The organism is Nocardia sp. NPDC059240 (assembly GCF_042753865.1).
Taxonomy (GTDB): Bacteria; Actinomycetota; Actinomycetes; order Mycobacteriales; family Mycobacteriaceae; genus Nocardia.
The window spans coordinates 112,338-167,781 of record NZ_JBHZAC010000016.1 but is presented as its reverse complement, the minus strand read 5'-3'; the positions used below and the strand labels follow the sequence as shown (position 1 = coordinate 167,781).

Genomic DNA, 55,444 nt, shown 5'->3' with positions numbered 1-55,444 from the left:
GCCGGTGAGGCGGTCGGTCCAGTGGCCTTGGGGGAGGTCGATGACGGTGTCGGTCCAGCCGCCAGCTTCGTCGAGGCGGATGCTGTGGCGGGTGGCGGCGACGATGACCTCGGGGGTTTCGCCGGTGCGGCCGCGGGCATAGGAGATTAGGTGGGCGGCGCGGTCGCCGGAGGCGAACAAGGGGGTGTAGGTGCCGCCTACGAAGCAGTCGGGGCGTTCGCGGCGCAGCCAGAGGGCGTAGGCGGCTATCCACATTTTGACCGCGCCGGAGGCGTCGAGATCGGGTGTGCCGGTGAGGGATTGCAGTAGCAGGGTGCGATGGGTGAAGTCGACGGGCCGGCGGTTGTCGGGGTCGACGAGGGAGTCCTCCCAGAGTTCGCAGCCCTGGTAGATGTCGGGGATGCCGGGGCCGCACAGTTGCAGCAACTTCTGCGACAGGGAGTCGGTCCAGGCGTGGGCGGCCAGATCGTTGACGAACTCGCCGAGTTCCGCGCCGACCGGCCCGTCCAGGACGCTGTCGATCCAGCGGTGCACCGCCGTCTCGAACTCGACATCCGGTTCTTCCCAGGAGGATTGGGTCCCGGCCTCGCGAACGGCCTTCTCCGCGAACTGGTGCAGCCGCTCCCGCAGTCCGGGCACGGCCGCGGCCGAGCGTCCGTCGGCGGGCCAGACGCCGAACATGTTCTGCAGCAGGAACAGCGTGGTCGCGCCGTCGGGTCCGGGCGCGATCTCCTCCCAGGTGCTGACCGAACGCGCCCAGATGTCGGGCACCTGCGAGAGCATGCCGATGCGGGCGCGCACATCCTCGCCGCGCTTGGTGTCGTGGGTGGACAGCGTCGTCATGGTTGCGGGCCAGCGGGCCGCCCGCTCGGCATTGGCTAGATGGAATTCGACGATCGAACGGCTGAACCGGGCCGGATCCGCGCCCATCTCCTGCAGCGACACCAGCCGCGCCGCGCGGTAGAACATGGTGTCCTCCACGGCTTTCGCGGTCATCGCCCCGCCCACCTGATGGAAGCGGGTAGCCGCCTCACCGCCGACGGACAGCGCGGTGACCAGCACCTGCAGCGGCGCGGTGAGCTCGGCATTGCGCCGCGCCACCTCGGCCACGACCGCACCGATCATCCCCGCCAGCGGCGCGTAGTCGGTGCGATACACCGGCACGAACGACAACACCTCGATGGCGGCGTTGGTGAGCGCCATGGTGTCGAAGGCGTCCGCGCGCGCATCGCGTTTGACCGCGGCGACCAGCCGGCGCACCTCGGGCACCAGCATGGTCTCGGCGACCGCGCGGCGAATCCGATGCTCCTGCTCCACGAACCACGCCCGGTCGCTGCCGTGCCCGGTGAACTGCCGCGACAGCTCGGTCAGCTGCTTCTCACCGTCGGGATCGATGAGCACCCCGCCGAGTTCGGCGAGCGCGTCGTAACCGGTGGTGCCGTCGATGGGCAGGGTGGCGTCGAGGGGTTCGCGCTCGGCGAGCACCTTCTCCACCAGCAGCAGCCGCTGCGGCCCGATCAGCTGCCGCAGTCGCCGCAGATACTCGCCGGGCCGGGCCAATCCGTCCGGATGATCCACGCGCACACCGTCGATCAGGTCGTGCTCACACCACGCGGCGAGTTCCCGGTGGGTGGCCTCGAAGACCGCGGGCTCCTCCTGCCGGATGGCGGCCAGCCCGCCGACGGTGAAGTAGCGCCGGTACCCGCACAGCCCGGACTTCCAGTTGACCAGCCGATAGTGCTGCTTGTCGTGGATGCGCAGCGCGTTCTCGCCATCGGTGCCCGGGGCGATCGGGAACCGCATATCGTGCAGCGCCAGCATGGGTTCGGCCCCGGAGCGGTCCACGGTCAGCGCGGCCGGATCGTTCTCCCCGGCCAGCACCGGCAGCGCGATGCGCCCGCCCGCGCCGTTGCCCGGCGTCCAGTCGATGTCGAACCAGGTGGCGTACTGGGATTCCTTGCCCAGCCGCAGCACATCCCACCACCACGCGTTCTGCTGCGGGTCGGCGACGCCCACGTGATTGGGCACCAGGTCGATGATCAGCCCCATGCCGCGGCTGCGGACCTCGTCGGCGAGCGCCTTGAGTCCGGTCGGTCCGCCGAGCCCGGCCGCGACGGCGGTGGGATCGGTGACGTCGTAACCGTGGGTGGAGCCGCGCGCCGCCGTCATGACGGGCGACAGGTACAGATGCGAAATGCCCAGCTGCTGCAGGTATTCGGCGATACCGCGCGCATCGGCGAAGGTGAGCGCGTCGGGCCGCAACTGCAGGCGGTAGGTGCTGCGCACGGGCGTCTGCCGGGCGATGGGTCCGGTGTGGTGTTCGGGCGAGCTGGTCATGGCGCTATCGATCATGCCGTACGGCGCAGCACGAGCAGACAGCGTGCGGGCACTTGCACGGTGGCGGCGGCGGGGCGGGCGGTCTTCTCGGCGGGATCGCCGGTGGCCGTGGAGCAGTCCAGGACGGTTGACCAGGCATTGCCGTAGCTCGCGGCGGGGAGTGTGAAATCGAGCTCTTCGTCATGAGCGTTGAAACACAGCAGGAACGAATCGTCGGTGACGCGTTCGCCGCGCGGGCCGGGTTCGCGAATCCCGTCGCCGTTGAGGAACACGGTCAGCGAGCGCGCGAAGGTGGTCATCCAGTCCGCGTCGGTCATCTCGGTGCCGCCCGGCGTGAACCAGGCGATGTCACCGAGCCCCTGGCTGTCCGGGGCCGGATCGAAGAAGCGGCGACGCCGGAAGATCGGGTGCGCGCGCCGCAATGCGACCGTGCGCGTGGTGAATTCGAGCAGATCGGCATGGGTGTGCATGAGGGTCCAGTCCATCCACGACAGCGGTGAATCCTGACAGTAGGCATTGTTGTTGCCCTGCTGGCTGCGACCGAATTCGTCGCCGTGCAACAGCATGGGCGTGCCTTGCGAGAGCATCAGGGTGGCGAGCAGGTTGCGGGCCTGGCGGGCGCGCAGCGCGAGGATCCCCGGATCGTCGGTGGGGCCTTCGACACCGCAGTTCCAGGAGCGGTTGTAGTTCTCGCCGTCGCGATTGTCCTCACCGTTGGCCGCATTGTGTTTGTCGTTGTAGGACACCAGATCCGCGAGGGTGAAGCCGTCGTGCGCGGTCACGAAGTTGATGCTCGCGCACGGCCGCCGCCCTGTCGCTTCGTACAGATCCGAGGACCCGGTGAGCCGGGAGGCGAACTCGCCCAGCGTCGCCGGTTGCCCGCGCCAGTAATCGCGCACGGTGTCACGGTATTTGCCGTTCCATTCCGTCCATGCGACCGGGAAATTGCCGACCTGATAACCGCCCTCGCCGACATCCCAGGGTTCGGCGATCAACTTCACCTGGCTGACCACCGGGTCCTGCTGCACCATGTCGAAGAACGTGGAAAGCCGGTCCACATCGTGCAATTCGCGGGCCAGGGTGGCGGCGAGATCGAACCGGAAGCCGTCCACGTGCATATCCAGCACCCAGTACCGCAGTGAATCCATGATCAGCTGAAGGGCGTGCGGATGCGCCATGTTGAAGCTGTTGCCGGTGCCCGTGTAATCCATGTAATGCTGCGGATCATCGTCCACCAGACGGTAATACGCGGCATTGTCGATGCCCCGGAAACTCAACGTCGGCCCGAATTCATTGCCCTCGGCGGTGTGGTTGTAGACCACGTCGAGAATGACCTCGATATCGGCGGCGTGGAAGGCGCGCACCATGGCCTTGAATTCGGTGACCCCGGAGGCCGGTGCGCTGTCGGCCGCATACCCGCGATGGGGTGCGAAATAGCCGAAGCTGTTGTAGCCCCAGTAATTCCGCAGCCCGCGATCGAGCAGGATCCGGTCATCGAGGAACTGGTGCACGGGCATCAACTCGACCGCGGTGACACCCAGTTTCTGTAGGTGCTCGATGATCGCCGGATGCGCCATCCCGGCGAACGTCCCGCGCAGCGGCGGCGGAACCTCGGGATGGGTGAACGTCATCCCCTTCACATGCGCCTCGTAGATCACCGTCTCGTGATACGGCCGACGCGGCGCGCGATCCCCGGACCAGTCGAAATACGGGTTGATCACCACCCCGGTCATGGTGTGCCCGAGCGAGTTCTGCCCGTAGTTGTAGGGCGCGGAATCGGTCCCGAAATCGCCCTCGAACGCCTTGCCGTACGGGTCCAGCAGCAGCTTGCTGGGATCGCAGCGCAACCCCTTGGTCGGATCGAACCGCCCGTGCACCCGGAACCCGTAGCGCTGCCCCGGCCCGATCCCTGGCAGATAGGCATGCCAGACATACCCGTCCACCTCGTCGAGCGGAATCCGGGTCTCGCGGTGATCGTCGCCGATCAGGCACAGTTCCACGCGCCGGGCGACCTCGGAGAACACCGAGAAATTCGTCCCGGCGCCGTCGTAGGTCGCGCCGAGCGGATAGGCGGTTCCCGGCCAGACACCGAGCGCGGTGGAGCCGGGGGTCGCGGGAGCCATGCCCCGACCCTATCGAGCCGGTCCGGGCCGCGGTCAGAGTCCCCTGCGCCAGGTCTGCCCGACCAGATCCACACCGAAGCTGTGGTGCGGATTCGATTCCACGAGTTCGAATCCCGCGCGCTCGTAGAGGTGCCGGGCCGAGGTCAGGATGCTGTTGGTCCACAACACCATCTCGGTGTAGCCGGCGTCGGCGGCGAAGCGCAGGCATTCGTCGACCAGCGCGCTGCCGACGCCGAGCCCGCGCGCGGACGGTTCGACCAGCAGCAGCCGCAACCGCGCGGTGGCGTCGTCCTCGCGCATGCAGTAGACGCAGCCGACCGGGTTGCCCTCGTATTCGGCGATCCAGGCCCGTTCCCGCTGCGGGTCATGGGAATTCAGCCAGTCGGCGACGATCTTGGCGGCCAGCGCCTCGTACTCGCCGTTCCAGCCGAACTCCTCGGCATAGAGCTCGGCATTGCGGCGAATCACCCAGCCGTGCTCGCCGGGGCGCGGGGCGCGCAGCACGACGGCGGCCGGATCGGCCTCGAGCTCGGTGTCGAGGATCTGCTCGATGGTGCGCATGGCCCCGACCAGCCGGGTCCGCACAGTGGGGGAGTGGTCTCCCAGTAGCCCGCCGATCTGCTCGTCGGTGCGCTGATCCAGCACCTCGAAGGCGGCGCGGCCGAGGCCGGTCAGCTCGACGATCTGCCGTCGCCCGTCGGCCTCCGACCGCCGCCGGGCCACCAGCCCGCGCTCCTCGAACCGGGCCAGAATCCGGCTCAGATATCCGGCATCCAAATCCAGCGCCAGCCGTAGATCCACCACCTCGGCGGCCCCGAAGTTGGCCAGCTCGAACAGGATCCGGCCCTCGGCGAGCGAGTATTCGGTGCCGAGCATGCCGCCCTGGAGGACGCCGATGATGCGCGTATAGCGCCGGTTGAAGGCGCGCACGGCGGCGATGTGGTGTGCCTCGATCAGCTGATCGGCGGTGCTCGTCCCGCCCTCGACAGAGTTGGTCGTCATCACGACTCCAATCCTTTGACCGAGTCAAAGAATACGCCGGAGCGGCTGGGTCGGGAATGGTTCGTGGTAACTTGAACACCGTTCAAGCCAGCTCCTCGTAAGGACTTCCTGTGGCATTGACCCCCGCTGAGATCGCCGCCCTCGACGCCGCGCACGTGTGGCATCCCTACGGCGGATTCCCCGCCGGGACCGAACCGCTCATCGTGGCATCGGCGTCCGGGACCCGGCTCACCCTCGCCGACGGGCGCGAGCTGGTGGACGGGATGAGCTCGTGGTGGGCGGCCGTGCACGGATACCGGCACCCGGTGCTGGACGCGGCGTTGATCGCGCAGGTCGGGAAGATGAGTCACGTGATGTTCGGGGGGCTCACCCACGAACCGGCGGTGCGGCTGTCGCAGTTGCTGGTCGAGCTCACGCCCGAGGGGCTGGACAAGGTCTTCCTCTGCGACTCCGGGTCGGTGTCGGTCGAGGTCGCGGTGAAGATGTGCCTGCAGTATCAGCGGGCGATCGGGCGGCCGGAGAAACATCGCCTGATGACCTGGCGCGGCGGGTATCACGGGGACACCTTCACGCCCATGAGCGTGTGCGACCCCGAAGGCGGGATGCACTCGCTGTGGACGGATGTGCTGGTGCCGCAGGTGTTCACCAGCGCGCCGCCGGAAGACTATGTACCCGAGTACGTTTCGGAGCTGGAGCGAGTGATCGCCGAGCACGCGCACGAACTGGCCGCGGTCATCGTCGAACCGATCGTTCAGGGCGCGGGCGGCATGCGCTTCCACGATCCGCGGTATCTGTCCGACCTGCGCCGGCTGTGTGACGAGCACGGTGTACTGCTGGTCTTCGACGAGATCGCCACCGGATTCGGCCGCACCGGAACACTTTTCGCGGCCGAGCAAGCTGGCGTACGACCCGACGTGATGTGCGTCGGCAAGGCGCTCACCGGCGGCTATATGACCCTCGCCGCCGCACTGTGCACCACCGAGATCGCCGAGACCCTGAGCCGCGAACACGGCGGCCTCATGCACGGCCCCACCTTCATGGGCAACCCCCTCGCCTGCGCGGTCGCGGTCGCCTCGATCGAACTACTGCTCTCCCGCGACTGGCAGGCGGAGGTGCGCGACATCGAAGCTGAACTGCACACAGGCCTCGCCCCGGCCCGCGACCTCCCCGGCGTCGCCGAAGTCCGGATTCGCGGCGCCATCGGCGTCATCCAGTTGGACCATCCGGTGGACATGCGCAAGACCACGCATGCGGCCGTCGAAGCTGGAGTGTGGTTGCGCCCCTTCCGCGATCTCATCTACTGCATGCCCCCGTTCATCAGCACCCCCGATGACGTCCGCCGCATCGCCACCGCCATGTGCGCGGCGGCCGCAGTCTGACTCTGCGGGCAGACGACCGGTTCCCCATCTACCGCGTGCCGGTTCATCGGCAGTTGTGACGACGTCTGCCGCATCACTGCCGCAATGTGTGCGGCGGTGGCCGTCTGACCACGGGCGAATTCGCGTAAACGGGTGGCCACCTCGCGGGCGGTCGCCGCGTGACGAGGAGTTGCGCGTGGAGGTCATCTCGCCGGGCAATACCTCTGAAACAGAGCTATCGTTGGGGGCGTGCCCGAATCTCGTGATGCCGAGGACCATGCCGAGCTGCTGACCCTGCTGTTCGGCAGCATGGGCAGGCTGCGGCGGCAGGTTGGGCGGCTGGCCGGGCGGTCCTTCGACGAGCCGGGGCTCTCGGGTGCGCAATCGGAATTCCTGCGGCTGATCGGGCGGCGGCCCGGCATGTCGGTGAAAGAGGCCGCCGCGGAACTGGGTTCGGCCGCCAATAGCGTCTCGACACTGGTCACCGGGCTGGTCGGTGCGGGACTGGTGGTGCGGGAACCGGATCCGCACGACCGCCGCACCATGCGCCTGTCGCTGACCCCGGACGCGCAGCGGATCGCCGACGCGACCCGGCGGCACCGGCACGCGGTGGTTGCCGACGCGCTCGACGAGCTCACCGAAACCGAACGCGCACAACTGCGTAACGGGCTGGCGGCGATGACCCGGCTCACCGATCTGCTGCACGAACGTGAGCACTCCCGTGGAGGCGACCGATGACCAGCGTGCCCGCCGTCGAATGTGTCGGCCTCACCCATCATTACGGCAGCACCGCCGTGGTCGACGACCTCGACCTCGCCATTGCGCGCGGCGAAGTGTTCGGACTGCTCGGGCCGAACGGGGCGGGCAAGTCCACCACTATCCGCCTGCTCACCACGCTCATGCCCATCCAGTCCGGCGCGGTCCGGGTGTTCGGGCTCGACGTGACCACCCGCGCCGCCGATGTTCGCTACAACCTGGGCTATGTGCCGCAACAGCTCTCGATCGAGGCTGGGCTCACCGGGCGGCAGAATGTGTCCTGGTTCGCGCGGCTGTTCGACGTGCCGCGCAACGAGCGCGCCGAGCGGGTCGACGAGGTACTCGACGCCATGCACCTGCTCGATGTGGCGGATCGCCTGGCGGGCAGCTACTCCGGCGGCATGATCCGCCGGCTGGAACTGGCGCAGGCGCTGGTCAACCGGCCCGCGCTGCTGGTGCTCGACGAACCGACCGTCGGCCTGGATCCCATTGCGCGCGACAGCGTCTGGGAGCGGGTCGCGCACATGCGCACCGAGTACGGCACCACCGTGTTGTTGACCACCCACTACATGGCCGAGGCCGACGCCCTCTGCGATCGAATCGCGTTGCTGCACAAGGGTGTGCTGCGCGCCACCGGCTCACCCGCCGAACTGAAGGCCGGACTCGGTCCCGGGGCGACCCTGGAGGATGTCTTCCGGCAGGCGGCGGGGGAGGGGCTCGACGATGTCACCGAAGGGAACCTGCGCAATGTCCGAAGTACTCGCCGGTCGGCCCGGCGCATGGGCTGACACCCCGTTCACGCCGGTCCTGGCCCCGCGCGGCTGGGCCCGCGTGCCCCGATTGGCCTCGCGGATCGGCACTTTCGCGCTGGTGGAGATCCAGAAGCTGCGCCACGACCAGACCGAGGTGCTGACCCGCGCCATCCAGCCGGTGCTGTGGATGGTGATCTTCGGGACCACCTTCTCGCGACTGCACACGCTGCCCACCGGATCGGTGCCCTACCTGGATTTCCTCGCGCCCGGCGTGATCGCGCAGTCGGCGCTGTTCATCGCCATCTTCTACGGCATCCAGATCATCTGGGATCGCGATGCCGGAATTCTTACCAAACTGCTCGTCACCCCGACCCCGCGCGCGGCGCTCATCACCGGAAAGTGTTTCGCCGCAGGCGTTCGCGCCATCGCGCAGATTGTGGTGATCGTGGTGGTGGCGCTGCTCATGGGCGTCGGACTCACCGGCAACCCGCTGCGCATTCTCGCGACCGTCCCGGCGGTGTTCCTCGGCACGGCGTTCTTCGCCTGCCTGTCCATGACCATCGCCGGGCTGGTGCAGGCTCGCGATCGGCTGATGGGTATCGGGCAGGCGATCACCATGCCGCTCTTCTTCGCCTCCAACGCCCTGTATCCGGTGGATCTGATGCCGGGCTGGCTGCGGGTGATCAGCCACCTCAATCCCCTGAGTTACGAGGTGGATGCGTTGCGCGGGCTGCTGATCGGTACTCCGGCAAGCCTCTGGCTCGACTTCGGCGTGCTCACCGGGGCGGCAGCGCTCAGCGTCGCGACGGCCTCGGCCCTACTCGGCCGTCTGGTCCGGTAGCCGACCGCGGTTGTCGGTCACCGGCGTGGGGTTCCACTCGCTCGCGGCGAGTCCTCAGCGGTTAGCTCGTTTTTCGCGCACTTTGTCTGAATTGTCGCTGTCGGACAGGACTTCCCAGACTCTGAACACGCAGTGATATTCGTCGGACCAGCCACGAGCGATCAACATGTAGGTGTCACCGTCGCGCAGGATCGTGCGCCGACTGATCAACCTTGGATGATCGGGAATGAATTTCGAAACGAGGTCCGGGACCTTCGCGAGGGCTTGTTCGCGGGTTCCCACCACCTCGGTGAGGATCTTCGGACTCCAAGTTTTGCTCTCGCCGAAGCCGGTCGTCTGCTCGACCACTATTGCCCATCGTGGCATCGCGCAGCCTCCTTACGAATCCCAGCATAGTCCCGCCCACCGACACCCATGGTCTCCTGAACGGCGTTCAAGTATGCTTCCGAGCTGTGACTGCCGATCCCTTGAGCTGGCTCGACACCCGCGCCGCCGAGCGCGTGGACGCCGGACTGCGCCGCGCCCTGCGCGCCCGCACCCCCGAGCAGGCGAGCATCGACCTGGCCTCCAACGACTACCTCGGGCTGGTACGCCACCCCGAGGTGATCGCCGGGGCCATCGCCGCGATCCAGCGCTGGGGCACCGGCGCGACCGGGTCCCGGCTGGTCACCGGAACCACCGCCGAGCACGAACAGCTCGAGACCGAACTCGCCGAATTCGTCGGGGCCGAGGCCGGATTGGTGTTCGCCTCCGGGTACGCGGCCAACCTGGGCGCGGTCACCGCGCTGGCCGGGCGTGGGGCGCTGGTGGTTTCGGATGCGGGCAGCCACGCTTCGCTGGTCGATGCCTGCCGGCTGTCGCGGGCCCGGGTGGAGATCGCGCCGCACCGCGATCCGGCGGCCGTGGATCGGTTGCTGTCGCAGCGTCGTGAGGAACGGGCACTGGTGCTGACCGACTCGGTGTTCAGCGCCGACGGCGATCTCGCGCCGCTGGCCGAACTGCACCGGGTGACGAGGGCCAATGGCGCGGTGCTCGTCGTGGACGAGGCGCACGGGCTGGGAGTGCGCGGCGACGGCGGTCGCGGGCTGGTGCACGAATGCGGGCTGGCGGGCGAACCGGATCTGGTCATCACCGCGACCCTCTCCAAAGCCTTTGCCGCGCAGGGCGGTGTGGTGCTCGCGAGCGAACGCGTCCGTGCCCACCTCATCGATACGGCTCGCACCTTCATCTTCGACACCGGGCTCGCCCCGGCGGCCGTCGGCGCGGCCCGAGCTGCTCTCGGACTGCTGCGCCGCGATCCGGCCATGGCCCAACGGGTGCTGGATCGCGCGGCCGACCTGGCGCGCATCGCCGGTGTCGGGCAACCGGATTCGGCCGTCGTATCGGTGGTGCTGGGTGAGGCCCAGGTCGCCTACGACGCCGCGCAGGCGTGCATCGCACGGGGGCTGTCGGTCGGCTGCTTCCGCCCGCCGTCGGTTCCCGAAGGCACCTCCCGCCTGCGCCTGACCGCGCGCGCCGACCTCACCCCCGGCGAACTCGCCACCATCGCAACGATTCTCACCGAGGTGCTCGCCGAAGCCCGCGCCCGCGAGGTGGTTCCCGCGTGACCCGTCTGCTGTTCATCACCGGCACCTCCACCGACGTCGGCAAAACCATCGTCACCGCCGCGCTGGCCGCCGCCGCCCACGCGGCCGGTCTGAACGTCGCCGTCTGCAAGCCTGCCCAAACCGGGGTAGCCCCCGGCGAACCCGGCGATCTGGCCGTCATCACCCGGCTCAGCGGTGTCACCCGCACGCTCGAACTCGCGCGCTACCCGGAGCCTTTGGCCCCGGATACCGCTGCGCGGCGCAGTGGCTACCCCTTGCTGACCTTGTCCGAGACCGTCGCCGGGATCGAATCCTGTGCCGACGCGGACCTGGTGCTGGTCGAGGGCGCGGGCGGTCTGCTGGTCCGCATCGGCGACTTCACCCTCCTCGACCTGGCTCAAAAGCTCGGCGCCCCGGTGCTGTTGGTCGCGGCGGCAGGTCTCGGCACGCTCAACCACAGCGAACTCACCACCCGGGCGCTGGCTGCGGGGGGAGTCGAATGCGCGGGCTTGGTCATCGGCTCCTGGCCGGGCGAACCCGACCTGGCCTCCGAATGCAACCGCACCGATCTCCCCGCCGTCACCGGCGTGGATCTGATCGGCTCGCTGCCCGCCGGCGCGGGCACTTGGCCCGCACCCGATTTCGCGGCCGCGGCTCCCACCTGGTTCGACCCGGCCTGGACCGCCGCCTACCTACGACCCTGAACCGGTATCGGGGCCGAAGAATTCACGCAAGGCGGCCGCGACCGAAGTGAAATCGTCGGGATGGTGGGCCAGCCCGTCCAATACCGTGAGCCGTGAATCCGGCAGGGCCGTATGGAGTTTCTCCATGCTCTCCAGCCCGTATCGATCACTCGCGGAACCCGCCAGCAGCAGGGCCGGTGTGGTCGTGGCCGACCAGCGGGACGGGTCCGGATCCATCGCGGCGAGGCATTCGAGGTCGGCGACCAGCCCGGTCGCGCGGAAGGCCATGGTCTCGCCCATCAAGCGCAGGATGCGGTCGGGAAGCGGTGGATCGCTGATGGCCCGGAAGAATTCGGTGACCGCCTCGGCGGGCTGGTCGGCGACGAGTTCGCGGGCTCGGTCCAAGGTCGGTCGCAGCGGGCCACCCGCGAACGCCAGCGGCGCTTCGTACAAGGCGAACCGTCGGATATTCGGGACGCCCGCGGCGAGTGCCTCCAGGGTGACCAAGCCGCCCGCCGAGTGTCCGAAGACGAAACTCGGGCCGTCCTGGCGTTCGAGCACGGCGGCCAGGTCATCTACCTGCCGCGTGAAAGTGCGTGGCCCCGTGCTGTTTCCGCTCGGCTCGTAGTCGCGCCGAGCGACCAGAACTACTCGGTAATCGGTAGCGAGCAGCTCGGCGAGCTGCTGATACATCTCCGTGGTGACCAACGCGCCGTGCACGATCACCAACGGCGGTCCGTCGCCGATCGTATGGAAGACGATGCGGGTGCCGTCGGCCGAGGTGACGCTGTCGGTAGTTGTCCACATGCCCCCATCGTGCCCGCCGCCGCTCGGCCTCGCCAGAATGCGCTGGTGCACAGCACGTCTCGACGTTCGATCGCGTCGGCGCAGGCTCGGGGGCGTTACTCGGGGCGGGGGCCGAAGGCGCGTTTGAGCAGGGCGTGCAGCTGGGCCTGGTCCGCGCCGGTGAGTCTGTCCAGGCCATCCCGGGTGGTGTGCATCTTCGCGTGGATCGCGTCGGTGAGCTGCTCGCCCGCGGCCGTGATGACGAGGTTGGTGACGCGGCGGTCGGAGGCGCTGGGTTCGCGGCGCACGAGGCCGCGTTTCTCGAGCCGGTCGATGATGCCGGTCACGTTGGAGGCGTCGCAGGCCATGATTTCGGCCAGGGCGCGCATGGCGACGGGGCCGCGGCGCAATACGACCAGGGCCTTGCCCTGGCTCGCGGTGAGGTTCTCACTGGCCGCGGCGATGGTGAAGTCCCCGTAGTAGACGCCGAACGACAGCCAGAGCGCCTCCATGAGCCGGGCGGTGTCGACGGGGGGAGCTTCGGTCATACGGCCAGCCTATCCGCAGAAACTTGACTATCTCAAATATTCACCACTAGCGTCTGGCTGTATTGCTTGAAGTTCTCAACCATCTAAGTTGGCAAGTAACCATGAGGAGCAACCTGTGACCGTCATCGCCTCCGACACCTCCCGGGCGGCTCGGCTGCTGTCACGGCCCATCGAGCTGAACGGACTGACCGTCCCGAACCGCATCGTCATGGCGCCGATGACGCGCATGTTCTCTCCTGGCGGCGTACCCGGTGACGATGTGCGGTCCTACTACGCGCGCCGCGCCGCCGCGGGCGTCGGCCTGATCGTCACCGAAGGCACCTACGTCGGCCACGACTCCGCCGGGCAGAGCGATCGGGTGCCGCGCTTCCACGGTGAGGATCAGCTCGCAGGCTGGGCCAAGGTCGTCGATGACGTGCACGCCGCCGGCGGCACCATCGTGCCGCAGCTGTGGCACATCGGCATGGTCCGCATGGACGGCCAGGCGCCCTTCCCGGAGGCCCCCGCGGTCGGTCCCTCCGGCATCCGCGTCGACGGCACCGAACCCACCGGCAAGGCGATGACCCAGGGTGACCTCGACGACGTCATCGGCGCCTTCGCGGAGGCCGCCGCGAACGCCGAGCGCATCGGCTTCGACGGGATCGAACTACACGGTGCCCACGGCTACCTCCTCGACCAGTTCCTGTGGTCGCACACCAACCGCCGAACCGATTCCTACGGTGGCGATTCCGTGGCACGGACCCAGTTCGCCGCCGAAATCGTGGCCGCGGTCCGGGCGGTCGTCTCGCCCGAATTCCCGGTGATCTTCCGCTACTCCCAGTGGAAGCAGGAGGCCTACAGCGCCCGTCTCGCCGAAACCCCGCAGGAGCTGGAAGCAATCCTGGCCCCGCTCGCCGCGGCCGGTGTCGACGCCTTCCACGCCTCCACCCGCCGCTACTGGCTCCCCGAATTCGAGGACTCGGACCTGAATCTGGCCGGCTGGACCAAAAAGCTCACCGGCAAAACAACGATCACCGTCGGCTCGGTCGGCCTCGACGGCGACTTCCTGCGCGCCTTCACCGGCCAGGGCGCCCCCCTCGGCAGCCTCGACAACCTCCTCGACCGCCTCGAGAGCGACGAATTCGACATGGTCGCCGTAGGCCGCGCCCTGCTCCAGGACCCCGAATGGGCAGCCAAAGTCCTTGCGGGACAACTCGACGCCCTGAAGCCCTACGACGCGGCAGCCCTCAACACCCTGAGCTAGCCCGGTCGCTCGCGCCCGATCAAGATCAGGGAGTACTCACTGCGGAAACTTGTCCGGTTTCCCGCGCTGAGGACTCCCTGATCTTGTTGCGGTTCCGGGTGGGGTGACGGCCTCGTTCGGGGGGACGGGGGTGGGGGCGGCGTGCAGGGCGTCGAGGACTCGGGAGAGGGCGCGGCGCTGGGTGGTGGCGATGTGGGCTTCGGTGCCGAGCAGGCCGTTGCGGCGGAAGGGTTCTCGCAACTTGGCTCGCTGACGGAGGGCGATGATCGCGGGGTGATTGCGGGCAGGTTCGGCGTCGGGGTCCACGAAGGTTCGGACTATGCGGCCGGTGGTGCCCCAGACCAGGCGCGACACCACCGGCCGCAGGAGCGGGGCGGTGCGGGCGTGGAAGCGTTGGGGGAGTAGGCGTTCGGCGCGGATGCCGCTGCTCAGTAGAGCGTCCGTGAGGATCTTCGTGTCGTCGTCGGGTGGGGCGAATACGAGGGTTGCAGCGCGGTTCAGCGCGAATGCGTCCTCGATCGAGTGCGGTAGTAGCTCGTCGGGGACGCCCATCAGATAGGCGATCCAGCACCAGAGTTGGCGGACGGATTCGGTTTCGTCGGGGGTGAGGGGGATGTCGAGCAGTTCGTACATGGTCAGCGGGATCAGCAGGAAGGCTTGGGCGGTGGTGGCCATGCCGGTGGTGTGGATCGGCTCGCCCCAGGCGAGGGTGTTCCAGCGGCCGCTTCGGCGGAGGTGGCGGCGGACCATGGCGTGTACGAAACGGATTCGCACGGTGGCGTCGAAACCGGTGCCGCCGGGGATCAGGGTGCCCGGGTCGGTGGCGGCCAGCACCCAGCGTGCCGTCTCCTCGTAGCGGCGGGCCGCCATGGTGGTCGAGCGGGAATTCATGGCCTGCGGCTTGTTGAGATCGCCGAAGGCGTAGGCGGTCAGCAGGCTGCCACCCATGCCGACGATGACCGCGGGGGCGAAGCGCCACCACAGCTGAGCGCCGGTGCGGATCCGGTCGGCATCGAACCAGTCGGGTGGGGTCAGTAGGGGAACGAGCAGGTTCCGCAAGGAGTCCGGGGCACCGGGCGGCTGCGGATCGCGGTCGCGCAGGGCGGTGCCGAGCAGCCGCCAACCCGCTCCCCGATCCAGGGCCGCGAAATCCTCGACCACCGTGTCGATCACGGTGTCGGTGCGGAACAGGCCGTGTGTGACGCGGTCGACCGCATCATCGGGGACGTATCGGCGGGCGCGCTCGATGCGGTCCGCGCGGCCCGGCTCGAATGGGATTGTCTGCGTGGTCATGTCTCTCCCCGGATCGAAGGTGTGAATTCGACGGTAGGAAAAGGGAATTCACGCAGACAGGTGACAGTCGGACCGGTATTTGTTAGTTTCCGCCACATGGGCGACGCGGGGCGGCCGAGCCGATGGCAGATCGAGCGACCGGCGGTATCTGCCCGGCTGCTGCTGGACACCGGACGCGAGCACGGGCTGTCGGTGGCCGAATGCCTGGCCGGGACCGGGCTCACCGCGGCGGATCTGGAACATCCGAGGGCGCTCGTGCGGCCCGATGTCGAACTGCGCATCATCCGCAACCTGCGCGCGTGTGACGACGACCCGCGCGCACTGGGACTGGAGACGGGTCTGCGCTACTCGCTCACCAGCGCAGGCATCCTCGGTTACGCGATGCTGTCGAGTTCCACTGTGCGCGAGGCAATCCGGCTGCTGCAGCGCTTCACCGAACTGACCTCCGACTTCTTCGACGTCACCTACACCGAGACCGAGGCGGGCATGCTCGTGGTCGTCGGCGACGGGGACGTGCCGGCCGATGTCCGCTCTTTTCTCCTCGTCCGCGATCTGGTGGCCGGCTTCCGCATCGCCTCGATGCTGCTCTCGCCCGCGGTCCGGGAACTCATGGATGCCCTGGACCGGCCCATCCACCTCGAACTCACCGACACCGACATGCTCGACGAATACCGCCTGATCGCGCAGGCACTCGTGGACCCGTACGGCATGTCCATCACCGTCGATTTCGCCGCCCCCCGTAACGCTTTCACCATCCCGAGCACCTTCCTGGACCAGCCCACCCCCGCACCCGACCCGCACACCGCGGCCCTGTGCATCGCCCAATGCGAGGAACTCCTCGACGAACGCTGCCGCTTCACCGGCACCGCCGCCCGCATCCGTCACCTCCTGCTCCGTGACCCGTCCGCCATGCCCGCCCTCCCCGCCATCGCCCGCGAACTAGCCCTCTCCGAACGCACCCTCCACCGCCGCCTCGCCGCCGAGCACACCACCTTCCGAGCCCTACGTACCCAAATCCTCCAATTCCTGGCCGACGAACTCCTATCCCAAAACCTCACCGTCGAATCGATAGCCCGCCGCCTCGGCTACTCCGACACCGCCGCCTTCACCCACGCCTACCGCCGCTGGCACGGCCACCCACCCACCCGCCGCCGGGTACCGCCCCCATAGGGCTCAATGTTCAAGAAGCCTTGCGGTCTTCGTCGTGCTCATGATTGGCGATGACTGCGAGAAGCTCTCGTACCCAGGCGGGGCGGAGTTCGCCAGTGTCTGCTTCGGCTAGGTCGCGCTCAATCAGCGATCGGATATAGACCGACTGATTGAGGCCGAGTTGTTTGGCGCGACGCTTGCACGCCTGGTCGAGTTCGTAGGGCATTTTGATGGAGCGCGGAACCAGCACCGGCTCGGCATTGGGGCCGATGACGATTCCGTGGTCGGCTTCCGTCGTCGTCTCATCGGTGAACTCGAGGCGGTCGACCATGGCGGCCACCTCGTCAGGGGTCATGTTGTCGAACGGGTCAGTCATCGTGGCTCGCCTCCCATTTCTCGAATTCGGCGGTCTGGTCGTGATCGAGGTAGCGGGCTGCGTAGACCTCGATGTCTTGTCCTCGGGGTCGGGCATAGACGGCGACCGTGGTGCCGCAGTCGGCGCGGCCCCAGACCACAAAGGTCGTCAACCCGGTGGCCGGATCAGTGGCGGTCCGGAACCACACCGATCGTTTCGCGGTGATCCACGCATCGATGACGTCGAATACGTCGTCGGGATGTACCCCAGCGCGCTCCAGCATCCTCGCCAACGCCCAGTACCATTCGATCGCCACCTGTTCAAGACTACCGATGAGACTACCGCAGCCGATGGGATTCGTTCTGATGAGGTGGCGGCGATCGGCGTGTTCGGCGGAGTACGGGGCTGGCAGCGTTTCGCCTCATGAATTCCTAACGGGTGGGTGAGTTGGCGGCGGTGTTCATGCGGGCGGGGTTGGAGATTCGGCCGCTGGTGGAGGCGATACTGCGGGATCCGTCGTTCGCGGCGGCGGTGTACGCGCGGCCGCGGTATCCGGTGGAGTGGGTGACGGCGGCGTTCGCGGTGTTCGGAATCGATGATGTGGTCAAGGCTTTCGAATTGATGACCGCGCTCGGGCAGGCGCCGTTCTATCCGCCGAATGTGGCGGGCTGGCCGCCGGGGAATCGGTGGATCACGCCGGGCGCCGTGGTCGCACGGGCGGGCTTGGCGGTGGAAGCGCCCGTGCTCGAGGAGATCGCGGGTGCACACGATCCGGTCACTGCGGTGTTCAGGCGGGCCTCGATCTACGACCCGACGCCCCGAACTCACACCGCCGCCACGGATTTGGCCTTCGAGCTGCGCCGCGAGCCGCAGCGTGCGGCCGCCGCCCTGCTCGCCTTGGCGATCACCGCACCGGAATTCACGCTGGCATGAGCGCGAACGAGGTGAAGCGGCGCCGGCTCCTGCAAGCCGGACTGGGTGCCGGAGCGGTGGCCGCGATCGGCGGCGCGGCCGGGTATCGGCTGCTGAGTGCGGCGCCGGCCCAGCGACTTTGGCATCCACCCGCGCCGGTCAGGGCCGCCGCCATCGACCGCCGACGGCTGCTGGTCATCGAAATGGCCGGTGGCAGTGACGGTTTGTCGATGACCGTGCCCTACGCCGATTCCCGCTATCGGGACCTGCGTCGGCGCACCGCCATCGCCGCCGAGCAGGTGCATGTCATCGACGACCGGCTGGGCCTGCATCCGCGCCTGGCGCAACTCGCCGCGTCCGGCGTCTCGGTGGTGCCGGGCGTGGGCACCGCCAAACCCGACCTGTCGCATTTCGAGATGCTGCACCGCTGGCAGACCGGCGACCCCGAGGGCACCGCCCGCACCGACACCGGATTCCTGGGCCGCCTCTGCGATCACCTCGGCGACCCGGGCGCTCCCGCCGTCGGTGTCGCGCTGGGTGCCGGTCCCTCACCGGCCCTGGCCTGCGAACGCGTCACCACCCTGTCGGTGGATCACGGAACCGAGGGCCTGTTCCCGGTTTTCGAGGACGACAACATCCGTGACGCCTGGCTGGCGGCCCAACGCGCCATGGCGCACCCCGACCGCGCCGACGCACCGACCTTCGCGACCGCACGCTCGGGAAGCGCTGCCGCACTGAGGTTCTCGGATGTGGCCGCCACGCTCTCCCCGGCCGCCGACGGCTACCCCGACAGCGACCTGGGTATCCAATTGCGTTTGGCCGCAAGGCTGCTCGCCGACGACAACCACGGACTGCGCATCGTGCACGTCCCCATGGGTGCGGACTTCGACACCCACACCGCCCACCCGGACCGCTACGCGGACCTGATGACCGACCTCGACGATTGCCTGGCCGCTGTCCGTCGCGACCTGGCCGCCCGAGGCCTCACCGACCGCGTCCTCATTGCCGCCTACAGCGAGTTCGGCCGCCGCGTCCCCGACAACGACTCCGCCGGCCTCGACCATGGCGCGGCCGGCACGGCCCTGCTGCTGGGCCCGACCAACCCCGGTGTCTTCGGCGAGCCCCCATCCCTGCGCAACCTCGACGCCGACGACAACCTGCGCGCCACCGTCGATATGGCCGAGTTCTACGCGACCATCGCCGAGGGTTGGTTCGGCGTCCCCGCCACCGACGTCCTGCCCGGCACGCCCCGGCCCCTGCCGGGGGTCATAGCCGTCTGAGCGGTGAGTCGGCGCGAGGATCCTCATCGAATCCTCATCGGGGATTCGGCAGACTGCGGGGGTGGTCGTGGCGGGTGCTGTAATGGGACGGGTGCGGGTACTCGTGTGCGAGGACGACAGGAATCTCGGCGACGAGGTCGCGGCCGGATTGCGGGCGGGCGGATTCGCCGTCGACCTGGCCCGGGATTATGCGGACGCCGATCTGAAGATCGCGGTCAATACCTACGATTGCCTGGTCATCGACCGTGGCCTGCCCGACGGCGACGGGCTCGATCTGGTGCGCGCCCAGCGGGAGTCCGGTCTGCGCACGCCGGTACTCATGCTGACCGCGCGTGACGCCCTCGCCGATCGTCTCGACGGCTTCGCTCAAGGCGCCGACGACTATGTGGTGAAGCCCTTCGCGATGGACGAACTCACCGCGCGCGTGCAGGCGCTGTGCCGCCGCCGCGAACTGCCCGCCGCCACCCGGACCGTGGTCGGCACCCTCACCGTGGATCGCCCGCGGCGTCGCGTGCACCGCGCGGGCACGCTGCTCACCCTGACTCCCAAGGAATTCGGCGTCCTCGAACTGCTGGCCGCGCGTGCGGGATCGGTGGTGACCCGCTCCGAACTCATCGAATGCTGCTGGGATGAGATGGCCGAACCCGCCTCGAATGTCGTCGATGTGGTGATCGCGCAGTTGCGTCGCAAACTGGGCGAGCCGCCACTGATCGACACCGTGCGTGGCATCGGCTTCACCATCGCGCCATGAGCGCCGATTCCGGTGCGGTGGAGCAGGATTCGGGAGGTATCTTCCGGCGTATCCGCGCCCGGCTGCGACGTGATCGCGGGGATCGACCGGCCACCCTCGGCCGGCTGCGCCGCACCCGCTGGCTGCTGACCGGATTGTTCACCGTTCTCACCGCTGTCTGCCTGATCGTGCTCGGTTCGCTCGCGGCCTCCATCGACGCGCATTCGCGTGACCGCGAGCTCGATGCGGGGATCGATCGCGTGGTGACGGGCCTCGCGCGCGAGGTCTATTGGGCCGAGGACGGCAGCGTCGATCTGGAGACCGTGCGCGCCGACGAGGATCTGGTGGGCGGCCCGGACCCGGTCGTGGTGCTGGTGCTGGATGCGAACGGCGTCTGGCAGGAACCCTTCGTGCACAGGCGATCCGGGCTGCCCGCCGTCCTGACCGGGCTGGCGAAGGCGAGCGCCACATCCGAGGAGACGCAGTGGCACACCCTCATCGATCGCGACGGCGATCCCGTGCGGCTGGCGTTCGCTCCGGTGTACGACAACGACGGCACGATCGGCGCGATGGTGGTCGCGGGCGCGGATCCCGCGCCCGGCAACAACGATCACCGCAGCCTGCTGCTGGCCCTCTGGGGTGGCGGGTCGGCCCTGGTGGTGCTGGCCGCGCTGGCCGGGCACCTGCTGTCGGGCGCGAGCATGCGTCCCGCGGTGCGCATGCTCGATCAGCAGGAGCGCTTCCTGTCCGAGGCTTCGCACGAATTGCGTACGCCCCTGGCGACTTTGCGGCTCTACCTCGACGCGGCGCTGCGCGATCCCGCCGAGACCCGCCGCGCCGTCACCGACGCGCGCTCGCTCACCGACCGGATGGGCCGCATGGTCGCCGGGCTGTTGGCCCGCACCCGTGCCGAAACCGGTGTGGGCGAACTGGATCGGCAGCGGCTGTACCTCGACCAGCTGGTGGAGGGCGTGGCCGCGGAGTGCGGCGGTGAGGTGTCGGTGGTGACCGAACCGACCGCGGTGCGGGCGGATCCGGACCTGCTGGCGCTGGCCGTGCGCAACCTGATCGACAACGCGCTCGTGCACGGCGGCACCCCGGTGGAGGTGCGGGTCGCCGCCGGACAGGTGACGGTGCGCGATCACGGTCCCGGGCTGGATCCCGAACTCGCCGACCCCTTCCGGCGTGGCGCGGTCGGCGCGCGGGGGCAGCACGGCATCGGACTGTCACTGGTGCGCTGGGTGGCCGAGGTCCATTCCGGTTCCGTCACACTGGATCCCGCGCCCGGCGGCGGGACCATGGCCACGCTGTCGCTGCCCGAGGCGCCCGAGGAATCGCCGAACATCACATGAACCTGCGGTGATCTTCATCACATGCGGCGTAGGGTGGCCGCGTGCCCTCCACCCGAGTAGAGAAGTTCGTCGGTGCCCCGCGTTCGAATGTCTTCCGGGCGCTCCTGGATGCGCGTTCGGTCCGAACGTGGATGGTCCCCGACGGAATGACCAGCCGCGTCCACGAATTCGACGCCCGCGTCGGCGGCCGGTTCCGCATCTCGCTGACCTACGATCTGCCAGGCCCGACCGGTAAGTCGACCGCGCACACCGACACGTTTCACGGTGTCTTCGCCCGCGTCGTCCCCGATCGCGAAGTGGTGCAGACCGTCGAATTCGAAACCGAGGACCCGGATCTGTGTGGCGAGATGACCGTCACCTACACCCTCGACGACGCCCCCGGCGGCACCCGCGTCACCGCGCGGCACGACAATCTGCCGCCCGGATTGTCCCCGACGGACAATGAGGTCGGGTTCCGTACGTCGCTGGCCAAACTCGCCGGACTGACCGAGCACGCCGCCCGGCACTGACACTCGCACCCGATCTTTCGGCAACTCCCACCCCAATCTTCGGCCGGAATCCGCTGGGATTCCGGCCGAAGTCATGTCGTGGCAGCCCGCTGCACACCCGAATGACCGCCGCTGTATCAGGAGATGGCCACCAGGACAAGCCTGGATGAAGTGCCGGAAATTCGTACAGTTGATTGGTATGGCCCTGCCGGGTTTCCCGCATCCCTCCGGAGTCGCCGAATACGACGATCGGCGCCGCCGTGAACTGCTGCGCGCGACCCGGCCGAGCAGCGGGTGGGTGCGGTGGCGGCGAACCCGGCTGATGCTGCTGCGGCTGAGCCTGATTCCGCTGGTCACCCTGGGTGCGTTCGCCGAATACCTGGGCGCGGACGTGCTGCCCGAACAGGACCGGTTGGCCCGCACCGAGCCCGCGGTGCTGCCGATCGCCGGGCCCTCGGATCCGCAGGCGGGGGATACCGCCGTCTTCGATCTGGTCGGACTCGGCGTGCTCGACGCCTCCGACACCGCGCGCGCCCTGCCGTCGCTGCGCAAACTCGGCTCGGTGTGGGCGGTCCGCTACGACCAGACCGGTATCGACACCAAGGTCATCGCGGATCTGATCGTGAAGGTCACCGATGCCGCCAAGGTGTCGAATGTGGTGCTCGCCGGGCACAGCATGGGCGGGGTGATCGCGCTGGAGATCGCCAAACACCTGCACACCGGCAGCACCAAGCGGGTGCAGGCGGTCATCCTGGACTGCACGCCCGTCGATCTCGACGCCGTCCGCCCCGAAGCCCGCGACCAGGGGGAGGAGATGTTGCGCTGGATGGGCTGGGTGCCCGGGGCGCGCGAGAGCCGCCTGCTGCGGCTGGTCGTGGAAACCTATGCGCGCCATGATCGTTTCGTGGGCGGCCGGTACGTCATCCGGGGTGCGGAGTTCCGCTCGGCGCTGAAAGATGTGCTGCGCGACAAGATCCTGAACACCGACGCCGCCAGCAACGGCCTGATCGAGGCGCAATTCAAGGCGATCGTGGCCGGTGGCGCGGTGGACGATCTGAAGGCGCTCGCCAAACCGGCCGCGGGCAAACCGCGACCGGCGATCGTGTTCATTCGCCCACACAATCCCTTTGACGATCCGACGGTGGATGTGGCGTACTCGCACAAGGTGCTCATCGATCAGGTCGGCGGGGTGGACGGGACGCTGCTGGTGGTGACAACACACACCACCGGGCATGCCAATCCGATCGAGCGGCCACAGGAATACAACATGGTGATCGCCAACCAGGTGGTCCCGTTCGTGCGGCAGATTCAGCACGACGAGGCGACGATGGTCTACCTCGGACGCTGACCCCGGGTCAGCGCACCGTATCGTCCGAGGCGGGCCGAATTCCCGACGGCGGCACCATATTCCAGCGTTCCAGCTGCGCCCGTACCTGCTCGGCGGCGTCGATGTTCAGCGGCCCGCTCGTCCACAGCGCGTACGGCAGGTTCAGGAACCGGCCCTCGGTGACGGCCCGCAGATTCTGAATGCCCGGCTTGCCACGCAGCAGATCCACCTTCTGCTGATAGCTCTGCGGCGGATAGTCCACGAAGACAATGGCATCCGGATCCGCGGCCGCCACCCGCTCCCACGACACCGCCGTCCAGGTGTCGTCCACATCGTCGAGCGCATTGCGCGCCCCCGCCGCCTCCAGGATCGCCTGCGGCGCACCGAATTTCCCGCTCGACATGACGGTATCGGAGGCACTGTCGAACACGAACACGGTCGGCCGCTTCGCCGCCTGCGGTGCCGCGAGCAGTGCCGACAACCGCTTGTCGAGATCACTGTTCACCTGCGTGGCCTTCTCGGTGCGCCCGGTGATCGCCCCCAACGCGGTGAGATCGGTCCGCAATGCCGTCCACGCGTCCACGACCCCGCGCTCACCATCGGGCCTGCGGCAACTCTCGGTCAGCACGTACGGCGCGACCCCCGCCGCCCGCAACGAATCCGGCGTCAAGTTGGCCGCCTCCGAATACCCGTAATTCCACCCCGCCACCATCACATCCGGCCGCTGCGCCAACACGGTCTCCCGCGAGGGGTAATCCGGCGCAACAGAATTCAACCTGTCGACCGCATCCCCATAATGCTTGCGCAAGGTGTCCGCATCCCGCTTCAAACTCGACACCGCCACCGTCTGCTCCTGCGCCCCGAGCGCCAGCACCATCGAAATCAGATTCCCGTCATTGACGAACATCCGCTGCGCCGGCGACGGAAACTTCATCTCCACACCACAATTCCGCACCGCCAGATTCCCCGACGCCGCCTGCGGCGACCCACACGCCGCCACCGCCCCCACCGCGGCGACGACAGCCAGCGGCCGCGCCCACCAACCGGGAGACCGTAGCCGGGCGGGGATCGAAATCTTGGTCAAGAGAGTGCCTTTCGTCCAGTGATGATCAGGTGGGTGCCGCCCGCGTGCGGGTCCGGCACGCGATGCGCGTGCACACCGAAAACGTCTTCGAGGATCGCGGGGCGCAGGGCGGTCTCCGGCGGTCCGAGCGGATGAGCCCGGCCCTTGTCGACCACCAGCACGCGGTCGCAGTACCGGTCCGCCAACGCCAGGTCGTGCAGGCTCATCACCACGGTCCGTGCCAGTTCCCGCGTCAGCGCCAGCAATTCGAGCTGATGCGTGATGTCCAGATGATTGGTCGGCTCATCCAGCAACAGCACCGGCGTCTCCTGCACCAGCGCCCGCGCCAGCAACACCCGCTGCCTCTCACCGCCGGACAGCCGGTGCACGGGCCGCCCCTCGAACCCCTCGAGATCCACCTTCCGCAGCGCGTCCTCCACCGCGGCCCGCTCATTCGGCCCGCCCGCACCCCACGGCGGCAGATACGGTGTCCGCCCCAACGTCACCAACTCGCCGACCAGCAGATCCGCGGGCGGCCGCTCATCCTGCCCGACCAGCCCCACCAACCGCGCCCGCTCCCGCGGTGAAATCCGATGCAGCGCACGGCCGTCCACCGCGACCGATCCGGAAATCGGCGTGATCAGCCCAGCGAGAGTGCGCAACAAAGTCGTCTTGCCCGCCCCGTTCGGTCCGACAATCCCGACCGTCTCCCCGGGCTCGACGGCGAACTCGACCCGCTCGAGCACGGTCCGCCGACCGGCGGCGCAGCTCAACCCCGAGACCTCGATCATTCCTGCGGCCTGGCCGGGGGTCATGCGGTTCCGAAGGTGTAGCGGCGGCGGCCCATGAGGAGGAGGAAGGCGGGGGCGCCTATCAGGCCGGTGAGGACTCCGACGGGGATTTCGGTGGGGCGGACCAGGACTCGGGTGGCGGAGTCGGCCACTACGAGGAAGAGTGCGCCGCACAGGGCGCTGGTCGGGAGCAGGATGCGGTGCCGGGGGCCGACCACGAGGCGGGCGGCGTGGGGGATTACCAGGCCGACGAAGCCGATGCCGCCGGAGACGGCTACGAGGATGCCGACGAGGACGGCCAGGAGGATGAACAGGGCGATGCGTAACTCGCGCACGGGGACTCCGATGGAGGCGGCGGCGTCGGAGCCGAGGTTCAGGGCGTCGAGCCAGTTCGAGGCGAGGAGTAGGGCCGTCAGGGCGGCTGCTACCACGCAGGCGGGCAACAGGATTCGGGTCCAGTCGGCGCCGGAGAGGCTGCCGAGCAGCCAGAACAGCACCGATTGGGCGGCCGAGGGGTCGGCGCTGCGGAAAATCAGGTAGCTGCTGAACGCGGCGAAGGCCGAGGCCAGGACGGTGCCGGTGAGCACCAAACGCAGTGGGGTGAGGCCACCTTGAGCCATGGCGATGAGGAATACCGCCGTCGCGGCGAGCAGTGCGCCGGCGAGCGCGCCCGCCGACAATGCCCACAGTCCAGCCCCGGCGAACATGCCGGAGGTGATGACCGCTGCCGCCCCGACACCCGCGCCGGAGGAGACGCCGAGCAGGTAGGGGTCGGCGAGGGGGTTGCGGACCAGGGTCTGCATGGCTGCCCCGGCCACGGCCAGGCCCGCGCCGACGATGGCCGCGAGAATCGTTCGCGGCACCCGCAATTGCCACACGATGGTATCGAGCCCGAGGTTTGCGGGCGTGCTGCCGGTGATTCGCTGGCGGAGCACGTCGAGCACGTCCGGCACGGGAATGGTCTGGGCCCCGAATCCGGTGGCGACGATCATGGCCGCGCACAGCAGGATTCCGAGCACGGGTAGGGCGAGCGATGTCCGCGCACGACTCATCGCGGTGGCTCCTCGGGCAAAACGCGGCCTCTCCAGAGTGCTTGCGCGGCGGGGGAGGTCTGACTCGCACCGGTTGCCCGGTACTCACAGTGGCGCGACCGTCCCGGATTTGCACCGGATTCCCGCACCCGCCGTCGAATGACCGCCCGGACTCTACCGTTCGGAAATATCGGGATGCGGATGGGCCATGAGTGCGCGTACGTTGCCGGGCATGATCCGTGTACGCGTCGCGGCGGCCGTGATCGCCGCTTTCGTCCTGTTGCTCACCGGCATGCTGTGGCAAACCACCGACGCCGGTGCGAAATTCGTCTGGTTGACCGACAGCGTCTACCCGTAACCCGATCCAGCGGACCGGCTCAGCGGACGCGAGTGCCGAGCAGGTGGCGGATGCCGCTGACGAACAGCTGCAACCCGAAGTCGAACCGGGCGGTCGCGTTGATGGTGTCGTAGAGCGGCGAATGCTCTTCGGCGAGTGCGCCGACCGAATCCATCTGGATGCGTGACTGCTCGTCCACGGTCTGGCCGAGCACGTAGTACAGCAGCGTGTACGCCGACAGATCGGCCTCCTCGCGCGTCATCCCCGCGCGAATCGCGGCGCTGGCCAGCCGTTCCCGCCCCTTGCTGGTGGTGAGCCGGGAAGCGTAGGTGGCCGAGACCAATTCGGCCCCGTCGCGGTAGGCGAGCAGGCATTCGCGCAGCCGGTGCGCCAATTCGGTGATCTGCTTGGACCATTCGTCGGCGGTGACCGCCTCGTCCATGGGGGCGAGAATGCGGTCGGCGACCGCGCCGAGCAGGGCCTGCTTATTGGGGAAGTGCCAGTACAGCGCGCCCGGCTGGACGTGCAGCGAGGTGGCCAGCCGGCGCATGGTCAGATCCGCCAGTCCGTACTGGTCGAGAATGGCGATGGCCCCGTCGACCACGTCCGTGCGATGGAGTTGCACTGAAAAACCCGACCCTCTCGTGTTCCGGCTCACGTTCCGGACTGCTAGCCTACCCTGAACACCGTTCAAGTTGGTCGGCCACACGCGGCCGGACGAAGGGAAGCGCGCGGACATGACCCAGGCAGCCGTCACCACCGAAGCTGTTACCACAGCAGGCGATGACATTCTCGCCATCGCCCGCGAGCAGGTGCTCGAGCGCGGAATCGGCCTCACCCAGGACCAGACCCTCGAGGTGCTGCAGCTCGGCGACGACCGGCTCGAGGAGATCCTCGCTCTCGCGCACGACGTCCGCATGAAGTGGTGCGGCCCCGAGGTCGAGGTCGAGGGCATCATCTCGCTCAAGACCGGCGGCTGCCCGGAGGACTGCCACTTCTGTTCGCAGTCCGGCCTTTTCCAGTCCCCGGTGCGCGCCGCCTGGCTCGACATCCCCTCGCTCGTCGAGGCCGCCAAGCAGACCGCCAAGACCGGCGCGACCGAATTCTGCATCGTGGCCGCCGTGCGTGGACCGGACGAGCGCCTGATGGCGCAGGTCGCCGCGGGCGTGGAGGCCATCCGCAACGAGGTCGACATCCAGGTCGCCTGCTCGCTGGGCATGCTCAACCAGGAGCAGGTCGATCAGCTCGCCGCCATGGGCGTGCACCGCTACAACCACAACCTCGAGACCGCGCGCTCGCACTTCCCGAACGTGGTCACCACCCACTCCTACGACGAGCGCTGGGACACCCTGCGCATGGTCCGCGAGGCCGGCATGGAGGTGTGCTCCGGCGGCATCCTCGGCATGGGCGAATCCCTCGAGCAGCGCGCCGAATTCGCCGCGCAGCTGGCCGAACTGGAGCCCGACGAGGTCCCGCTGAACTTCCTCAACCCGCGCCCGGGCACCCCCTTCGGCGACCTCGAGGTGCTCCCGGCCGCCGACGCCCTGCGCGCCGTCGCCGCCTTCCGCCTCGCGCTGCCGCGCACCATCCTGCGTTTCGCGGGAGGCCGTGAGATCACCCTCGGCGATCTCGGTGCCAAGCAGGGCATCCTGGGCGGCATCAACGCCGTCATCGTGGGCAACTACCTGACCACCCTGGGTCGCCCCGCCGAGTCGGACATCGACCTGCTCAGCGAGCTCAAGATGCCGATCAAGGCGCTCAACGAATCCTTCTGAGCCGACCGCGAAACCCTCTGATACGGGCGGGCCTTGGAAAACCGGTACCGTAGCGGTACGGTCTCCGAGGCCATTGCCGTCGTCTCCATAGAAACGAAGGATCCATCGAGGTGATCGTGGACATCGAGGAGCGCTACAACCCATTCACGGGTAAGCGGATCGTTCCGGGGCTGGAAGATTCCGTCCCGACCGCGGCGGCCCTGGGCCTGGAGCCCCCGCGCTTCTGCGAACAGTGCGGCCGCCGCATGATCGTGCAGGTCAGTCCCGACGGCTGGTGGGCGAAATGCTCGCGGCACGGGGTGCTCGACTCCACGAGCCTGGAACACCGCTAGTGGCAACCACACTCACCGCCGAGCCGGGCGGACTACGCGTCGACATCGTGCGACGGGAAGTACGCGCGGCGGCGGTGGTGTTGGTTGCCCTCGCCGCAGTCAGCGCCGCGGCCGGGGCGGTGTGGGCGTTCCTCGCGCCCGCCGAGCAACTGCTGGTGGTCGAACCCGACCGCGGCACCGCCCTGACCGGCGAGAGCATGCACCGCTTCGACGCGCTGGCCATCTTCGTACTGATCGGCATCGTGGTCGGTGTTCTCGGCACCGCCGCCGTCTGGCGCTGGCGCAAGGTCCGCGGCCCGATCCTGGTGTGCGGCATCCTTTTCGGGTCCCTGTTGGGAGCTTTTCTCACCAAGGTCGTGGGCGAGGCGCTGGCCGAGCAGCTGCACACCCGGCCCAAACATCCCGCCGTGCACAGCATCGTGGAATTCGCGCCCTCGGTGGAGGGCTGGGCCGCGCTCGTCGCGCAGCCACTCGCCGCGGCGGTCGTGGTGCTGCTGCTCACCGCGCTGAGTACCTCCGACGATCTCGGCACCGGCGAGTACCTGCCCTTCGGCGGCAAACGGCCGGAACCCGACATTGTCGCTCCGCCGCAATACGGTTCGGAGATCAGCTTCGGGCCCTACCCGGGTTCCAATGCCGGTACCCAGTTCACGCCCCGGGATCCCGTGGTGCCGTTCGACGCCCCGGACGCCGAACCCGGCCGCTGACGCCCGGCAATATTCGCTGACGCCCGGCAATATTCGCTGGAGCCCGGCAATATTCGCTGGAGCTCCGGCGTTGTACCCCATAACGTGTTCGCGTCTACGAACACATCACCCGGGGGACCCCATGAAGACCACCACACCCGCCGACAGCGGCGCGCCCGCACCGGCGGAGCGGCCGGATCTCGCCGCCTGGCGGCAACGCCACGAGCTCCGCAGATCCAATGCCGCCCAGCCCATTCCGAACGGCCGCCGCTACAACCGCACCACCAAGCACCGCGGTCGCGACGCCGATCGCTGACCGTTCAACGGTGCGTGTCGGGCACATCGAAACCGAATCGCGCCGCCAGCGCGCGTACATCGGCCAGATCCTTGGGGGCGGGCGGATAGGCGGTTTTGAACGTGAACATCCATTGCGTGGCAATGCAGTTCACCTTCTCGCCCGCGATGATTCCGGTGCCGGTCAGCGACTGCGCCGGATAGGCGATGCCGTAGGTGACGGTGCCCTCGGCGTCATGCTCGAACACGTGCACGTCGACCGCGGCGGCGTCTGCGCGTCGCACGACATAGTTCCAGTCGGTGTCGTCGGGCTTGGGGTCCGCGAGATAGCCCATCCCGGTGAGGATTTCACGCAATCGCACCGCATCCCCGCGCCGCACCGCGACATCCAGATCCCCGTGTTCGCGCGTCTGCTCACCCAATAGCGCGTCGACACACCAGCCGCCGTCGATCCAGATCGTGACCCCGTCGCGCTCGCAGGCCCGGTACAGATCCAGCACATCACTCGCCTCCATCCGACCACTTCACCAGACCGCGCCGGTTCCGCCGATGATTTCGGCGGACTCACTCCGTCCTATCGGATATGACCAAGCCGCTGTGTACTGCCATGCTCACCGTTGCCGTGCCCGTCACCGATCAGGATCGAGCCAAGGAATTGTTCGAGTCCCTCGGGTTGAAGACCCGCCTCGACGCCGAATTGCAGCCGGGCTTCCGCTGGCTGGAGCTGGATTTCCCCGACGGCGCGGCCTCCCTGTCCCTGGTGCAGGCGGGTCCCGGGCTCCCTTCCGGGATCGACACCGGCATTCGCCTGGGCACCCCCGACGCCCGAGCCGCCCACGCCGCCCTCACTCAGCGCGGCCTCCAGGTCGGCGACCTCCTCGACTGGGAGACCGCGCCCTTGATGTTCGCCTTCCGCGACGAGGACGGAAACCGCTTCTACGTCACCCAGATCGACCCCGCCTAGCCGCGCGCCGCGATCAGCAGGGGTCACCGGGAGAGTCGGCGGTGGCGGTGAGGATGTCCGCCAGCAATGCGAAATCGATGGCATCCGGTTTGCGGAAGCGCAGGCACCCCTTACCCATATCGTGGCCCGCGAGGCGGTCGGCGAAGGTGTCGCGGAGGTCGGGGCGCATGAGATAGAAGGAGATGTACTGCTTCTGGCTGGCGAAGGCGATCTCCGCACCGTTGCCGCGCTCGTAGGTGGGCATGCCGTAGTTCATGACCTCCCGGAACCCGGTGAGGTGTGCCCGGCACAGCTCCCGCAGGCTGGTGAGCGCAGGTCGACGGTCTTCGGGCAGCCCGGCCAGGTACTCCTCGACGGTGCTCGCTGTACTCCGTGGCATCCGCTCAGCGTAAGCCGACGCCCGATCGGGATAGGCTGGCCACACCCGGCGGCGACATTCGAAGGGGAGACATGCAGGTTCAGACTTCGCATCCGATTGTGGACGCCGTGCTCGAACAGTATCGGGGTGAGATCGGTGATGACCTGCCGGTCTATCGCAATCATGTGTTGCGCGCGTTGAACTATCAGCAGTTGCTGTTGGGTGAGCCGGTGCCGGAGGTCGCCGCGCTGGCGTGGGCCGTGCATGACCTCGGGGTCTGGACGGCGGGGACCTGGGACTATCTGGAGCCGTCCGCAGACTTGGTCGCGGTGCACGCGGCCGAGTTCGGGATCGAGGATGTCGACGCCGCGCGGCGGTTGGTGCTGGATCATCATCGGCTGCGAAGCGTCGGCGACCGCCTCATCGAGACCTTCCGCCTCGCGGATCGCCTGGACGCCAGTCGCGGGCTGCTGCGCGCGACGGTGACCTGCGCCGAGGTGAAAGCGGTTGTCGCACAGCTGCCCTACCTGGGTTTTCACGCGTTCCTCGCCCGCCGGGGCACGGCTTGGGCGATCGCGCACCCGACCCGCCCGCTACCCATGATGCGCTGGTAGCCGGTCGGCTCGCCGATAGCCCGGTCAGTTGCGCGTGACCCGCCACAGGCGAATCGTGCCGTCGTGACTGCCGCTGGCGATCACGGTGCCGTCGGGACTGAAGCGGACCGACGACACCCGGTCCGTGTGTCCGGTCAACGGTTGCCCGATCCGGCTGCGGGACTTCACATCCCAGAGTCGCACGGTGTTGTCCACGCCGCCCGACACGATCTGCTTGCCGTCAGGGCTGAACGCGACCGCGGATACCGCGCCGACATGCCCGGTCAGCGGGCCGAGCGGTTGGCGGGAACGCACGTCCCACAGGCGCGCGGTGGTATCGAGGCTGCTGGTGGCCAGCAGCGTGCCGTCGGGGCTGAAGGCGATGCACACCACCTCGCCGAGATGACCGGTGAAGTCGGCCGGAATCCATTGGCGCGACGCGGTATTCCACAGCCGCACCCGGCTGTCGATGCTGACACCCTGGCTGGCAGCGAGCAGTGCGCCGTCCGGGCTGAAGGCCAGGGCGGCGGTGGCGACGCCGCTGTCGAGCTGCTGCCCGTCGAGTTGCCGGGTCCGCACGCTCCACAACTGTGCCGCCGGGCCGGCGGCGACGCGGCGGCCGACTGCCAGCAGCGCCCCGTCGGGGCTGAAGGCCACCGCCTCGATTCCGGTGCAGGCACCGGGGTTCAGTGATGGCCCGTCGGGTTGGCGCGCGTTCACGTCCCACAGCTGGGTCGCCCAATCCCCTTTGACGCCACCGGTGGTCGCGAGCAGGGTGCCGTCCGGGCTGAAGGCCAGAGCATGCACGGCATGCCCGGTGGTGAGGGCCTCGCCGGCGGGCTTGCGGGCGCCGATATCCCAGAGTCGCACCGACTGGTCGAAGCTGCCCGAGGCGAGCTGGGTGCCGTCGGGGCTGAAGGCGATGGCCGTGACCGCATCACCGTGACCGGCGAGCACGCCGTCCAGGGTCGCCGATGACGACGGCGCGGGACCGTTGGACGAGCCGCCGCCGGAGTCGAGTTGGGTGACGGCCGTGGCGATTACGGCAGCGGTGACGGGCACGGTGATCGCGCCGCCGATCAGCAGTGTGCGGCGACTGATCCGCCGGTTGCCGGACGTCGCGAGCGTCGAATCCGTTGTCGTGGCGGTTTTCGGCCCGGTCTCGGTGGTATTTCTCGGCCCGGTCACGGTGGTGGATGGCGGTGCGGGCGCGGGGCTTTCGGGCGGGGGAGTGGGACGGCGCAGGGTGCCGGTGTTGCCGCGCGGACCCAGTGCGCGATGCGCGGCGTCGGCGAGGTCCGCGCACGTCCGGTAGCGGTCGCCCGGATCCTTGGCCAGCGAGGTGGCGATCACCAGGTCCAGGCCGCGCGGCAGATCCGGTCGCCGGGTGGTCGTCAGCGGGACCGGCTGACCCAGGTGCGCGGCGATCACGGCGGCCTGACTACTGCGCGGGAACGGCGGGTGACCGGTGAGCAGCTGATAGAAGGTGCAGCCCAGGGAGTAGATGTCGGCGCGATGGTCGGTGGGCCGCTGATCGGTGAAGCGCTCCGGGGCCGTGTATGCCAGCGAGGCCACCACACCCGAATGCGTGGTGGTGTCGTCGAGGGTGCGGGCGATCCCGAAATCGGTGAGCAGCGCGCGTTCCCCGACCCGCGGATCATGCTCGATCAGCAGATTCGCCGGTTTCACGTCGCGGTGCAGCACGCCCTTGCCGTGCGCGTAGTCCAGGGCGTGGGCGGCGTCGGTGATCAGCCGGATCGCCTGCTGCACAGGCAATCCGTCGGGCCACGGGGTCAGCAGCGAGGACGCGTCACCGCCGTCGATATGCCGCATGGCCAGCCACAGCGCCGGATCTCGCGGGCTGCTGCGGTCGTAGATGGGAATGATATTGGGGTGATCGAGCTCGACGGCCAGGATCGACTCGCGTTCGAAGGCCATCCGCGCCTTGGGATCCGCGGCCAGGTCGTCATTGAGCACCTTGAGCGCCACCCGACGGTTCATCCGTGGATGACGCGCCAGATACACCGCCCCCATACCGCCGATGCCGAGCATTCGCTCGACGGTGTACCCGGCAAAAATCTCCCCCGCCCGCAACACCGGAACTTCGAACCTCTCCTAGCCTTGTCCAGCACTTCAGGATCCAGTGCGGCACAACGGGAAATGTAACCCAGCATCGGTGGCTGTGCGAACCGATGCCATCACACCGGTCGGGGTGATCTCGGCAACATCGCCCGAACCGGGTGGGGCGGTGCTCAACTGGGCGGCCGCAGCGCGGCGAATTCGTCGGTCACCCGGATCTCGGAGTCGGTGAAGCGGTAGACCGCGGCGGGGCGGCCGCCCGCGCGGCCGGGGGAGGCGGTGGCGCCGGTCGGGGTGATCACCCTGCGGCGGGACAGGACTCGCTGCAGGTTGGTGGTGTCCACGTCGTAACCCAGGGCGGCGCAGTAGATTTCGCGCAGGGTGGACATGGTGAAGGTGGCGGGGGCCAGGCCGAAGGCGATATTGGTGTAGGACAGCTTGGCGGCCAGCCGGTTTCGGGCGTGACGCACGACCGTGCCGTGATCGAAGGACATGTGCGGCAGGTCCGAGACCGGATGCCAGCGGGTGTCGTGGGGGACGACCGGCTCCGCGGTCATCGGCACCAGGCCCAGGTAGGCCGAGGCGATGCGGCGGTCACCGGGCACCCGGTCGGGATCGCTGAACACCCACACCTGTTCGAGGTGGGTGAGTTCGCGGACGTCGACCTTCTCGGCGAGCTGCCGGGCCGCGGACGTATCGAGGTCCTCGTTCTCGCGCAACCGGCCACCGGGCAGCGACCAGGTGCCGATGGCGGGTTCCAGGGCGCGTTCCCACAGCAGTACCGCGAGTTCGGTGCGATGACCGGGCGGACAGCGGTCGGAAACGGCAATCCCACCCACGCTAGTGCTCTCACCTGCATGTTTGGTGTCGGGGAAGCGACGAACCTGGAACACCGCGGTGAGCGTTTCGTGGATGGTGCTACGATGGGCCACGTTTTCGATCCTAAGTCGAAAACCGGTTGGATGCGAATCGGCGAGGTGGCCGGTCGCATGAGAGAAGGAGCCATCCCATGGCTGCAGCAACGGGCGCGACACTGACGCTGACCGAACGCATCGCGGACGGTCCGTCGGGATTCACCGGCGTGGACGCCTCCCCCGAATGGGCTGCCGAGATCAAGCGGCTGGCGCGCGAGCGCAATGCCACGATCCTGGCGCACAACTATCAGCTGCCCGAGATCCAGGACATCGCGGATCACGTGGGCGACTCCCTGGCCCTGTCCCGCATCGCGGCAGAGGCCCCCGAGGACACCATCGTGTTCTGCGGCGTGCACTTCATGGCCGAGACCGCGAAGATCCTCAGCCCCGAGAAGACCGTGCTGATCCCGGACCAGCGCGCGGGCTGTTCGCTGGCCGACTCCATCACCGCCGAGGATCTGCGCGCCTGGAAGGCCGAGTTCCCGGACGCCGTGGTGGTCTCCTACGTGAACACCACCGCCGCGGTGAAGGCGCTGACCGACATCTGCTGCACGTCCTCCAATGCGGTCGACGTGGTCGCCTCGATCGACCCGGATCGCGAGGTGTTGTTCCTGCCGGACCAGTTCCTGGGCGCGCACGTCAAGCGCATCACCGGCCGCGAGAACATGCACATCTGGATGGGCGAATGCCACGTGCACGCGGGCATCAACGGTGACGAGCTCAACGAGCAGGCCCGCACCCACCCGGACGCGGAACTGTTCGTGCACCCCGAATGCGGTTGCGCCACTTCGGCGCTCTACCTGGCGGGCGCGGGTGAATTCCCGGCCGACCGGGTGCACATCCTGTCCACCGGCGGCATGATCGACGCCGCCAAGGCGGCCAAGTCGAACCAGGTCCTGGTCGCCACCGAGGTCGGCATGCTGCACCAGCTGCGGAAAGCCGCCCCCGGCATCGACTTCCAGGCCGTCAACGACCGCGCCTCCTGCCAGTACATGAAGATGATCACGCCCGCCGCCCTGCTCCGCTGCCTGGTGGAGAACCGCGACGAGGTCCACGTCGATCTCGAAACCGCTGCCCTGGCCCGCAATTCGGTGCAGCGCATGATCGAGATCGGCAACCCCGGCGGCGGCGAATAGCTTCCGTCTTCCCCCGTCAGGGGAGGGATGAACAATGGTGAATACATCGATTTCGATCACCTGGGAGGCGACGGCCGACCTGGTCGTCGTCGGCGGCGGGGTGGCGGGTCTGACCGCCGCCCGCACCGCCTCCCGCCGTGGGCTGCGGGTCCTGACCCTCAGCAAGGGCGGCCCCACCGACACCTCCACCCAATACGCGCAGGGCGGCATCGCGGTTGTTGCGCCGCACGGGGATTCGGTGGAATCCCACGTCCAGGACACGGTCATCGCCGGGGCCGGATTGTGTGACGCCGACGCCGTGCGCTCCATCGTCGAGGGTGGGCAGCACGCGGTCGCGGCGCTCACCGATCTCGGCGCGGTCTTCGACCACGGCCGCGACGGTGAGGTGTCCCGTACCCGTGAGGGCGGGCACAGCACGCGGCGCATCATCCACGCGGGCGGTGACGCCACCGGCGCGGAAGTGCAGCGCGCGCTCAACGCCGCCGGACTCCCGGTGATCTTCGGGGCCGCGGTGCTCGACATCGTGACCGGACCCGAGGGCGTGCGCGGCGTGATCGCCGTGTCCGAGCAGGGATTCGGCATCGTCCACGCACCCGCCGTGCTGCTGGCCACGGGCGGTCTCGGCCAGCTCTACGCGTGCAGCACCAACCCCGCCGGGGCCACCGCCGACGGCATCGCGCTGGCGCTGCGGGCCGGGGCGCTGGTCTCCGATCTCGAATTCCTGCAGTTCCACCCGACCGTGCTGTTCACGCCCGGCGGCCTCGGCCGTCGCCCGCTGATCAGCGAGGCCGTGCGTGGCGAGGGCGCGATTCTCGTGGACTCCGAAGGCAATTCGGTGACGGCGGGCGTGCACCCCCGTGGCGACCTGGCCCCGCGCGATGTGGTCTCGCGTGCCATCGCCGCCCGCATGAGCGAACTCGGCACCGACCATGTCTACCTCGACGGTCGCGCGATCGACGGTTTCCCGCAACGCTTCCCGACTATCACCGCCTCCTGCCTGGCCGCCGGGATCGACCCCACCGTCGACCTGATCCCGGTCGCCCCCGCGGCGCACTACCAGTGCGGCGGCATTCGCACCGACCCCTCGGGCCGCACCACCGTCCCCGGCCTCTATGCCGCGGGTGAAGTGGCTCGCACGGGCCTGCACGGCGCGAACCGCCTCGCCTCCAACAGCCTCCTGGAAGGCCTGGTGGTCGGCGAACGCGTCGGTGTGGTGGCCGCCGAACGCCAGGGCATGTCGGCCCCGATCACCGAGGTCGGCCCCCTGCGTTTCCCCCGCGCGGACCGAAAACTGTTGCAGGAACTGATGACCGAACACGCCGCCGTCGTCCGCGACGGTGACGGCCTGCGGACCGCCATCCTGCGCATGGTCGGCCTCATCGCCGACAACGCCGCCCCGGACATCACCGTCGAATGGGCACTGAACCGCCCGACAACCGACCCCGAGCCCGTGAACGAAGCTGGCGCGTGGTCGGATTCGGCGGCGGCCATCGTTCGCGAGCTGGAAGATTCGGCGCTCACCCTCACCGCACGTGCGCTGCTCGTCGCGGCGGCGGCCCGCACCGAGACCCGCGGCTGCCACACCCGCTCGGATTGCCCGGAGCCGCAGGAGGATTTGCGGCGCAGCACCGCGGTACGGCTCGGCTCGGATGGACGACCGAAGCTGGTGAGCGACGGCTTCGAACCCGCGCCGTCGTGGGGGCGGGCCGTCGTGCCCGCCGCTTCGTAAGGCAAAGACAAGTCAGAGAACAAGGAGTGCAGTCATGACTCTCGATGCCGGACTAGACCGTGACGCGGTGGTCGCGCTGATCCGTACCGCCCTCGAGGAGGATCTGCGGTACGGGCCCGATATCACCACCACGGCCACGGTGCCCGCAGACGCGGTCGCCAAGGCGGACATGGCTTCCCGGCAGCCGGGGACGATCGCCGGGTTGGACGTCGGGCTGTTGGTGCTCGACGAGGTGATCGGGGCGGGCAATTACGAGGTGACCGCCCGGGTCGCCGACGGAACCCGCGTGCAGCCGGGGGACAAGGTGCTGAGTCTGGTCGCGCCGACGCGCGGGCTGCTCACCGCCGAGCGCACCATGCTGAATCTGGTGTGCCACTTGTCCGGTATCGCCACGGCGACCTCGCAGTGGGCCGATGCGGTGGCGGGTACGGATTGCCGGATCCGGGACAGCCGTAAGACCCTTCCGGGGCTGCGGGCGCTGCAGAAGTACGCGGTGCGGGCCGGCGGCGGGGTGAATCACCGCATGGGTCTCGGTGATGCCGCGTTGATCAAAGACAACCACGTGGTGGCCGCGGGCTCGGTGGTTGCCGCCTTGCGTGCGGTGCGCGAGCTGAACCCCGACATCGAGTGCGAGGTCGAGGTGGACAACCTCGAACAGCTCGATGCCGTGCTCGGCGAAGACGTCGAACTCGTACTGCTGGACAACTTCCCGCTGTGGGCCACGCAGGCGGCCGTGCAGCGCCGCAATACTCGGTCGCCGGGCACCAAACTCGAGTCCTCGGGCGGACTTTCGCTGGATATGGCGGCCGATTACGCGGGCACCGGCGTGGATTATCTGTCCGTCGGCGCGCTCACGCATTCGGTCCGGGTGCTGGATCTCGGACTCGATATGTGAGCTGTGCGATTCGTCCTCGGCGTGCCACTCGGCCGGGGACGAATCGCCTGCTCAGCGCCGGTAGACCGGCGCGTCGACCAGCCAGCCGACGCCGCTGCAACCGGTGCAGAGAATCGCCGACCCGTTCGGGGTGTAGCCCGCGCAGCCGGTGCCTTCGCACCAGGCGCAGTAACGCCAGCCCCGATTCGGGTGGACGGTGTCGAGCAGAATATTGAGGAACCCTTGAATCGCCATGCAGAGTGAATCTCCTCGCTAGGCATCAAACGTCCCAAGAATGCGGCACGCGGCCAGTCACTGTCCAGCAAAAGCCAGAGGCCTTTACACACCGAATTCGTGTGGGTCCAAGTGCAATACTTGACAAGCCTCGCGAATCACCGTCATCGCGTGGGCGTCGAGTTCGCCGTCGATTCGCCCGACCAGCAGACCGATCCGCACCACCGCGTGCGCCTGCTCGGGATATTCGGTCGCCTTGGCGATCTGCGCCATCGCGTACGCGTGCCCGAACGCCGGATCCATGATGAGCCGGGCGCAATTGTCCTCGAACAGATTTCGCAGTGCGTCGGTGGACAGCCGGCGCAGCACATCGTGCGCGCCGGCCATCTGCGCGACCCGCATGCGCGCCGCCGGATCGATGCGGCCGTCGGTCGCCGAGAGCACCGCGCACATGCCGATCGCGGCATCGCGGAATGTCTCGCCCCACGCCTCACATTCGGGCGCGAGTGGCAGACCCGTCGAATCGGGGTGTGCGGACTCGGGGCCGGTGCCGGGATCGGTGGGGGTGGATGCCGGGGAGACCAGCCGATTCGAGAACGCCATGACACACTCCGAAAACTCGCCGAACCCGTGGACCTCCCCAAGTCCGAGTTCGGATCGTGCGAACAACAAATCCGACAGTAACACCCCTACCGCCCGCCAGGGTCGCAGAAATTCTCCGAATACTCGTGCACAGCAACCACACAGAGTGTTCGCGCACCGAGACGAGGGCGGGATGCAGTGCATGGATCAGGCGGTGAGCTCACGCTCCAGCGGTGTGCGGAAGCGGGGGATGGCGCGCACCTCGCCGTAGAAGGCGTGCATCCGTTCGGCTTCGGCGTCGATGGCCTTTTCGGCCGCGGAGCCCACATCCTCGAGCAGCCGCCGGACGATCTCCCCGTCCGGCCGCTGCGCCCAGCCGCCGACAATGCGGCCGTTCCACCAGATGGTCGGGCCGATATTGCCATTACGGTCGAACAGGGCGGGCTGATGCGGGCCGAGATACCACTCGCGCGACTGCCAGCCCATCGGCGTGGGGTCGAGGGCGGGTAGCAGTGCCGCCCACGGTTCGGGCGCGGGCGTGGGTTCCAGGTCGTCGGCCAGCACCAGGCCGGTCTCACCGCCGAGATCCACTTCGGCCGTATCCACCAGGGCGAGGGTCTTGCGGACCTCGCCCAGCGTCCAGCCCGTCCACCATTTGATATCGCTGATCGGCGCGGGGCCGAAGGCGCGCAACCACTTCCGGATCAGCTCGGCGCGGGCCTCCTCGAGCGGCGGCGGCGAAATCCCTTCCGGGATCCAGGATTCGACGGGGGCCCAGGTGTATTGGCTGCTGGCCCAACTGCCATTGGGGCGTCCGCGCACGATCCGGCCCTCGCAACCGAGCGCCACCAGGATCCAGGTGGTGATGTTGGTCGGCTTGGAGTACGGCTTGCCCGGCGCGGTGTCCACCTGGGTGCGCAGGCGCGGCACCTCCTTGCTCAGTTGCGCGCCCGTCGCGGAGCCGCGGGCCAGCAGTGCGGCGTGGGTCTCCCGTTCGACGTCGTTCCACCAGGCGAGCAGATTGCCTTCCACCACATTCTGCTGCTCCAGGTAGCGGCCGTAGTTCTTGCGCTGCTTGTGCGCCAGCCCGTCCGCGATCGCGGACTGCAGGATCGGCACCAGATCCAGGGGCGCGACGAACATGGTGCGGCGCATGGCCAGTAGCCGCAGCACGGTTCGATCGTCGTAGAGCGCCTGCTCCAGATGACCCGGCTCGATGCCCACCCCGCGTGCCGCGACCGACAGGAAAACGGTGGCCGGGTCGGTGGCGTGCAATGCGACCACCGACTCCACGATCTGCTCGACCGCCCCGGCGCGGGCCTCGGCGGCCAGCCGGTGCCGGATTCCCAGTCGAGCCCGCCGCTCCGCGGCATCCATCGAACGCATGGGCGAATCCTAGCCTCCGACACTCGGATTCACGTGGTGGTCGGTGTGTGAACCCGTTGCGGCGTGGGTACCCGGCCGGGCGTCCGCCACGTGCGACGATGCCGAACGTGGGTGGTCGCAGACGAAGAGCACGGGTGATCTTGACGGTCGCGGGCCTGCTCGCGGCGACGATGATTGCGGCACCGGCGGTTTCGAACGCGGCCCCGGAGGGCGCGTCGGTGCCCTCGAACGGCGTGTCCATCCGCCCGGTGACGCTCACCGTGGACGGGGAGGCCGCCACCGGCCGGGTGTACGAACCCGAGGGCGGCGCACGGGCTCTCATCGTCGCGGTGCACGGCCATGACGGCAGCGCGAGCGACTTCCCCGACTACATGGCCTCGATCGTGCGCGCCACGGGCGCGGCCCTGGTCACCATGGATCAGCGCTCCGACGCGAGTACCTGGCGCACGGGGGAGTGGAATGTGTGGGCGGGCTGGCGTGACACCGTCGCCGCCACCCAGTGGTACCGCGCCGAACACCCGGGCCTCGGCCCGACCGTCCTGTGGGGTTGGAGCCAAGGCGGAGTCACCAGCGGCCTGGCCGCCATCTACGCGCCTCCGGGCACCTACGACTACTGGGTGGACACCTTCGGTCACGCGGGTGACGTCACCGCCTGGTTCGAGGCCGACCTCGCGGGCCGCACCATTCGCGGCGAAATCGAACGCGACGCGGGCAACTGCACCCCCTTCACCTGCCCGCAGGCATACATCGACCGTTCGCCGGTCCTGATGGCCAACCGCGTCGGCGTCCGCCACACCATCCTGTTGCACGGCACCGCCGACCCGTTGGTCCCCTACAGCTCCTCGCTGGAAATGCGATCCGCCCTGACCCTCGCCGGCAAACCCACCTCCCTCTACACGGTGGTCACCGGCCGAGACCTGCAGGGCAACATCGTCCCCGGCGACCACGGCATCAACCCCGTCTTCTTCGAATCCGGCTGTGCGGTCCAACGCCTCCTCCTCGGCACCGAACCGTTGGCCGGCAACTCCGACTACTACATCGACATCGCCGCCGGCGTGGACACGGCCCCACCAGCCCCGCCGAACGCCAAGTGCGCAGCCTGATCCGATGTGATCCCGGTCATCAACACCTAACAGCTACCGCACAGCTACATATAGACGAGGTGTTCCCACACCAGTTTCCAACCCGTCTCCACAGGAGGACCCCATGAAGCACCGCGCAGCCCTACTCACCGCAGCGGTAACCACCGCCCTCGTGGCCCCCCTCCTCACCACCGCCACCGCCTCCGCCGACACCTGGCAACCCTTCCCCGGCATCTCCATCCCCCTCCCCGACGGCCTCTTCCGAGGCCTCCCCGGCGTAATCCCCACCCCGCCCCCCGCCCCCGGCCCCAGCCACACCGAAGGCGACCCCTGCGAAGGCGACGGCCACTGGGTCCACCTCGACGGCGGCAACGCCGCCCACTACGGCACAGAATGGCTCTGTGCCCACATGTAATTGGTCCGATGTCCCCGCCAGGCTTGCCAGGCTTGCTCTGATGCCGGGCGCGAACGAGGTTTTCGGGGCGGCCGGCTCCGGCGGGCACGCCTGGACTCTCGAACCACCGCTGAAGATGCCTATTGGGAGCTACACGACGAGATCGCCTACCATCCAAAGCATTCGACCGGCCTCCTCTACGACTTCGCTCAGTGGTATCGCCGTTGGCTGACTCGGGCCGAAGCCGAACTCACAAACCAATAGCCCGGCACCGGGCAAATTCCGTATTGACTGCATTAGGGTTCTGCCGTGCGGGTAATGGCTTTGGCTGCATTGGCGTTGGTGGTCACGGGGTGTTCGGGTGAATCGGTTGGACCGGCGACGACGAGTAGGTCGGCTGCGGTGTCGACGACGACTGCGGTCAGTTCTGTCGAAGTTCCACCGGGGGAATCGTTGTCGGCGTTGGTGGATTGGGTGAAGGCGGGGGCGCCGGTTGATCAGGAGAAGTATCGGCCGTCGTATCCCGGAGACCCCGATCCCGACGCGACCAAGGGGGTGGTCTCGTTCACGAGCCCGTCCGGGAAGATGGCGTGTGATACCGAGGGCGGCTTGGTCTTCTGTGATGTTCGCCTGTTGGATCCGCCGCCGCGACCTGTTGTCGGACAGGGAAACTGGGAATCCGGCTGGATCGACTATCGATCCACTACAGCGAGTATCGGTAGCTTGGCCGGTGGCATTCGCGTTGGGTGGGGTCTGGGGCCGGTGTTGCCCTATGGCAGCCGCGTTGATTTCGGTGACTACAGCTGCAGGTTGGAAGCAGACGGGTTGACCTGTGTCGATCCGGCTGTGAATACCGGGGTTCGGATCAGCGACGGCGGGATTGTTCCGTTCGGCTGCCTGCATCGGCTGTCCGGCTCCGACCCCGCGTCATCGAGTAAAGGTGTGGAGTTCGGCTGCTGAATGGGGGGCTAGTCGATGCTGACCGCGTCGACGATGTTCAGGCGAGCGGCTCGCATGGCTGGGGGGATGGAGCCGAGGAGGCTCAGAGCCAGTGCGGCGGTGGTGAATACGAGTAGGGCGGGGCCGGGGCGGAAGTGGACGTCGATGCCGAGGGTGTCGGTGGCCAGGAGGGAATAGAAGAACTGGTCGGTGAGGCCCAGGGCTACGCCCAGGGCCGCGCCGATGAGGCCGATGGCGGCGGCTTCGGCGAGGACCATGCGGAGGGCGAAGCGGCGGCTGGAGCCGACTGCTCGGAGGATGCCCAGTTCTCGGCGGCGTTCCAGGAGGGCGAGCGTCAAGGTGTTGAGCAGGGCCATGGCGGCGATGAAGGCCACGATGACCAGCATGACTCGGGAGAGGACCAGGCCCTCCTGCATGGCTCGGCTGACGCCGTCGAGGGCGGCGGGGCCGGAGTAGACGTGGATTTCGGGTGGGATGGCGGCTTGGATCGCCGAGATCAGTTGGTGGCGGTCCACTCCGGGGGCGGCGTCGATTTGCAGGGTGGTGGAGCCGGGGCGGGCGAACCAGTCGCGCATGAGGGTGAGGCTCATGGCGGCGGTGCCGCCGAGGGCGGAGAAGTAGGAGACCGTCGCCAGCACGCGGGTGCGCTTCTCACCGCCGGGGGTTTGCATGGCGAGTTCGTCGCCGCGCGAAACATGCAGGGAGCGGGCGAGATCCCGGGACAGGACGATGCCGTCGCCCGCGGCCACACGACGCTGGGTGTCGGCGTCGATCGCCTGGAACAGGGAATAGTCGCTGCCGGGATCCACACCGTAGACAACGGCTTTCGTGCCCGCCACGGTCGCGAACGCCATCTGCCCCTGGACGATGCGGCCGATGCCGGGGACGGCTTCGACGCGGCGCACCACCTCGTCGGGCAGCAGCGTGGTGGGAGTCATGTCCTCGGCGGACATGCTGACCCAGGCGTCGCAGTCGGCGAGGGAGGCGAAAGTGTCACGGGCCGAACGGGTTGCGTCCGCGTTCGCGCCGGTGATGGTGATCGTCATGCCGACCGCGATGGTCACCGTCATGAGCGTCGCCCAGACCCGTCGTGACGCGCGGTCGATGTTCACCCCGGCCAGCACCCCGGCCGGACCGAGCCGCCGCGCCACACCGCCCGCTGCCCGCACGATCGGCCCGGCCAGGGCGAAGGCCAGCAGGATCTCCGCCGCGAACGCGAAACCCAGTGCGGCCGCGGCGAACAGACCCAGATGCGCCCGCTGGATGATTACCGCGACGACGGCCAGCCCCAGCCCCGTCACCGCGCCCGCGACCCGCAGCCGTCGCGACACCACGTCGGCGCGGGACACCCCGACCGGGGCCAGCGCCTCGACCGGCGACACCCGGTACACCTGCCGTGCCGCCACCGCCGAGGCGGCCACATTGGTCAGTGTCGCCGCCGCGATCGCCACCGGAATCGCGTAGCCGGGCAGGATGTATTGCAGCCGCGCATCCATCATCTGCGTGAACGCGCCGGGCAGCAGGCCGATCGCGTACCGGCCGACGAACACTCCCAGCACCGCCCCCAGCAGCCCGCCGAGCAGTCCTAGCGTCACGGCCTCCGCGATCACGTCCCGCACGATGGTCTGCCGCCGCGCCCCGATGGCCCGCAGCATGGAGATCACCGGCCGCCGCCCGGCCAGCGCCATGCTCATGGTGTTGTAGATCAGGAACGCCGACACCACGAACGCCAGGCCCGCGCCCATGGACGCGATGAACCGCACCATGACCACGCCATTGTTGCTCTGCGCTGCCCGCGCGGCCGGGGTGTCGACCAGCGCCCGCCCGGCCACCACCGCCGTGACCGCCGACTTCAATTGCGCGATATCGGTATTCGGTTTCGCGACGATCAGCACCGAATCGAGTTGCCCGACCCGCCCGGTGAGCTGCTGCGCCACCGGTAGCGGGGCGACCAGATAGTGGCCGCCGTTGAGCCCGGACAACCGCTCACCCGAGAGCACGGCGGCCACGGTCACCGCACGCGGCCCGAACTGCACCCGCTGCCCCTTGGCGAATCCCGTTGCGGGCCCGGCCAGTACACCGTTCGGCACGGCGAGCAGATCCGCCATCTCACTGCCCGCCACCGCACCCTTCAGATCGCTGCCCAGCGCCGCGCTCGACGCGTCGACCCCCAGCACCAGTAGCCGATCCGCATCCGGTCCGGCACTGGCGCGCAGCATGGGCACGGCCGCCGCCACCCCCGGCACCGCGGCCACGTCGACGCGCACCTGCTGCGGGAACCCGGCATCACTGACCCCCGAGATCTCCAGTGCCGCATTGCCCGACAGCCCGGCCGCCAGCCGCGTCACCGACCCGGTGAGCGAGCCGGAGATGCCGATGACGGCCACCAGGAAGGCCGAGCACACGGTGAGTACGACGATCGACGCTACGGTCCGCCCCCAGTGCGTGGTGAACTCGCGAATAGTGAACAGCCGCAGCCGGTCCAGCAGCGCGATCATGAATCAACGCTAGGTTCCGCCGCGACCGGTGTCCACCCCCTGCCTGGTCCCGTCTCAGACATTAGGCTGCGGGGCAGTGTTTCCTGAAGCACGCGGCGCGGTGAGACGAGGAGTGGCGCAATGAAGGTCGTGGTGGCCGGGGCGACAGGGGCGATCGGACGACCGCTGGTCACCGCCCTGCGCAAGTCGGGACATCAGGTGTACGCGCTGACCCGGGGCGGACGCGGCGCGGAGACCGCCCGCTCCCTCGGCGCGACCCCGCTGGTCGCGAATGTGATGGACCGCTCGGACCTGCTGCGTGCCACCGAGCGGCTGACCGCCGACGCGGTGGTGCACCAGCTCACCGCCTACCGGCATTCCCCGCCGACGCACTATCACGCGCCGGGACTGTTGCGCACCAACGCCTTACGCGAGGTCGGCAGCAAACATCTGGTCGAGCTGGCCGAGCGGACCGGCGCGCGCCGCTATCTCACCCAGTCGCTGATTCTCGGCTACGGGATGCGTGATCACGGCCCGAACCCGGTCACCGAGGCCGAACCCTTCGGGCGCATCCCCGGCGACGTCAACGACGCTGTCATCGGCGCGCTGCACGAGGCCGAAGCCGCCGCCTGGCGTGCACCCGGTATCGACGGAATCGCCTTGCGCTACGGCCTGTTCTACGGCCCCGGCGCGTCGGACACGTTCGTGCGGGCGCTGCGGCACGGGATCCTGCCGCTGCCCAATACCGTCACCGGGCACATCGGTTTCGTCCACATCGAGGATGCCGCCGCCGCGACCGTCGCCGCCCTCGAACGCGGGGTGCCCGGCCAGGCCTACAACATCGTCGACGACGAGCCGGTCACCTGGGGCGCGATGTTCGACGCCATGGCGCAGGCGATCGGCGCGCGCCCGCCCCGCCGGCTGCCGCCGCGCCTGGTGCGCATGGCCTCGCCGTTGGCCGCCGCCCAGATGCTGGATCTGTCCATCCGGGTCTCCAATGCCAAGGCGCGGACCGAACTGGGCTGGCAGCCCGCCTATCCCACCTATCGGGAGGGACTGGCCGCCCTGGCGGGCGCGGCCCGCTGACTGTCCCGGAACACTTTCGCGCCGCCGTAAGTTGATCATCGCGACAAGGCCCCCACAGGAAGGCAGCGATGACGACACCGGCGGACCCCACCTACACCTGGCTGGGCGAGGAACTCGACCTCGACGCCTACCTGGACCGGATCGGTTTCACCGGTGCGCGCACGCCCACCCTGGCCACGCTGCGCGAGCTGGTCCGCGCCCACAACACCTCGATTCCGTTCGAGAATCTGGAGGTGATCCTGGGCCGCGGCGTCCCTCTGGATCTGGAATCGCTGCAGGACAAGATGATCCGGCGGCGACGCGGTGGCTACTGCTACGAGAACGTGGCCCTGTTCGCCGCGGCGCTGGAGCGGTTGGGTTTCGAGTTCACCGCCATGTCCGGCCGCGTCACCCGGGGTGCGACGAATCTGCGCCCGGCCACGCACGCGTTGTTGCGGGTGCGGGCCGACGATCGGATCTGGTTGTGCGACGTGGGTTTCGGCTGGGGTCCGCTGGAGCCGGTCGAGCTGATCGCCGATCGCGGCGAATTCAATGTGGGCGCATGGCGTTTCAGATTGGAGCGGACGCTCGACGCGGTCGGCGGCGAGCTGTGGAAGCTCTACCAGTTCGGCGCCGACGGCTTCGTGGACCGCCACACCTTCGCCACCACGCCGCAATATCGCGTGGATTTCGCGGTCGGCAACCACTTCGTCTCCACCTCGACCCGGTCCCCGTTCACCATGCGGCCGTTCGTGCAGCGCTTCCATGCCGATGTCCATCACCAGCTGGACGGCACCACCTGGACCACCAGCTACCCCGACGGCGTGCAGGAGATTCGCGAGCTGGAGGTGGCCGAGCTGCCCAAGGTGCTCGCGGAGATCTTCGATGTCGATCTCGACGCAGCCGACGTCGAGCAACTGCTGCGGGCCGAGTGGCCGTTGGCCGCGCAGGGGCGGATTTCATGAAAAGTTGCTGAACCCCGTCGCTGTGCGGGAGCAAACACACACCAAACCGTTTGGTCTATGCCTCGTCATAGATGCACTCCGACCAGGGATTTCCGGTATCCGGACACGCAGCTGTTGCTCAGGTGCGGCGCAGATCTCACCGAGATCTCGCTCATATCTCACGCTGACGTCGGCGATCCGCCCATTGCCCGCTACACTCGTGCGGGGAAACGCGCGGGCAACCGCGCAGTCAAACAGTCGTCTCGGAGAACCACGGAGTAGTGCCATCGAAACCGGCCAAGTGATCGCAGGGCACTACCGCCTGGTCGAACGGATTGGTAGCGGCGGCACAGGTGTCGTCTGGCGAGCCGTGGACCAACGGCTCGAACGGTCCGTGGCGGTCAAACAGATCATCACGCAGCCGAGCCTGTCCGACGCGGACAAGGACATCGTCCGGCAACGCGCGGCCCGTGAGGCTCGCAACGCCGCCCGCTTCCAGCATCCGAACGCCATCGTCGTGTTCGACATCACCGAGCACGAGGGCGACCCGTGCTTGGTCATGGAATATCTGCCCTCGCAGAGCCTCGCGGTGGTGCTGTCCGCCTCGGGCACACTGCCACTGCCGCAGGTCGCCCGCATCGGCGAACACGTGGCAAGCGCGCTCATCGCCGCGCATCGCGCCGGGATCGTGCACCGCGACGTCAAGCCGGGCAACATCCTGCTCGGCGACAACGGGGCGGTGAAGATCACCGACTTCGGCATCGCCAAGTCCAAGGGTGATGTCACGCTCACGGCCACCGGTCTCATCTCCGGCACCGCCGCCTACCTCGCCCCCGAGGTAGCGCGTGGCGCCGAGCCGACTCCGGCCGCGGACGTATTCGCGTTGGGCGCCACCCTCTTCCACGCGCTCGAGGGCGAACCGCCGTACGGCACCAATCCGAATCCGCTGGCGCTGCTGTACGCGGCCGCCAACGGTCAGATCAGCGAACCGCGTAATGCGGGACCGCTCTCGGATCTGCTGCTGTCGCTGCTCAGCTTCGAGCCGGAGGACCGGCCGAGCATGCTCGACGTGCGCGACATCATGGCCGAATTCGCCGAACTCGGCCCCGACGCGGAAGCTACCCGGGTGATGGCCGCGCGCCGCTCGGGTCCGGCCACGCCGCCCCCGGCCGCATCCCCGCGCAACGCACCGCGTCAGGCCCGGCAGATGGATCGGCGGTCCTCAGCCAATGCCGATATTCCGACCGGCGCCATGAGCCAGGCGCAGCTGCTGGAGACCCCGCCGCCGCGTCCGTCCATGAACGGCGGGCCGCCGACGCGCAATCATCCTGTGCAGGAACCTGATTACTACGACGATGACGAGCGCGGCGGCTCGAAGAAGTGGCTGTGGATCGCGTTGGTCGTCGCCGCGGTGGTGGCGGGTGGCATCGTCTTCGGGCTGCTCGGCAACTCCGGCTCGAACAACGACTCGGGATCCGGCGGTAACTCCAGCGCGGCCAAGGCCACGACCTCGGCGGGTGTCACCAAGGGCGCTCCGTCGGGCCTGGGCCAGACCAAGAGCGCCGGCACGGTCAGCTTCGACGCGGCTGTCGACGCGGTGTCGTCCTTCTGGGACGACGTCACCTACACCCGCTACGCCGACGCCTGGAAGCTGTTGACCCCGGCTGCCCAACAGGTCTACGGCAATCAGCAAGCGTTCCAGATGTATTGGACCCAGAACCCGGTCCTGAAGTACTCCAGCATCCGCGGCGCCAATGGCGGCGGCACGGTGAACACCGACGGTTCGGTCGACATCGTGCTGGATTCGCTGCAGACCAAGAACGGTGGCAGCAAGTCGGTGGCCACCCGCGTCATCGACGCCGGCGGCGGCAGCCTCCAGATCGACAGCGACACCAAGTAATTCGTCATGCGACGAGGGCCGCACCGGAATTCCGGTGCGGCCCTCGTCGTTTCGCGGAGGGGAAGCCCGAGTGGTGGAAAACGCTGAGGTTCAGCGGAGTTCGGCGGTGGCCAGGGAGCCCAGCAAGCGAAGGGCGTCGGCGCTGGGGGAGTCCGGCTCCACATGGTGGGCGACCAGGGCCTGGTCGGGGTCGTCGGGGAGGCGGAAGGTTTCGAAGCCGAGTTCGATGCGGCCGACGATCGGGTGGCGGTAGATGTAGTGGCCGTGGGTTTTGTCTTTGATCTCGTGCAGGTCCCACAGGCGGGCGAAGTCGGGGCTGTGGGTGTTCAGATCGTCTATGAGGGTGGCGATTTCGCAGTCGCCGGGGTTGCGGGCGGCGTCGAGGCGGAGGTAGGCGACCACGTCGGCGGCCTTGGCGGGCCAGTCCTCGTAGAGGTCGCGCATGCCGTCGTCGAGGAAGACCAGGCGGGCCAGGTTGCGTTCCTCCGGGGGTAGCGCGCCGAAGTCGGTGATCAGGGCGGCGGCGAGCCGGTTCCAGGCCAGGACGCTGACACCGCGGCCGACGATGTAGGCGGGGACGTCGTGGGCGGTGTCGAGCAGGCGGCGCAGGCCGGGGCGTACCTCCTGGACCGCGGGTGGCTCGTCGCCCGACCAAGGGCGGGCCAGACGGTAGAAGTGGTCGCGCTCAACCTGATTCAGGCGCAGCGCCCGCGCCACCGCGTCCAGCACCGACTCCGAGAACTGCAGGCTGCGGCCCTGTTCCAGGCGCACGTAATGATCCACGCTGACGCCGGCCAGCAGGGCCAGTTCCTCGCGGCGCAGGCCCGGAACCCGGCGGCGCGCGCCGTGATCGACCAGGCCCACCTCGTGCGGGCTGAGCCGGGCACGGCGGGAGCGTAGGAATTCACCGAGTTCGGCGCGACGATCCAAGGTCATGTCCCCAGTCAACACGCTCGCCGCCGAATCCATCCCTGGTCATGCCGTGCCCAGGCAGACGCCGCACTGTTTACCCGCCTCGCGACCGGCGAATGTAGTGCTCAACGCCGTAACGGACGGCGAAAATAGACGAGGAGCACACGATGACCTCCCTTCCCACCGCACAGCTCGGCACCACCGACATGCGCATCAGCCGGATCGGATTCGGCGCCTGGGCGATCGGCGGCGCAGGCTGGCGCTACACCTGGGGTGAGCAGGACGACGCCAATTCCATCGCCACCATCCGCAAGGCCGTCGAGGCCGGGGTGAACTGGATCGACACCGCCGCCGTCTACGGGCTCGGCCACTCCGAAGAGGTGGTCGGCAAGGCCATCGCCGGGCTGCCCGAGGCCGACCGGCCGTTCGTCTTCACCAAGGCCGGACTGGTGTGGGACGACAATGACCGTGCCGCCGCGCCCAAGCGGATCATGGCCCCCGCCAGCGTCCGCCGTGAGGTGGAGGATTCGCTGCGCCGGCTGGACCTCGAGCGGATCGATCTCTACCAGGTGCACTGGCCCGATACCGGTGCCTCGCTGGACTTCGCGGACCCCGACGGCGTCGACCCCGCCCTCGCCACCCCGCTCACCGAATACTGGCAGACCATGGCAGACCTGGTGCAGGAGGGCAAGGTGCGCGCCATCGGACTGTCGAATCACGATGTGGCGCAACTGGAGATCGCCGAAGCCATCGCCCACGTCGACGCCGTCCAGCCGCAGTTCTCGCTGCTCAAGCGGCAGTCGGCCGACGAATTGGCTTGGGCGGCAGCCCATCACACCGGTGGCATCATCTATCAGCCGCAGCACTCCGGCCTGTTGACCGGAACCTTCTCCGCCGAGCGCGTCGCCGCGCTGCCGGAGGACGACTGGCGCAAGGGTTTCCCGGAGTTCACCACCGAACTCGACCGCAACCTGGCGCTGGTGGAGGCGCTGCGGCCGATCGCGGCGGCGCATGACACCTCGGTGTCCTCGGTAGCCATCGCCTGGACCCTGACCTGGCCGGGCGTCACCGGTGCCATTGTCGGAGCGCGCAGCCCGGAGCAGGTCGACGGCTGGATCGATGCCGCCGCACTGGAATTGACCACCGCCGACCTGGACGCCATCGCCGCCGCCCTGCGGGCCACCGGCGCGGGCGAGGGCCCTGTCGGTCGCTGACCGGCCGCTGCCAGCCACTCCGAATACTGTTCGACCCCCTGATATTCCGACCACTGAGATCATTCGAGGAGCATCATCATGACCCTGCACGTCGTCGCCGAACTGCGCGCCACCGCCGGCCAGGAAGACCGCCTGCGCACCGCCCTGGAAGCCATGATCGAGCCGTCCCTGGCCGAACCCGGCGCCATCTCCTACCAGCCCTTCGTCAACCCGAACGACCCGGCGCACATGGTCGTGGTGGAGGAATGGCAGGACGCCGACGCCCTCGAAAAGCACTTCACCACCGAGCACTTCCAGCACATCGCCGGAGTGCTGGAGGGCATTCTGGCCGAGCCCATGATCATCAAGCGCACCGTCAGCGAGTAATCGAGCGGCTCGCCGCCGAACAACCGGCCCGCCGCCACACCGGATCCTCGCGCCCCCGCGGTCACCCGCGGGGGCGCGGTCGGGTGGCAGTGGCGGGGAACACACGGTGCCGGGTGATCGGAACGCGGGTAAGGTCGGGCGCATGGTCATGCGGATTCGTTCTACGGCGCTGTTGGTGTGCGCGCTCGTGGTGTCCGTGTGGGCCGTGTTGTATCTGGGCGCTGCCAGTCCGAATTCGCTGATCGTGCTCGGTGCCGCCGCGCTGGTCGCCGTGACCGCGGCGCTGTTGTCCGCCCGCGGGCCGCTGGTGTCGGCCGCCACCTCCGGCGGTCCGGCGGAATCGGCCGCCATGCGTCGCCGGGGCAGCTTCCGGCGGCAGAGCCACCCCGACGCCGCGGGCCGTCCGCGCCCGCGCGCCCCAGGAATCCTCGCTGCCTGACCTTTCGTGTGCGACCGATCGCGGTCGTGCGCATGGTCGGGTTCTTCGCCGTCCCGAATTCCCTTCGCCCGCAGCCTGAGCGGGCGCTGCGCAGCGAGGTATTCCCATGCTCGATTTCATCTACTACCCCGTGTCCGCCGTCCTGTGGCTGTGGCACACCGCCTTCGCGTCGATCCTCGGCGCCTCCAGCGGCCTGGCCTGGGTGCTGGCCATCGTATTCCTGGTCATGACCCTGCGGGCACTGCTGTTCAAGCCGTTCATGGCGCAGTTGAAGTTCTCCCGCGCGCTGACCGAGATGCAGCCGCAGGTGCAGGAGATCAAACGCAAGCACGCCGGTGACCGCGAGAAGCAAGCCCTGGCGATCCAGGAGTTGCAGAAGGAGGCCGGGGTCAATGTGCTCACCGGGTTCCTGCCGATCATCGGGCAGACGATGGTCTTCATCGGGCTCTACCACGTACTGCGGTCCTTCCAGCCCGGCCACACCGAGAATTATGTGTTCGGGTCCGGTCAGGTGCAGTCGTTCCTGAACGCGAAACTCTTCGGCGCACCGCTGGCCGACACCCTCACCCACGCGGGATCGAATACCGCCGCCGTTGCCGCCGTGGCGATTCCGCTCATGATCATCGCCGCGGTCGCCACCCACTTCACCGCTCGCGCGGCCATCGCCCGGCAGACCCCGCCCGCCGAGGGGGCCGCGGCGAGTCAGGCGCGGATCATGAACATGTTGTCGCAGTGGGCGTTCCCCGCCGGTGCCCTGCTCTTCGGCCCGGTCATGCCGATCGCCATCCTGATCTACTTCGTCACCCAGAACGCGTGGACCTTCGGCCAGCAGCACCTGGTCGCCACCCGCTACGGGCAGGAGCGGACGAAGGGCACGGTGTCCTGAAACATCTGCCGCCACAAGGCTTCACCGATCCGTTCACCGGTGGCCGCGCACAACCGCACCGCCACCGTCTCCGGATCGGCGAACCACAGCACGGAGGTCTGATCGCCGACCGCGAGCACCCGTGACTCGTCGCGCGGTGGCAGGAACACGAACCAGTTCCAGCCCACCGGCGCCGAGAGCGGCGCGCTCGCGGCCGAAAGTTCGTCCCCGGCACCGATATTCCACAGCCGGGCGGTGCGGTCGTCGCCGCCGGAGGCCAGCCGCCGCCCGGCCTGATCCAGGGCCAGTGTGCGCACCGCCCCGATGTGCGCTCGAATCGACGCGGCCGGGCGGACCGGATCGGCGACCCGCCAGGCCCGGATCATCCCGGTATCGTCGCCGGCGAACAGACACTCGCCATCCGGGGTGAACCGCAGCACCTCCACGTTCGCGCCGCCCGCGTCCACCGTCCGATGCACGGGATGCTCAGGATCGGCCAAGTCCCACAGATGAATCCGGGCCAGATCGTCGGCGGCCGCCACCACCGTGCCCGACGGCGCGACCGCCGCCGTCCGTAATTCGCGATCCGAGCCCGCCAGCACCGCCCCGCGCCGTCGCGGAGCCGCCGGATCCGCGACATCCCACACCTGCAGCATGCCATCCGCGCCCCCGCCGATCAGCCGATCACCGCGCGGGCCGAAAACCAGAACATCCCCGGCACTTCCGGGCAGCGGCGACCCGAACAGATGCGGATGCGCGCGATCACGCACATCCCACAACCGCACCCCGCCGCCAGCGCCATCTCCGGCCCCAGGACCGTCTCCGCCCGCAGCATCGCCTCCCACCCCAGCGTGGTCTTCCACCCCAGGATTCGCTTGGCCCCCGGCGGACGCGGACCTACCTCCGTCGGCGTGAGTGCTTGGGGTGGAACGAGTTTCGCCGCCGGTGGCCAGGACTTCGCCGTCCGGGCGCAACGCCACGCGCACGCCGACACGATCCTGTGGCCCGCCGGGCGCTTCGCCGAGTGGCCGTGAGCGTCGCGGATCGTCGACCTGCCACAACTGCACCCGGCCGTCGCGCAGTCCGGCCGCCAGCAGTCCGCCGTCGGGGGTGAGGGCGGCGTCGGTCAGGCCGCCGCCGAACAGCATCGGCACGTGCACCAGTGGCGTGTGCCAGACCACCACATGCCCGTCCGCGCCCGCGGTGACCGAACGGGTATCGGAGATCAGGGCGAGCGGGCCCATGGATCCGGCACCGCCCTGGATGACCAGTCCGGTCGGCAGCACCCGCCCCGGTTCGCGGGTGTCCCACACCCGCAGCGCCCCATCGGATTCGGCCGCCACCAGCGCGCCACCGTCGTGCGCGAAGGCCAGTCCGAGGATGGGAACGCGCCGCTCGTGCTCCTTCTCGATCACGCGTGGCGTGGCGGGTTCACGGACGTCCCAGGTGAGCAGTGCGCCGTCGGCGGTTCCGGCCGCCAGCAGTCCGTTGGCTCCCAGCACGAGCGCCCCGACCCGGCCCGCCACCGCCAGCCCCGTCCCGACAGCCGTGATCGCGCCGTCGGCAGTGGCGGACCAGAGCCGCACCGCCCTGTCCTCGCCCGCGCTCGCCATCAAGACCGGTGCCGGATCAGCGGCAGCCGGTGCGGGTTTGCCGCCCGGTGCGTCGGGACCGGTGCCGGGCGGGCCGGGCTGTGCGGGATCCGCCTGCGCGGGAGGGGTTTCGGCGAGCGCGGGCTCGGCAGGGTCGTCGATGATGTCGCCGTGCGGTACCGGATCGCTGGCGAGTGCTACCGCGTGGATCGCGCCGGTATGCGCGGCGGTGGCGCTCACTCGTCGAATGGCTTGCGGCGCGGACACATCGAGCGTCGACAGGGTTCCGGTGGCATCCGCCGTGAGCAGGGTGTGATCGCCGGGCAGGTAGCGGACGGCGGTCGCCGGTGCGCCCAGTTCGAAGCTGCCCACCGGCCGCGGAGCGTGGGCGTGGGTGAGATCCCACAACCGGATCGTGCCGTCCCGGCTCGCACTGGCCAGCGTGTTCTCCGAGCTGTCGAAGGCGACCGCCTCCACCCGGTCGCGGTGGCCGGTGAGCGGTGCCCCGACCGCGGTGATCGCGCGCGCGTCCGCCAGATCCCAGAGCCGGATCGTCCCGTCGCCGCCACCGCTGGCCGCGAGCTTGCGGGCGGGCGCGGCGGCCAGAGCGAGCACCGGCCCGGCGTGCGCTTCGGCGGAACTGATATCCAGCGAAAGGCTTTGCGCCGCCAGCAGTCTCGCGCGAGCGGCCGGGTCCTCCCGGTTCATCCGGTACCCGGCCAGCGCCAGCTGCGCCGACAGACCCGGATCGATGTCCTCGAGCCGCTGGGACGCGCCGATGATCTCACCCAGCCACGCGCCGCGGCGCTCCTCGGCCACCGAGGCCCGACTCACCAGGACGGCGGCCGCCAGCACCACCGCCAGCACGGTCAGCGCCGCGATCCCGGCCTGCCAGGCGCGGCGGCGGTGTACCCGGCGGCGATGCCGAATCGTGGACGCGGACAGGAACTCCCGGGCCAGCCGGTTCGGGGTGCCGGTGCGGTGCAACCAGGTATTCGCATCTTCGAGCCGGGTGCGCGAGTAGAGCAGTCTGGTGGGCCGCTGCTGTCGCGACCATTCGCGCGCGTCGGCCTCGATATGGGGCCGCAGCGCGGCGAATTCCCGTTCCTCGCTGATCCATTCGCTCATCCGGGGCCAGGCGGTCAGCAGCAGGTCGTGAACCAGCTCGACGCGGT

At 68.7% G+C, this 55,444-nt stretch carries 57 protein-coding genes and 1 riboswitch (2 of these 58 only partly in view); of the genes, 34 read left to right on the top strand and 23 right to left on the bottom strand.

What is annotated here, in order from left to right:
* The 3 genes in view from treY to ACFXHA_RS40705 are tightly spaced (at most 33 nt apart) and all read right to left on the bottom strand, a layout consistent with a single transcriptional unit that may run on beyond the window.
* Window positions 1-2,337 carry the 5' portion of a malto-oligosyltrehalose synthase gene (treY, locus tag ACFXHA_RS40715; protein WP_379365954.1) on the bottom strand. Its footprint begins 72 nt before the window's first position, so only the first 2,337 of its 2,409 coding nucleotides appear in the window; the start codon lies at window positions 2,335-2,337; the stop codon falls past the left edge of the window.
* An 11-nt stretch (window positions 2,338-2,348) separates the two neighbouring features.
* Window positions 2,349-4,460 carry a glycogen debranching protein GlgX gene (gene glgX / locus ACFXHA_RS40710; protein WP_379365952.1) on the bottom strand — a complete coding sequence of 704 codons (2,112 nt, stop codon included), beginning with the start codon at window positions 4,458-4,460 and terminating at the stop codon, window positions 2,349-2,351.
* A 33-nt stretch (window positions 4,461-4,493) separates the two neighbouring features.
* Window positions 4,494-5,462 carry a GNAT family N-acetyltransferase gene (locus ACFXHA_RS40705; RefSeq protein WP_379365950.1) on the bottom strand — a complete coding sequence of 323 codons (969 nt, stop codon included), beginning with the start codon at window positions 5,460-5,462 and terminating at the stop codon, window positions 4,494-4,496.
* A 110-nt stretch (window positions 5,463-5,572) separates the two neighbouring features.
* Between ACFXHA_RS40705 and ACFXHA_RS40700 the strand changes: the two genes are divergently transcribed.
* From ACFXHA_RS40700 to ACFXHA_RS40685, 4 genes are all read left to right on the top strand, one after another.
* Window positions 5,573-6,841, top strand: coding sequence for an adenosylmethionine--8-amino-7-oxononanoate transaminase (locus ACFXHA_RS40700; RefSeq protein WP_379365948.1), 1,269 nt, complete (start codon window positions 5,573-5,575; stop codon window positions 6,839-6,841).
* A gap of 228 nt (window positions 6,842-7,069) precedes the next feature.
* Window positions 7,070-7,558 carry a MarR family winged helix-turn-helix transcriptional regulator gene (locus ACFXHA_RS40695; RefSeq protein WP_379365946.1) on the top strand — a complete coding sequence of 163 codons (489 nt, stop codon included), beginning with the start codon at window positions 7,070-7,072 and terminating at the stop codon, window positions 7,556-7,558.
* Complete coding sequence (locus ACFXHA_RS40690; protein ID WP_379365944.1) at window positions 7,555-8,364, top strand: ABC transporter ATP-binding protein; 810 nt, start codon at window positions 7,555-7,557, stop codon at window positions 8,362-8,364. Before ACFXHA_RS40695 ends, ACFXHA_RS40690 begins: the two co-directional genes overlap by 4 nt.
* The gene (locus ACFXHA_RS40685) at window positions 8,324-9,169 is read left to right on the top strand and encodes an ABC transporter permease (protein WP_379365942.1); all 846 of its coding nucleotides are present in this window, start codon (window positions 8,324-8,326) and stop codon (window positions 9,167-9,169) included. Before ACFXHA_RS40690 ends, ACFXHA_RS40685 begins: the two co-directional genes overlap by 41 nt.
* 54 nt (window positions 9,170-9,223) lie before the next feature.
* Here ACFXHA_RS40685 and ACFXHA_RS40680 read toward each other — a convergent pair whose 3' ends face one another.
* On the bottom strand, window positions 9,224-9,517 hold the full coding sequence (locus ACFXHA_RS40680; protein WP_379365940.1) for a hypothetical protein: 294 nt from the start codon (window positions 9,515-9,517) through the stop codon (window positions 9,224-9,226).
* 104 nt (window positions 9,518-9,621) lie between these two features.
* Between ACFXHA_RS40680 and ACFXHA_RS40675 the strand changes: the two genes are divergently transcribed.
* A complete protein-coding gene (locus ACFXHA_RS40675; protein ID WP_379365938.1) occupies window positions 9,622-10,776 on the top strand; it encodes an 8-amino-7-oxononanoate synthase in 1,155 nt (384 codons plus the stop codon).
* The gene (gene bioD, locus ACFXHA_RS40670; RefSeq protein WP_379365936.1) at window positions 10,773-11,459 is read left to right on the top strand and encodes a dethiobiotin synthase; all 687 of its coding nucleotides are present in this window, start codon (window positions 10,773-10,775) and stop codon (window positions 11,457-11,459) included. Before ACFXHA_RS40675 ends, bioD begins: the two co-directional genes overlap by 4 nt.
* Here bioD and ACFXHA_RS40665 read toward each other — a convergent pair.
* Window positions 11,448-12,245, bottom strand: a complete 798-nt coding sequence (locus ACFXHA_RS40665; protein WP_379365934.1) for an alpha/beta fold hydrolase — start codon at window positions 12,243-12,245, stop codon at window positions 11,448-11,450. The genes bioD and ACFXHA_RS40665 overlap by 12 nt on opposite strands.
* 95 nt (window positions 12,246-12,340) lie before the next feature.
* Complete coding sequence (locus ACFXHA_RS40660) at window positions 12,341-12,772, bottom strand: MarR family winged helix-turn-helix transcriptional regulator (protein ID WP_379365932.1); 432 nt, start codon at window positions 12,770-12,772, stop codon at window positions 12,341-12,343.
* Between the two features lie 115 nt (window positions 12,773-12,887).
* Between ACFXHA_RS40660 and ACFXHA_RS40655 the strand changes: the two genes are divergently transcribed.
* The gene (locus ACFXHA_RS40655; RefSeq protein WP_379365930.1) at window positions 12,888-14,015 is read left to right on the top strand and encodes an NADH:flavin oxidoreductase; all 1,128 of its coding nucleotides are present in this window, start codon (window positions 12,888-12,890) and stop codon (window positions 14,013-14,015) included.
* Between the two features lie 36 nt (window positions 14,016-14,051).
* Here the strand turns inward: ACFXHA_RS40655 and ACFXHA_RS40650 are convergent, their stop codons facing one another.
* Entirely contained in the window at window positions 14,052-15,308 is a 1,257-nt protein-coding gene (locus tag ACFXHA_RS40650) for an oxygenase MpaB family protein (RefSeq protein WP_379365929.1), read from the bottom strand.
* A gap of 96 nt (window positions 15,309-15,404) precedes the next feature.
* Here ACFXHA_RS40650 and ACFXHA_RS40645 point away from each other — a divergent pair, with 96 nt between their 5' ends.
* Complete coding sequence (locus ACFXHA_RS40645; protein ID WP_379365927.1) at window positions 15,405-16,478, top strand: AraC family transcriptional regulator ligand-binding domain-containing protein; 1,074 nt, start codon at window positions 15,405-15,407, stop codon at window positions 16,476-16,478.
* Window positions 16,479-16,488: 10 nt separating this feature from the next.
* On the opposite strand, the gene ACFXHA_RS40640 is transcribed toward ACFXHA_RS40645, so the two are convergent.
* Window positions 16,489-16,833: a hypothetical protein gene (locus tag ACFXHA_RS40640; protein WP_379365925.1), complete on the bottom strand. Its 345-nt coding sequence runs from the start codon at window positions 16,831-16,833 to the stop codon at window positions 16,489-16,491.
* Window positions 16,826-17,128: a hypothetical protein gene (locus ACFXHA_RS40635; RefSeq protein WP_379365923.1), complete on the bottom strand. Its 303-nt coding sequence runs from the start codon at window positions 17,126-17,128 to the stop codon at window positions 16,826-16,828. The genes ACFXHA_RS40640 and ACFXHA_RS40635 overlap by 8 nt, the downstream gene beginning before the upstream one ends.
* 122 nt (window positions 17,129-17,250) lie before the next feature.
* Between ACFXHA_RS40635 and ACFXHA_RS40630 the strand changes: the two genes are divergently transcribed.
* The 6 genes from ACFXHA_RS40630 to ACFXHA_RS40605 all read left to right on the top strand — a co-directional run bounded on the left by ACFXHA_RS40630 (window position 17,251) and on the right by ACFXHA_RS40605 (window position 22,922).
* Window positions 17,251-17,745 carry a DUF1800 family protein gene (locus ACFXHA_RS40630; protein WP_379365921.1) on the top strand — a complete coding sequence of 165 codons (495 nt, stop codon included), beginning with the start codon at window positions 17,251-17,253 and terminating at the stop codon, window positions 17,743-17,745.
* Window positions 17,742-19,004 (top strand): DUF1501 domain-containing protein, encoded by a 1,263-nt coding sequence (locus ACFXHA_RS40625; protein ID WP_379365919.1) that lies wholly within the window; start codon window positions 17,742-17,744, stop codon window positions 19,002-19,004. Before ACFXHA_RS40630 ends, ACFXHA_RS40625 begins: the two co-directional genes overlap by 4 nt.
* Window positions 19,005-19,095: 91 nt before the next feature.
* The gene (locus tag ACFXHA_RS40620) at window positions 19,096-19,755 is read left to right on the top strand and encodes a response regulator transcription factor (RefSeq protein ID WP_379365917.1); all 660 of its coding nucleotides are present in this window, start codon (window positions 19,096-19,098) and stop codon (window positions 19,753-19,755) included.
* Complete coding sequence (locus ACFXHA_RS40615; RefSeq protein WP_379365915.1) at window positions 19,752-21,086, top strand: sensor histidine kinase; 1,335 nt, start codon at window positions 19,752-19,754, stop codon at window positions 21,084-21,086. Before ACFXHA_RS40620 ends, ACFXHA_RS40615 begins: the two co-directional genes overlap by 4 nt.
* A 41-nt stretch (window positions 21,087-21,127) precedes the next feature.
* A complete protein-coding gene (locus ACFXHA_RS40610; protein ID WP_379365914.1) occupies window positions 21,128-21,595 on the top strand; it encodes an SRPBCC family protein in 468 nt (155 codons plus the stop codon).
* Between the two features lie 178 nt (window positions 21,596-21,773).
* Window positions 21,774-22,922 (top strand): alpha/beta fold hydrolase, encoded by a 1,149-nt coding sequence (locus tag ACFXHA_RS40605; RefSeq protein WP_379365912.1) that lies wholly within the window; start codon window positions 21,774-21,776, stop codon window positions 22,920-22,922.
* A 7-nt stretch (window positions 22,923-22,929) separates the two neighbouring features.
* Here the strand turns inward: ACFXHA_RS40605 and ACFXHA_RS40600 are convergent, their stop codons facing one another.
* From ACFXHA_RS40600 to ACFXHA_RS40590, 3 genes are read right to left on the bottom strand one after another with little or no spacing between them, the layout of a single operon-like run.
* Window positions 22,930-23,985 carry an ABC transporter substrate-binding protein gene (locus ACFXHA_RS40600; protein WP_379365910.1) on the bottom strand — a complete coding sequence of 352 codons (1,056 nt, stop codon included), beginning with the start codon at window positions 23,983-23,985 and terminating at the stop codon, window positions 22,930-22,932.
* Window positions 23,982-24,779 carry an ABC transporter ATP-binding protein gene (locus ACFXHA_RS40595; protein ID WP_379365908.1) on the bottom strand — a complete coding sequence of 266 codons (798 nt, stop codon included), beginning with the start codon at window positions 24,777-24,779 and terminating at the stop codon, window positions 23,982-23,984. Before ACFXHA_RS40595 ends, ACFXHA_RS40600 begins: the two co-directional genes overlap by 4 nt.
* Complete coding sequence (locus tag ACFXHA_RS40590; protein WP_379365906.1) at window positions 24,776-25,807, bottom strand: FecCD family ABC transporter permease; 1,032 nt, start codon at window positions 25,805-25,807, stop codon at window positions 24,776-24,778. Before ACFXHA_RS40590 ends, ACFXHA_RS40595 begins: the two co-directional genes overlap by 4 nt.
* Window positions 25,808-25,841: 34 nt before the next feature.
* Window positions 25,842-25,972: riboswitch (cobalamin riboswitch) on the bottom strand.
* A 22-nt stretch (window positions 25,973-25,994) separates the two neighbouring features.
* On the opposite strand from ACFXHA_RS40590, the gene ACFXHA_RS40585 reads away from it, so the two are divergent.
* Window positions 25,995-26,144 (top strand): hypothetical protein, encoded by a 150-nt coding sequence (locus tag ACFXHA_RS40585; protein WP_379365904.1) that lies wholly within the window; start codon window positions 25,995-25,997, stop codon window positions 26,142-26,144.
* A gap of 19 nt (window positions 26,145-26,163) precedes the next feature.
* Here the strand turns inward: ACFXHA_RS40585 and ACFXHA_RS40580 are convergent, their stop codons facing one another.
* Entirely contained in the window at window positions 26,164-26,748 is a 585-nt protein-coding gene (locus ACFXHA_RS40580; RefSeq protein ID WP_379365902.1) for a TetR/AcrR family transcriptional regulator C-terminal domain-containing protein, read from the bottom strand.
* Window positions 26,749-26,860: 112 nt separating this feature from the next.
* On the opposite strand from ACFXHA_RS40580, the gene bioB reads away from it, so the two are divergent.
* The 4 genes from bioB (at window position 26,861) to ACFXHA_RS40560 (ending at window position 29,232) form a co-directional block, all read left to right on the top strand.
* Window positions 26,861-27,898, top strand: a complete 1,038-nt coding sequence (bioB, locus tag ACFXHA_RS40575) for a biotin synthase BioB (RefSeq protein ID WP_379365901.1) — start codon at window positions 26,861-26,863, stop codon at window positions 27,896-27,898.
* A 116-nt stretch (window positions 27,899-28,014) separates the two neighbouring features.
* Window positions 28,015-28,230: a hypothetical protein gene (locus ACFXHA_RS40570; protein WP_379366010.1), complete on the top strand. Its 216-nt coding sequence runs from the start codon at window positions 28,015-28,017 to the stop codon at window positions 28,228-28,230.
* On the top strand, window positions 28,230-28,937 hold the full coding sequence (locus ACFXHA_RS40565) for a DUF2567 domain-containing protein (RefSeq protein WP_379365899.1): 708 nt from the start codon (window positions 28,230-28,232) through the stop codon (window positions 28,935-28,937). Before ACFXHA_RS40570 ends, ACFXHA_RS40565 begins: the two co-directional genes overlap by 1 nt.
* 121 nt (window positions 28,938-29,058) lie before the next feature.
* Window positions 29,059-29,232, top strand: a complete 174-nt coding sequence (locus ACFXHA_RS40560; protein WP_379365897.1) for a hypothetical protein — start codon at window positions 29,059-29,061, stop codon at window positions 29,230-29,232.
* Window positions 29,233-29,236: 4 nt separating this feature from the next.
* Here ACFXHA_RS40560 and ACFXHA_RS40555 read toward each other — a convergent pair whose 3' ends face one another.
* Window positions 29,237-29,725 carry a nucleotidyltransferase domain-containing protein gene (locus ACFXHA_RS40555; protein ID WP_379365895.1) on the bottom strand — a complete coding sequence of 163 codons (489 nt, stop codon included), beginning with the start codon at window positions 29,723-29,725 and terminating at the stop codon, window positions 29,237-29,239.
* A 68-nt stretch (window positions 29,726-29,793) separates the two neighbouring features.
* On the opposite strand from ACFXHA_RS40555, the gene ACFXHA_RS40550 reads away from it, so the two are divergent.
* Window positions 29,794-30,174 carry a VOC family protein gene (locus tag ACFXHA_RS40550; RefSeq protein WP_379365893.1) on the top strand — a complete coding sequence of 127 codons (381 nt, stop codon included), beginning with the start codon at window positions 29,794-29,796 and terminating at the stop codon, window positions 30,172-30,174.
* Window positions 30,175-30,187: 13 nt separating this feature from the next.
* Here ACFXHA_RS40550 and ACFXHA_RS40545 read toward each other — a convergent pair whose 3' ends face one another.
* Window positions 30,188-30,553 (bottom strand): iron chaperone, encoded by a 366-nt coding sequence (locus ACFXHA_RS40545; RefSeq protein ID WP_379365891.1) that lies wholly within the window; start codon window positions 30,551-30,553, stop codon window positions 30,188-30,190.
* 71 nt (window positions 30,554-30,624) lie between these two features.
* On the opposite strand from ACFXHA_RS40545, the gene ACFXHA_RS40540 reads away from it, so the two are divergent.
* Window positions 30,625-31,146, top strand: coding sequence for a hypothetical protein (locus ACFXHA_RS40540; protein ID WP_379365889.1), 522 nt, complete (start codon window positions 30,625-30,627; stop codon window positions 31,144-31,146).
* 24 nt (window positions 31,147-31,170) lie between these two features.
* Here ACFXHA_RS40540 and ACFXHA_RS40535 read toward each other — a convergent pair whose 3' ends face one another.
* Both ACFXHA_RS40535 and ACFXHA_RS40530 read right to left on the bottom strand, forming a co-directional pair.
* On the bottom strand, window positions 31,171-33,222 hold the full coding sequence (locus tag ACFXHA_RS40535) for a WD40 repeat domain-containing serine/threonine protein kinase (RefSeq protein WP_379365887.1): 2,052 nt from the start codon (window positions 33,220-33,222) through the stop codon (window positions 31,171-31,173).
* Window positions 33,223-33,377: 155 nt separating this feature from the next.
* Window positions 33,378-34,136 (bottom strand): NUDIX domain-containing protein, encoded by a 759-nt coding sequence (locus ACFXHA_RS40530; RefSeq protein WP_379365885.1) that lies wholly within the window; start codon window positions 34,134-34,136, stop codon window positions 33,378-33,380.
* A 77-nt stretch (window positions 34,137-34,213) separates the two neighbouring features.
* Between ACFXHA_RS40530 and nadA the strand changes: the two genes are divergently transcribed.
* The 3 genes from nadA to nadC are packed head-to-tail and all read left to right on the top strand — an operon-like array spanning window position 34,214 to window position 37,878.
* Window positions 34,214-35,254, top strand: a complete 1,041-nt coding sequence (gene nadA, locus ACFXHA_RS40525) for a quinolinate synthase NadA (protein WP_379365883.1) — start codon at window positions 34,214-34,216, stop codon at window positions 35,252-35,254.
* A gap of 34 nt (window positions 35,255-35,288) precedes the next feature.
* Window positions 35,289-36,983, top strand: a complete 1,695-nt coding sequence (locus ACFXHA_RS40520) for an L-aspartate oxidase (RefSeq protein WP_379365881.1) — start codon at window positions 35,289-35,291, stop codon at window positions 36,981-36,983.
* A gap of 34 nt (window positions 36,984-37,017) precedes the next feature.
* Window positions 37,018-37,878, top strand: coding sequence for a carboxylating nicotinate-nucleotide diphosphorylase (nadC, locus tag ACFXHA_RS40515; RefSeq protein WP_379365879.1), 861 nt, complete (start codon window positions 37,018-37,020; stop codon window positions 37,876-37,878).
* A 51-nt stretch (window positions 37,879-37,929) separates the two neighbouring features.
* Here nadC and ACFXHA_RS40510 read toward each other — a convergent pair whose 3' ends face one another.
* The 3 genes from ACFXHA_RS40510 to ACFXHA_RS40500 all read right to left on the bottom strand — a co-directional run bounded on the left by ACFXHA_RS40510 (window position 37,930) and on the right by ACFXHA_RS40500 (window position 40,059).
* On the bottom strand, window positions 37,930-38,112 hold the full coding sequence (locus ACFXHA_RS40510) for a hypothetical protein (RefSeq protein WP_379365877.1): 183 nt from the start codon (window positions 38,110-38,112) through the stop codon (window positions 37,930-37,932).
* 84 nt (window positions 38,113-38,196) lie between these two features.
* Complete coding sequence (locus ACFXHA_RS40505) at window positions 38,197-38,694, bottom strand: tellurite resistance TerB family protein (protein ID WP_379365875.1); 498 nt, start codon at window positions 38,692-38,694, stop codon at window positions 38,197-38,199.
* A gap of 186 nt (window positions 38,695-38,880) precedes the next feature.
* Window positions 38,881-40,059, bottom strand: a complete 1,179-nt coding sequence (locus ACFXHA_RS40500) for a winged helix DNA-binding domain-containing protein (RefSeq protein ID WP_379365873.1) — start codon at window positions 40,057-40,059, stop codon at window positions 38,881-38,883.
* Between the two features lie 134 nt (window positions 40,060-40,193).
* Here ACFXHA_RS40500 and ACFXHA_RS40495 point away from each other — a divergent pair, with 134 nt between their 5' ends.
* The 3 genes from ACFXHA_RS40495 (at window position 40,194) to ACFXHA_RS40485 (ending at window position 42,495) form a co-directional block, all read left to right on the top strand.
* Window positions 40,194-41,162 (top strand): alpha/beta hydrolase family protein, encoded by a 969-nt coding sequence (locus ACFXHA_RS40495; protein ID WP_379365871.1) that lies wholly within the window; start codon window positions 40,194-40,196, stop codon window positions 41,160-41,162.
* A gap of 103 nt (window positions 41,163-41,265) precedes the next feature.
* Window positions 41,266-41,556 (top strand): hypothetical protein, encoded by a 291-nt coding sequence (locus tag ACFXHA_RS40490; protein WP_379365869.1) that lies wholly within the window; start codon window positions 41,266-41,268, stop codon window positions 41,554-41,556.
* Between the two features lie 381 nt (window positions 41,557-41,937).
* Complete coding sequence (locus ACFXHA_RS40485) at window positions 41,938-42,495, top strand: hypothetical protein (RefSeq protein WP_379365867.1); 558 nt, start codon at window positions 41,938-41,940, stop codon at window positions 42,493-42,495.
* A gap of 8 nt (window positions 42,496-42,503) precedes the next feature.
* Here the strand turns inward: ACFXHA_RS40485 and ACFXHA_RS40480 are convergent, their stop codons facing one another.
* Window positions 42,504-44,993, bottom strand: a complete 2,490-nt coding sequence (locus ACFXHA_RS40480) for an FtsX-like permease family protein (RefSeq protein ID WP_379365865.1) — start codon at window positions 44,991-44,993, stop codon at window positions 42,504-42,506.
* Between the two features lie 120 nt (window positions 44,994-45,113).
* Between ACFXHA_RS40480 and ACFXHA_RS40475 the strand changes: the two genes are divergently transcribed.
* The 3 genes from ACFXHA_RS40475 (at window position 45,114) to ACFXHA_RS40465 (ending at window position 48,881) form a co-directional block, all read left to right on the top strand.
* The gene (locus ACFXHA_RS40475) at window positions 45,114-46,058 is read left to right on the top strand and encodes an NAD-dependent epimerase/dehydratase family protein (RefSeq protein ID WP_379365863.1); all 945 of its coding nucleotides are present in this window, start codon (window positions 45,114-45,116) and stop codon (window positions 46,056-46,058) included.
* Between the two features lie 68 nt (window positions 46,059-46,126).
* Window positions 46,127-47,002: an arylamine N-acetyltransferase gene (locus tag ACFXHA_RS40470; RefSeq protein WP_379365861.1), complete on the top strand. Its 876-nt coding sequence runs from the start codon at window positions 46,127-46,129 to the stop codon at window positions 47,000-47,002.
* Between the two features lie 280 nt (window positions 47,003-47,282).
* Window positions 47,283-48,881, top strand: coding sequence for a protein kinase (locus tag ACFXHA_RS40465; RefSeq protein ID WP_379365859.1), 1,599 nt, complete (start codon window positions 47,283-47,285; stop codon window positions 48,879-48,881).
* A 90-nt stretch (window positions 48,882-48,971) separates the two neighbouring features.
* On the opposite strand, the gene ACFXHA_RS40460 is transcribed toward ACFXHA_RS40465, so the two are convergent.
* The gene (locus ACFXHA_RS40460) at window positions 48,972-49,817 is read right to left on the bottom strand and encodes a helix-turn-helix transcriptional regulator (RefSeq protein ID WP_379365857.1); all 846 of its coding nucleotides are present in this window, start codon (window positions 49,815-49,817) and stop codon (window positions 48,972-48,974) included.
* 143 nt (window positions 49,818-49,960) lie between these two features.
* Here ACFXHA_RS40460 and ACFXHA_RS40455 point away from each other — a divergent pair, with 143 nt between their 5' ends.
* The 4 genes from ACFXHA_RS40455 (at window position 49,961) to yidC (ending at window position 52,698) form a co-directional block, all read left to right on the top strand.
* Window positions 49,961-51,007: an aldo/keto reductase gene (locus ACFXHA_RS40455; RefSeq protein WP_379365855.1), complete on the top strand. Its 1,047-nt coding sequence runs from the start codon at window positions 49,961-49,963 to the stop codon at window positions 51,005-51,007.
* A 78-nt stretch (window positions 51,008-51,085) separates the two neighbouring features.
* Complete coding sequence (locus ACFXHA_RS40450; RefSeq protein ID WP_379365853.1) at window positions 51,086-51,373, top strand: putative quinol monooxygenase; 288 nt, start codon at window positions 51,086-51,088, stop codon at window positions 51,371-51,373.
* Window positions 51,374-51,515: 142 nt separating this feature from the next.
* A complete protein-coding gene (locus ACFXHA_RS40445) occupies window positions 51,516-51,812 on the top strand; it encodes a DUF6412 domain-containing protein (protein ID WP_379365851.1) in 297 nt (98 codons plus the stop codon).
* Window positions 51,813-51,918: 106 nt separating this feature from the next.
* Window positions 51,919-52,698 (top strand): membrane protein insertase YidC, encoded by a 780-nt coding sequence (gene yidC / locus ACFXHA_RS40440; protein ID WP_379365849.1) that lies wholly within the window; start codon window positions 51,919-51,921, stop codon window positions 52,696-52,698.
* On the opposite strand, the gene ACFXHA_RS40435 is transcribed toward yidC, so the two are convergent.
* Window positions 52,662-55,444, bottom strand: partial view of a hypothetical protein gene (locus ACFXHA_RS40435; protein ID WP_379365847.1) — the 3' portion only. Its footprint extends 1,306 nt past the window's final position; only the last 2,783 of its 4,089 coding nucleotides appear in the window; its start codon lies off the right edge, out of view; the stop codon is at window positions 52,662-52,664. The genes yidC and ACFXHA_RS40435 overlap by 37 nt on opposite strands.

Bases quoted from the DNA above. Each gene is read 5' to 3' on its own strand.
- ACFXHA_RS40640 (WP_379365925.1), bottom strand. From the start codon at position 16,833: ATGACTGACCCGTTCGACAACATGACCCCTGACGAGGTGGCCGCCATG.
- ACFXHA_RS40595 (WP_379365908.1), bottom strand. From the start codon at position 24,779: ATGACCCCCGGCCAGGCCGCAGGAATGATCGAGGTCTCGGGGTTGAGC.
- ACFXHA_RS40665 (WP_379365934.1), bottom strand. From the start codon at position 12,245: ATGTGGACAACTACCGACAGCGTCACCTCGGCCGACGGCACCCGCATC.
- ACFXHA_RS40650 (WP_379365929.1), bottom strand. From the start codon at position 15,308: ATGACCACGCAGACAATCCCATTCGAGCCGGGCCGCGCGGACCGCATC.
- ACFXHA_RS40605 (WP_379365912.1), top strand. From the start codon at position 21,774: ATGGCCCTGCCGGGTTTCCCGCATCCCTCCGGAGTCGCCGAATACGAC.
- ACFXHA_RS40550 (WP_379365893.1), top strand. From the start codon at position 29,794: ATGACCAAGCCGCTGTGTACTGCCATGCTCACCGTTGCCGTGCCCGTC.
- ACFXHA_RS40660 (WP_379365932.1), bottom strand. From the start codon at position 12,772: ATGACCGAAGCTCCCCCCGTCGACACCGCCCGGCTCATGGAGGCGCTC.
- ACFXHA_RS40510 (WP_379365877.1), bottom strand. From the start codon at position 38,112: ATGGCGATTCAAGGGTTCCTCAATATTCTGCTCGACACCGTCCACCCG.
- ACFXHA_RS40585 (WP_379365904.1), top strand. From the start codon at position 25,995: ATGAGTGCGCGTACGTTGCCGGGCATGATCCGTGTACGCGTCGCGGCG.
- ACFXHA_RS40615 (WP_379365915.1), top strand. From the start codon at position 19,752: ATGAGCGCCGATTCCGGTGCGGTGGAGCAGGATTCGGGAGGTATCTTC.
- glgX (WP_379365952.1), bottom strand. From the start codon at position 4,460: ATGGCTCCCGCGACCCCCGGCTCCACCGCGCTCGGTGTCTGGCCGGGA.
- ACFXHA_RS40555 (WP_379365895.1), bottom strand. From the start codon at position 29,725: ATGGAGGCGAGTGATGTGCTGGATCTGTACCGGGCCTGCGAGCGCGAC.
- ACFXHA_RS40490 (WP_379365869.1), top strand. From the start codon at position 41,266: ATGAAGCACCGCGCAGCCCTACTCACCGCAGCGGTAACCACCGCCCTC.
- ACFXHA_RS40685 (WP_379365942.1), top strand. From the start codon at position 8,324: ATGTCCGAAGTACTCGCCGGTCGGCCCGGCGCATGGGCTGACACCCCG.
- ACFXHA_RS40520 (WP_379365881.1), top strand. From the start codon at position 35,289: ATGGTGAATACATCGATTTCGATCACCTGGGAGGCGACGGCCGACCTG.
- ACFXHA_RS40480 (WP_379365865.1), bottom strand. From the start codon at position 44,993: ATGATCGCGCTGCTGGACCGGCTGCGGCTGTTCACTATTCGCGAGTTC.
- nadA (WP_379365883.1), top strand. From the start codon at position 34,214: ATGGCTGCAGCAACGGGCGCGACACTGACGCTGACCGAACGCATCGCG.
- ACFXHA_RS40625 (WP_379365919.1), top strand. From the start codon at position 17,742: ATGAGCGCGAACGAGGTGAAGCGGCGCCGGCTCCTGCAAGCCGGACTG.
- ACFXHA_RS40560 (WP_379365897.1), top strand. From the start codon at position 29,059: ATGAAGACCACCACACCCGCCGACAGCGGCGCGCCCGCACCGGCGGAG.
- ACFXHA_RS40460 (WP_379365857.1), bottom strand. From the start codon at position 49,817: ATGACCTTGGATCGTCGCGCCGAACTCGGTGAATTCCTACGCTCCCGC.
- ACFXHA_RS40645 (WP_379365927.1), top strand. From the start codon at position 15,405: ATGGGCGACGCGGGGCGGCCGAGCCGATGGCAGATCGAGCGACCGGCG.
- ACFXHA_RS40500 (WP_379365873.1), bottom strand. From the start codon at position 40,059: ATGCGTTCGATGGATGCCGCGGAGCGGCGGGCTCGACTGGGAATCCGG.
- ACFXHA_RS40450 (WP_379365853.1), top strand. From the start codon at position 51,086: ATGACCCTGCACGTCGTCGCCGAACTGCGCGCCACCGCCGGCCAGGAA.
- bioB (WP_379365901.1), top strand. From the start codon at position 26,861: ATGACCCAGGCAGCCGTCACCACCGAAGCTGTTACCACAGCAGGCGAT.
- yidC (WP_379365849.1), top strand. From the start codon at position 51,919: ATGCTCGATTTCATCTACTACCCCGTGTCCGCCGTCCTGTGGCTGTGG.
- ACFXHA_RS40540 (WP_379365889.1), top strand. From the start codon at position 30,625: ATGCAGGTTCAGACTTCGCATCCGATTGTGGACGCCGTGCTCGAACAG.
- ACFXHA_RS40445 (WP_379365851.1), top strand. From the start codon at position 51,516: ATGGTCATGCGGATTCGTTCTACGGCGCTGTTGGTGTGCGCGCTCGTG.
- ACFXHA_RS40470 (WP_379365861.1), top strand. From the start codon at position 46,127: ATGACGACACCGGCGGACCCCACCTACACCTGGCTGGGCGAGGAACTC.
- ACFXHA_RS40475 (WP_379365863.1), top strand. From the start codon at position 45,114: ATGAAGGTCGTGGTGGCCGGGGCGACAGGGGCGATCGGACGACCGCTG.
- ACFXHA_RS40455 (WP_379365855.1), top strand. From the start codon at position 49,961: ATGACCTCCCTTCCCACCGCACAGCTCGGCACCACCGACATGCGCATC.
- ACFXHA_RS40690 (WP_379365944.1), top strand. From the start codon at position 7,555: ATGACCAGCGTGCCCGCCGTCGAATGTGTCGGCCTCACCCATCATTAC.
- ACFXHA_RS40590 (WP_379365906.1), bottom strand. From the start codon at position 25,807: ATGAGTCGTGCGCGGACATCGCTCGCCCTACCCGTGCTCGGAATCCTG.
- ACFXHA_RS40705 (WP_379365950.1), bottom strand. From the start codon at position 5,462: ATGACGACCAACTCTGTCGAGGGCGGGACGAGCACCGCCGATCAGCTG.
- nadC (WP_379365879.1), top strand. From the start codon at position 37,018: ATGACTCTCGATGCCGGACTAGACCGTGACGCGGTGGTCGCGCTGATC.
- ACFXHA_RS40505 (WP_379365875.1), bottom strand. From the start codon at position 38,694: ATGGCGTTCTCGAATCGGCTGGTCTCCCCGGCATCCACCCCCACCGAT.
- ACFXHA_RS40545 (WP_379365891.1), bottom strand. From the start codon at position 30,553: ATGCCACGGAGTACAGCGAGCACCGTCGAGGAGTACCTGGCCGGGCTG.